The following is a 57,671-nucleotide window of genomic DNA, read 5'->3' on the forward strand; positions in this document are numbered from 1 at the left end:
TATATTTTGGCGCAAAGTATCAATTCTTTGGCATTTCCCATCAAGCCTTATAACTTAATTTCATTGATGATGTTGTGTATGAACAGTACGTCTACCCAGCCTTAAAGGAGTTAGGAAATGGCACATCGCTTTACGGTAAAACAGGAGTTAGTACCCTGCACATGGGCAGAGGCCCAAAAAATACTGTCAAATCAAAAGTTTCATCTAAGTGTCTGCTCAAAAGTACCGTGTGAAAATTTAGAGATACTCAATAAAGAATTTACTGGTTCAAAATATTACCTTAAACGGTCCCAAAATCTAGATGTAAATATCCCAGAAATGGCAAGAAAGTTCTTAAATGGAGCATTCAAACTTGTTCGCGAAGATCATTGGGATATTGAGCATTTAGTCTGCAAATCCACTTTTCAAATGAATATGCCAAGTAGTTTTAATAACCAAGCACGTTATTCAATAGAAAATGGAAAATTGACAATCACTATTGACTGGGAAGTTAAAGTGAATGTCCCCTTAATTGGCAACATGCTTGCAAAGCATGCTGAGTCTGAAATTCGACGTTTTAGTGATATTGAATTGAAAATTGTATGTGATGAAATTAAAAGCCATGCATATATATGATTAATTTAAATATTTCCAATCTTCAGAAATAGTGTAACTCATTAATCTGTTGGCACTGCTATTTCTGGGTAATTAGAACGATCATATTTTAAGGAAGTCAAAGAAATGTCTTCAAATTTTATATTAGAAAATCCAATTTACTTTGGGTCTCTGAAAGTTTCAGGACGAGTATTTAAAACAGCAACTCATGAGACTCTAGCCACTGACGAAGGATTTATGACTGATGAAATATTAGAATTTTATCGACCTATGGCGGAGTCTAAATTACCTTTAATCATTACAGGAAATATTTTTGTTTCTTGGCAAGGAAAATCTGGTGGTAAACAGTTAGCTTTAGATCATGATGATAAAATTTTGGGGATGAAGAAACTAGCTGATATGTGCCACCTATATGGAACAAAGCTAATCGCTCAGATCAATCACGGTGGATCTCAAATGCGTTCACCTGCTGAAGGTATCACTGATTATCCCGTTACATCTACTGGTCGTTTACACCCTACTTTATTGGGAATTTCTCGCTCCTTAAAACTAGAAGAATTTCCTGATTTAATTAAGTCTTATGCAGATGCCGCAGAAAGAGCTCAAAAAGCAGGTTGCGATGGGGTACAGATTCAAATGGCTCATGGTTATTTGATTAGTCAGTTTCTGACGCCAGGTACTAATCGAAGGAAAGATAAGTATGGTGGGAATGCTGAAAAACGCATGAATCTAGCTTTAGAAATATATAGAGCTGTTCGGGAAAGAGTTGGCCCTAATTATCCAATTATTGCGAAGCTAAACGGATGCGATGATCGTCCAGGCGGAGTTAAAGTTGAAGATCAAATCATGTTGGCGAAGCAACTTGAAAATGAGGGTTTAGATGCAATTGAAATTACTCGAGGACATTTTTCCACAATCCCAAGTACATTGTCTGGAAAATGGTCTGGTTTTATAAAAAGACAAACTCAGGTCGGCATGGCTTCCACATTCCCATTATGGCAGCGTTTGTTTATGCGTGTTATTGCAATATTTTTTGAACCATTTCTCAACCATAATTACCCTGCCCGCCAAGGCTTTAATGTGAGCTACGCTGAGGAGTTTAAAAAGGCGCTCACAATTCCTGTATTTAGTTGCGGTGGATTTAATGACAAAGCTTCAATGGAAAATGCTGTTCGAGAAAAACGAATAGATGCAATTTCTATAGGACGTGGTTTGATCGCAAATCCTTATTTATTCCATCATCTATATCATCCGATTCCACAGGCCCCAGTTTGTGATTATTGTAATTTATGTATTGGAAGTGCTGGTGGTCAATTAGGTGTAGGTTGCTTCAACCCTAAAGTGCAACCAGATCGTGATCGCATGCTTAAAGCTAGAATATTCCATTCAAGTTAATGTATTTCAATCATCCAGAAGGATACTCTAATCCTCACTCTAACTTCTTTGTTCTGAGGATTAGATACCTCAGGGATGTAAATATGTTTTATTTCAAAGAATTATAGATTTTCTAAAAGTTAAAATTGAATCAAAGTTAAGTTTTTGAGCGTAAAGATCGATAGAAATAGAAACCCTCAAATAACATTTAGATTCAGTCAACTGAAAACAAATAGTGATAATTTTCTATGACACAATTCAATGATAAGCCCCGTGAAAAACAAATAGAACAGCTTTTATATCAACCTTTGACGATTGGTAAAATGATTGTTTCTGGACGTGTTTTTAAATCTGCAACAAGTGAAACAAGAGCTACAGCCGAAGGATTTGTTACAGATGAGTTAATAGACTTCTATCTCCCTATGGCAAAAGCAAAGACCCCTTTAATTTTTACTGGAAATCTTTGTATTTCTAAGCAAGGTCATTCAGCAGGAAAACAGGCAAGCATTGATGCAGATAATAAAATCGCAGGTTTAAAAACTTGGGTAGATGCTATCCATTCACAAGGTCAAACAACGAAGTTAATTGCACAACTGAATCATGGCGGCCGTCAAGTAGTCAGACCAAATGATGCAGATAATCCTGTGGTATCTGCATCAAACGTAATGGAACAATCATTAGGTACAAAACCTCGTGCTTTACAACTCAATGAAATTCCAAAAATCATTGATGATTTTGTTCGAGCTGCGATTAGGGCGAAAATGGCGGGTTTTGATGGTATTCAATTGCATTTTGCTCATGGTTATTTGATCAGCCAATTCTTAGCACCTTACACCAACCGACGAAATGATTTATATGGTGGCAATCTAGATAATAGAATGAGATTACCCTTACAGATTGTTAAAGCCATTCGTCAGTGTGTTAGAGATGATTTTCCGATTTTGGCTAAAGTAAATGGTACAGATGCTCTCGCTTTTCGACGAGGCGCAACCACTGATGAGTTAGTGACTTTTGCAGTTGCTCTACAAAATGAGGGAGTTGATGCGATTGAGATCAGTCGAGCTCATTATGAGTCTGTCCCACCCATGTTGTCTGGTTCTTATCATGGGTTCTTAAAAACAAATATAGAGCATGGTTCGGGAATGGGTTTTTCATCTACTCGGAAGAAAATAGCCTTGTCCATGTCTCCGATGATTGAAAGCTTTCTCACTTGGTCAGCTCCAAAAGGTGAAGGTTATAACATGCCCTATGTAAAACACTTTAAACACGCACTGAATATACCTGTGATTGCAAGTGGTGGGTTTGTCTCAAGAGAGGTAATGGAAAATGCTTTAATTAATGGACATAGTGATGCTATATCGTGTGCCCGTGCATTTATCGCAGATCCTTATCTTTACCATAACTTATATCATTCAGAGCTTGATTATCCAATTTGCCAGTATTGCAATAAATGTATTGCTCGTTTAGGGGGAATGGCGGTGGATTGCTATGAACCAGAAATGTCAAATAAACGTCAGATAATGCTAGACACAGATATTCTTTTTTAATGTATGAATCTTTTAGTTCATGAACTTGGTTTTTAGTTTTTATAACTTTATACCTCTAAAATGCACTTTTATATTTGCTTCAGTTAAATAAGTTTTCCTCAAGGTCTCATTTCGTAAAGAAATAACAAGAACTCCCATAAGCTTAATGTGCCACAAACAATGATTTAATTTATTCTTAATGTGTCAATAACAAGTTTCAAAGCTGGTGACTGCTGTCTACGATGAGGATAATACAAATGAAATCCTGGGTATGCTATTGCATACTCATCCAATACTTTTATTAATTGCCCTTGTAATAAATTGTCCTGAATGAGCTCTTCAGGAATGTAAGCAATGCCTTCTCCAGCTAATACTGCATCAGCAATAAGCTCAGAATCATTAAAGACCCATTGCCCAGAAACTTTAATTTTAGTTTCAATGCCTTCAACCAAGAATTCCCATTGATATAATCCACCTTGAGTAGACAATCGATAGCCAATACAGTTGTGTTGAATCAAATCTTGAGGTTTTTCTGGGATGCCCTTTAGTACAAGGTATTCAGGCGATGCCACAACAACCATTCTGACATCTGAACTAATCCGAACAGCAATCATTCCTTCCGCTACCCGACTACCAAAACGGACACCTGCATCAAAACGTTCCGCTACAATATCAACCATGCCATTATTTGCTGTTAGCTCAATATTGATATCTGGATAAAGCTGCGTTAATTGCTTTAATTTAGGTAATAGCACATAACGGATAGCATGATGACTTGCATTTATTCTTACATTTCCCGCTGGTGTATCTCTTAGTTTCGACAGTAATGATAATTCATTATCTATATGATCAAAACTCGCTCCAATCGTCTGTCTTAGCTTGTCACCAGCCTCTGTTGGAGAAACGCTACGTGTCGTCCGAGTGAGCAACAACATCCCTAAACGCTCTTCCAGTCCACGAATGGTATGGCTCAAAGCAGACTGGGAAACACCTAGCTTACCTGCTGCTTTAGTAAAACTACCTTCACGAGTCACCATCAGAAAGGCATATAGATCATTATAGTTCTCTTTTGTAATCATATAGATCCTCTATGGTTCAGTAATTTAAGCGTTAATATTGAAATAATACCACTTAGAAACGTATGATTTATTAATCCTATTCATGACTCTATCCCCTTTTAGCTCTTTGCTCATACATTTTCGTATTTCTATAATCTGTTATGCTTCGGACAAATAATTGAAGTTAAAAATAAAAAATCTATGATTCTTAAAAACTATAAGAGATTTGAACATGGCATATTCCCTCACCACGTTCATTATTAAAAGAAATATATAAGCTCTAATCTAACATTCTGCTCGTGACAATGCTTATTTCTTTATTCATATTCGTTTATGAATATTCGACTCAATTGGATTACTTTGTCGTCAAACGAGATATCAAAATAGAAGAAATAACCAAAATAAGTGCACTGGCTACAAAAGTTATCTGGTAACCACTATGGTCAAATAAAACTCCACCCAGTGTTGAACCTAAAGCAATTGCAAGTTGAATCACCGCCACCATTAACCCACCACCTGCTTCTGCATCATTGGGTAAGGTACGTGCTAACCATCCCCACCATCCTACAGGTGCTGCTGTTGCTAAGCCCCCCCATAAACAAAGTAATACTGCAACTACCATCGTCCAAGTTCCAAAAAATACGAGTGACAATGCGATAACAGCCATCATAATAGGAATAACGATCAAAGTTGCATAAAAACGACGTTTCAAGAACGTATTAATTACGGCAGTACCAATAAATCCCATTACCCCAATCCCCAGTAAAATAAGTGACAGGGTCGAAATATCAACCCGAGTTATGGTTTCTAAAAATGGTCGCACATAGGTATAAAGAGAAAACTGTCCCATGAAAAATAAACTGATCGCTAACATACCCATCATAACGACTGGATTACGCAATAACCCCAAAATGGATGATTGCTTTTCTGTTTGACGCGAAGTAGCTGGCATTGAGGGCAAACTCAACCATTGCCAAATAAAAGCGATGATAGCTACAGGAACTAAGCATAAAAATGCACCTCGCCAACCGATGATTGAGCCGAGATAACTTCCTAAAGGAGCAGCAATCACCATTGCCAATGCATTACCGCTGTTAAAAATTGCTAATGCTTTAGGTACTTGTGAGCTCGGCACTAATCGCATTGCCATTGCGGCTGACATCGACCAAAAACCACCAATGACCAAACCAATCAACGCCCGACCTAGCATATAAACTATATAATTTTGGGCTAGTGCCACGATTGCACCTGAAATTGCCATAATAGCCGTTAAAACTAACAAAAGTGTTTTACGATTCATATCTCCTGCTAAGCGAGAAATCGTCAAACTTGTTATGACAGCAAAAGCACCTGAAATTGCAATTCCTTGTCCAGCCAAACCCTCAGTAACATTCAGATCTGTTGCAATCGGTGTCAGTAAACTCACTGGCATAAACTCTGATGCAATCAAGGCAAAAACACATAAGGTCATTGCAAAAACCCCGCTCCAGTAGGCAGGAGCTTCTACGAGGCTTTCTTTTTCTTCAGGGTTAAGCATTGACTATCTCTACTCGAAATTGGAGTAGCAATTATAAAAATAAGGATCAACTGGAATAAGTAGCTTAAGCCGAATAGAGTTATGTATATAATTCATGAATCATAAAAGTATAAACATCGTATTTTTCGCAGTTCTTAGCACTTACACTTTTAAAAAATCAAATAATTTTTATTTAAACACATTATTTTCAACCACTTAAAATTTATGCCCTCTAATTAATGAATATTATTCATAAGTCTATGCTGTTTTTTTAGGCTAATACTTCTCTGAAAGAATAGATAAACTCATTTCAATCCCTAAATTCATGAATCATCTTTTTACAGGAAGCAGGAATCATGCAATCACATATAAAGAAATTTCGTAATGCGACTCTAACAGCAACCCTTATTGCCACAATAGGCTTATTTTCTTCAACTTCAACAATGGCGGCAGATATGCCAAAAGATGCAGATAACTTTTATCAAAGTAGTCAGGTCACGATTCAAAAAGTTACGTTCAAAAATCAATACAACATGAATGTTGTCGGTAATTTAGTGATTCCTAAAAATTTAAATAAGAATACTAAAGCTCCTGCAATTATTGTGGGACATCCAATGGGAGCGGTGAAAGAACAAAGCTCAATGCTTTATGCACAGAAATTGGCAGAGCAAGGCTTTATAACTTTAGCAATTGATTTACCTTTCTGGGGCGAAAGTGAGGGACAACCTCGCAACTTAGTTGCCCCCGAACTCTATACAGAAGCCTTTAATGCTGCGGTAGATTATTTAGGTAGTCAAACTTTTATTGATCGTAATCGTATTGGTGTATTAGGTATTTGTGGTAGCGGTAGCTTTGCAATCAGTGCAGCAAAACTTGATCCTCGTTTAAAAGCTATTGCTACTGTTGCCATGTATGATATGGGGGCTGTAACACGTAACGGTTTAAATCACTCGCAGACGCTTGAGCAGCGTAAAAAAATGCTAGAAACAGCAGCAGAACAACGTTATTCAGAGTTTCAAGGTAAAGGAAAACAATGGATAAACTATTTACCTAAAACAGTCGATGCCAATAGCGACCCTATTGTAAGTGAATTTCATAACTTTTATCGAACACCGCGCGGAGCAGCTATTCCTAAAGGTCAAACTTTGGAGCAAACTCAAAATAGAGCTTTAACAAGTGAAGTTAGATTTGTGAACTTCTATCCATTTAATGACATAGAAACCATCTCACCTCGTCCAATGCTATTTATTACTGGCGATCAGGCACATTCCAAAGAGTTCAGTGAAGATGCCTATAAACGTGCTGGTGAACCTAAAGAGCTATATTACGTCAAGGGTGCCGGACACGTTGATCTTTATGACCGAGTTGATTTAATTCCTTTCGATAAACTAACTGATTTCTTTACTAAAAACTTAAAGTAATTTTATAATTTAGCCAAGTTGAGCAGACTAAAATCGACTTGGCTTTTTTAATTGAAAGCCCATATTATTGCCCAACCATGATGAGAACGAAATATAAAGTAAGCCTTATTCTGATTGCATTAGGCAGGTTTTTACCATCTGTACTACTTTATATCTTCCCCAATTTGGACACTTTGAATAGCCACTGATTTTGTAGACACCTTTTAATTAGAGGTGGACTGCAACCACTCTCCTAGACATATTTTGTCTATTCTTAAGACCTTTTTAGTAGGAAAATATGCATTCATAGCTAGGTTCATGAACCAAATATTTTATAAGCTATTATTTTAATACTCTAAGTAATTAATTTAATTACTTATTAAAAATAAATTTGATTGTGAATTAGATTCTAGGTGAACATAAGTCAACTAGAATATCTACGACTGTAGCCTGAGCAGCACTGCTGCGCAAGTCACTGTTTGTAGCTACAGCTCAGTAACGTGAATCCCAACGATCATAATTCATGTTGATGACTTCGAGTTCTCATTCCATAAATGCCAGAAAATTTTTACAAGTCGGCTGCCTATAATCTCCCAAGTGAATGTCTCCTGCTATTTCAGCACACATCAATAGGAAGTTAAGCTGTAATTTTTTATGTTAATTACGCTTAAATGCTAACCCTCTCATTTTTCAACGAGCTCAGGTTATAATGATGCTCTCCCCAAATATAGTTGATCTATTATGAACGCCTCCAATGACCCTCTACACGGCAAAAAACTTGCTGACATTTTGGATGAGTTATTGGATTATTACGGTGGCTTTGAAGGCCTAAGTCGTAAAATTGAAATTAGATGTTTTTGCATAGATCCAAGTGTTAAGTCATCGTTGCGATTCTTACGTACCACACCATGGGCACGTGAAAAAGTAGAAAGCTTATATTTGTATGTCTTACGCCAAAAAGCCAAACAGAAATCGTAGCTATCAAGTCGACTTGGCTATTAGTCAAGTCTGAGTTGCTATGGTGTCAATGTCTGTATATATGAGGCAAATATCGTCTATCGTTTCCTGCATAAATTGCAGCTATAATGTTAAATGGCTTGCACCTGATAATTTGTAAAAAATGCATTTGAATAATCAACCAGTTTTTATTAAATAAAGCTGGGTTGGTTTTCTCAAGAAATAAACTAAGCAAAATTTAAGATTACAAAGTCAATGAAACTTTTAAGTTTTGGCGTAATGTGTTTATCTCTCTGATATACCAAATAAAATGGCTTCTCCGGAATAGAGTGGTCTGGTAATAACTTTATTAAGCTTCCATTTTTTAAGTCATCTTCAACTAATTTGTGAGCCTGTAAAATAATGCCTAAACCAGATCTTGCTGCTAACAATAATGCATCACCATTATCTATAGTTAATGGACCTGAAACTAAAATAGATTCTTTGTTTCCATCTACATCATAGAAAACCCATGGTTTTTTTAAAGTTTGAGGTGTAAATGCAATGCAAGGAGCTTTTATCAAATCTTTTGGATTTTTTATTTCACCAATTTTTTCTATTAGACTCGGAGAAGCACATAATACCATTTCTCGTTTTTTCAAAGCCCTAGCTATTAGAGTACTATCAGCTAAGTCCCCTGTTCTAAAAACAATATCAAATCCATCTTCAACAATATCTACATATTTATTTGATAAAGAAAGCTCAATTGATACTTCAGGATTTTGAGAAAGATATTCTGGTAAAACTGGTGTTAATGCATGTACTCCAAATAGTACAGGTGCACTTATACGTAAATTCCCCTTAGGGACTTGCCGATTATCTGCTACTTGAGATTCAGTTTGATGTAAATCAGATAAAATACGCTTAGCATTTTCATAATAATTTAAACCAATATCTGTAAGGCTTTGACTTCTTGTTGTTCTATTTAATAACTTAACGCCTAAATGCTTTTCAAGTGCAAAAACATATTTCCCCACAAGCTGAGGAGACATATTTAAAGCATCTCCAGCCGCTGAAAAAGAGCCTAGCTCAACTGACCGAACAAATACGGTCATACTCCGAAATATATCCATTAGAAAATTTTTGTTTAAACTGATTATCCATTTCAATAATTTATCACATCAGATCATGGTTTTATACTTAAAACACCAAGATAAAGAACAGAGTGTAATTAAGAAATGAAAAACTTTAATCGTATTGATGTACATCAACATCTTATTCCATCTTTTTGGAAGAATGCACTTATTAAACAAGGCGGTGATCCATCAGGTTGGCGTATTCCTGACTGGTCTCCAGAATCTGCTTTAAAATTTATGGATGACAATGATATTCAAACAGGTGTGCTATCTCTTTCAGCTCCAAGTGTTATGAGTTGGGAAGGTAAAGAAGCTTCAGATATGGGGCGTCATGTTAATGAGTATATTGCAGAACTTGTTCAAAAAAATCCATCACGTTTTGGTCATTTTATTACTGTACCATTACCAGATATTGATGCTTCTCTTAATGAAATTAAATATGGATTTGATGAACTGAACGCTGATGGTGTTGTATTATTTTCCAATTATCATGGCTTATATCTAGGTGATGAAAGTTTAGAACCTATTTGGAAAGAACTAGATTCCCGACATGCAGTTGTTTTCATACATCCATCCAAATCTATTGATCCGTTAACGGGTTTACCAAGCCCTTTAATTGATTATCCATTTGATACGACCCGTACTGCAGTGCATATGGTAGTAAATGGTATTTTACGTAAATACAGAAATGTTAAAGTAATTTTATCACATGCTGGCGGCTTTTTACCCTTCATTGCAAACCGAGTGGCAGAGCTTTATCCTACTCTCAATGCATCAGTGACAAAGAATGAGATTTTAGATGATTTACGTCAATTCTACTTTGATACAGCATTATCAAGCGGACATGTTGCTATACAAACCTTGTTAAGCTTCGCACAACAAGACCACATTTTGTATGGCAGTGATTTCCCTCATGCATCAGTACCTGTAAGTTCATCTTTTGCGCGTGATCTTGATTCATATCCAAATTATCAAGATACTCAACAAGCAGATATAAATCGTGAAAATGCATTAAAGCTATTTAAACGATTACGTTAACTCTACTAAAAAATATCTAGGATCAATATAATTGTCAGTGGTTGTATTGGTCCTTTTTTTAACTTACCTATTAAAAGAATATTCTAATTAAATTACAGTGTTTTTGCATGCATCTTTAATGCAGCAGCTTATTCTAAGTATCATAAGTACTGGTCTACGTGGCACTAACTTCAATGTACTTTTATGTTTGCTTCAGTTAAATAAGCTTTCTTCGAGGTCTTGTTCCATAAACAAAGCTCTTGACCTGTTTTGTTTTTCATATGTGCTTGAGGATATTTTCCTACAATCAGGAGTGCCGAATATCCAACACGATCATCAAACAGCATAACATTGCTCGCTGTCTTGGCATTTTTAAGTTGACTCGCTTTTATACAAGCCGTTTTTATTTCCTGATCATGTTTGTTCCATGCCTGCTCAGAACTTGCAAAAGTTATGCTGCTCATTACGGCAGAACTTGCAAAAAAACCTAAAATAGCAAGATATTTTAATAACATATGATGTTTTAATGCCATGATCATTGTCCTGAAAATTCGAGTGTCTAAATCTATACTGGAACAATCTCATAAGAGAATCTAGCAATTTATACATGTTGTAACAGCACCTATTCAGGATTACACATAGTCATAGTCTGTGTGGCTTGAGCTTGTTTAAATGAAATACAATCCTGTCGATTTAGCATGAAAAATACCTAAAAAGCTTTCTATATCTTTTACGGATCAAGCCTGTAGATTTTCTACTGGCTTTAACGAAAATTTATCGTTTGCTCAGCACACTGTTGAACTTTAATATTATTTTAAAATTAGTTAACTCTTTCATATTCCGAATGACATTAAGAGGTAAAAATCATGACTGAGAAAGTCGCTATTGTTACGGCTGCAGGAAGTGGTATGGGCGCAGCTGTTGCAAAAAAACTAGCAGCAGATGGATACAAAGTTGCAATTCTATCTTCATCAGGCAAAGGTGAAATCCTTGCGAATCAACTGAATGGCCTAGGTGTTACTGGATCTAATCAATCAATAGATGATATACAACGCCTTATTGATGAAACGCTTGCTCGTTGGGGACGTATAGATGTTTTAGTCAACAGTGCTGGACATGGTCCGCGCAAAGGAATTTTAGAATTAACAGATCAAGATTGGCATGATGGTATAGATACTTATTTTCTCAATGCTGTACGCCCTATTCGTTTAGTGATTCCGATTATGCAACAACAAAAACACGGCGTGATTGTTAATATTTCCAGTGCGTGGACATTTGAGCCTAGTTCACTATTTCCAACGTCTGCCGTTGCCCGTTCTGGATTAGCAGCTTTTACTAAGATTTGTGCAGACACATATGCTGTTGATAATATTCGTATTAATAATGTTTTACCTGGGTGGATTGATAGCCTGCCAAAAACAGATGAACGCACTCACAGTGTTCCAATGAAACGATATGGTTCAACAGAAGAGATAGCAGCGACAGTTGCTTTTCTTGCGTCAGATGGTGCGGCTTATATCACAGGACAAAATATCCGTGTAGATGGTGGTTTAACTCGTTCTGTATAATGACTTTTAATCAAAATTTGAAGGGATAAATTATCCCTTCAAGATTAGAACTGACCAAACAATCATAAATAATTATCTATTTTAATTTTTGCTTCGTACCTAAATATTCGATACACCACTGCCAAATTTTATCGACTGTGCTATTGCAATGTGAGGTTTTTTTTCTGACAAGATAATAACTTGGTTCCATAGTTTTTGTATCCGAAGTTACTTGTACGAGTTTTCCTGATTGAATATCAGCATCCACAAATGCTCGGCATGCTAAAGCAACCCCTTGCCCAGACAAAGCAGCATCTAATGCTAGCGTAGTTTGATTAAAGACTGCTCCAGATAATTTCGTATTCGTGTTCAGAAAATTTGGCCAATGATCATGGGCATCGTGTAGTAGAGGCATGTTGATCAACTGTTCAAGTTTCAAAGGAAGGGCTAAATTCTGAATAAAATCAGGACTTGCTACCGCAATAAGCTCTTGATGAAACAATAATCGTGTTTCTAGATTTTCTGGAAATGATTTCTGGGTGAGCCTTATCGCGATATCAACCTGATCACGATCGAAGTCTGACACAACCTCAGTTGCAAGCGTGCATAAATTGATATCAGGCAGTACTGCATGTAAATCACCTAATCGAGGGATTAACATTTTGGTCGCAATCGTTGGTGTCACACTTATAGTTACACGATCTGGCTGCTCTAATAGTGATTCTGTTGACTCAGTCAGAATATCAAAGGCACGAGTTATATCGACCAAATACTTTGTTCCTTCAGGCGTCAAGGATAGTCCCCGAGGAAGCCGTTGAAATAAAATAACCTTTAGATGATCTTCTAATGCTCGAACCTGCTGAGCGATTGCACCTTGAGTCACTCCCAACTCATCAGCAGCAGCGCGAAAACTTAACTTTCGGCCCGCTGTTTCAAATGCACGTAAAGCATTTAAAGATGGAAGTTTTCTACGTGATACCATAAACACATAAGCAAGTAGTTTTTCTACACTCTAATTTTTTTGTGAATTGGATACAAGCCATTAGATTATTTTTAATAAATAAGAGCGTTTTTAATTCCTTTTAGGATGCTCCACATCATTAATATTTTTTACCAACTTAAACTGCTATCTAGAAGGTTATCTGATGATAGACTTTTGATTTTTAAAGCAATGGTTATAGCTCTAATAAAGGTGGTAATTCCCTTCTTGCAATCTCATAGGCTTCATCACGATCTACGCCCATAGCGTATAGCAATAACTCAGCAATTTCAGTACCAGCATCTCTCCAAGTTTTATGCCCTTCTAATACGAGAAAAATAGATGTTAACACTGAACCTGCAATCAAAGACATAATCGAAAGTAGTTGATCTTCTCGGAATGTATATCGTTTACTGTCTAAACCAGCCATTACATCTGGCAATGGTGAATCACTACTTGACCATAAGGCCATTAATGATTTTGAACTGAAAGCAAAGCGGCATATAAATCGTCCCCAATCAGACTCTTCATGTGCTCTACGAACATACATACGAATACCCGTCGCAAGACGGATAGCCGAATCTGATTCATTTCCTAGTGTTTTAATAACACGTGCATTCATTTCCTCAGCAAGTTGAGATGCTATGTCTTCAAACAAAGTATCAGGATCTAGCTGATTATTATAAATTGTACCTCGAGCCACACCAGAAGCTGAAGCGAGCTCACTTATACTAATATTCGTAGAGCCTTTTTCAGCAAAAAGTTTTAATGCTGTTTTATGAATTCTTTGCTGTGATGAAGATAAACGCACAATTTAGACCTTTTGAACAAGAATGCAGTATTTGAACAATTTTGACTATTATTATACAAATTATACTATTCATCAAAACTTTTTGTGAGTTTCTTACGTAACCAGCTCCAATTCTGCTTTTTATCGGTTGATCTATATTTTTTCAATTCTGAGATTTGCTTTTCAATGGATTGCGCAACTTGCTCACGAATATCCCATATAGCTTGTTCATCCTGCGTAACATCCAAAGTAGATATTCGCTCTCCAAAACTAAAATAAAATCGTTGAGGTTTAGGGATTGGTAAATAACCCACACCTGTTGGTAAGGGAGGTAAAATGTCTCCACCTCTCAATTTATCATTGAGTTTGAATGCAGATAATACTTTTTGGGCTGTTGAATTATTTTGGATATCATTAGCATCTATAACAATATCAAAGCAGTCATCTGCTCCAACAGAGGCAAAGGGAATAATATCGTAACCATGTTCTATTGCTAGGCGGGCAAAGCCTGTTCGTTTTTTCCAAATCAGTTGATATTTTTCCCCCTTACGACGCATGACTTCTCGTGCGCCACCAGGAAACACGATGATTGACTGCCCACTAGACATCAGTGCATGACAGTTTTCTGGTGATCCCAAAACCATCCCCCCTTTAGTAAGAATGTCTTTCCAAATGGGGACATGAAAATGCATACGATCACCTAAGGAACGTAAGTGCACACCATATTGCTGTCGTATATGTTCAACAAATAATGGCACATCCAAAAGACCAAATAAGGTATGATTGCCAACAAATAACGCAGGTTTTGACATATTGAGTTGATCCGAGTTTAAAAAGACTGGATCAAAATACCAACGTTCTAAATCACGTCCCCATTTGCCATAATTTTCTTTTGGGGGTACAAAGTTATCCATTTTATTCTCCTCATCAAATTAAGAAGACGTCCCTGTGTTCTTAAAACTTGGTTTATTGTTTTGCCCAATTTAGGCTTTTTTCCCATAGCTCATTGGCTAAATTTATATTCTGAGCAGCATGTGAAGAAACTTTGACTTTACAATCTTCATAATAAAACCCCGTATCACCAGCAAGCTGTGGCTGGGTTGCACAATAAAGTGTTGTTTTTGCTCCCTCTTCAGGGCTAATCATAAAACGACGGATTAACTTCACTAATGATTCTGGCAAACCTCGCCAGACATTAGTTGAAACCACACCAGGATGTATGGCATAGGCTGTGACGCCTGTACCATATAAACGACGACCGAGTTCTTTCACAAAAAGAATATTTGCAAGTTTGGCCACCCCATACTCTTTCAAGCCACCAAAACTCTTGGTTGTTTTCAACACAGCATTGAAATCAATACCTTGAGCATGACGGTGCGCCTTACTTGAAACGACAACCACCCGTGCAGGTTTTGATTCGATTAATTTTTCAGTCAGTAATTGCGTTAAAAGAAAATGTCCAACATGACAAACACCAAATGTGAGTTCAAAGCCTGATTGGGTCATGCCTTTCTGACCGGCCAAACCTGCATTGGCAATGAGTAAATGCAAAGCTAAGTTTCTTGAAAGAAATTGTGCCGCACACTGACGTACAGAATCTAAATCGGCTAGATCTAATTCAATGAACTCCGCCTTTGCTCGTCCAAAACTGAGGCTTTGGATTTCCTGAAGTACAGCTTGCGCTTTCTGCTGCGAGCGACAGGCCAAAAACACATGATAACCTTGTAATGCCAACTCTCTTGCGGTAACTGCGCCTATACCTGAGTTTGCACCCGTTACTAAAGCCACTTTGCCATTTAATTTAAATTGAGTCATGCTGTTATCCTGCCTGTTGCTGTTTTTTTAGAAGGTCTAAAGCGACATCGACAATCATATCTTCCTGCCCACCCACCATACGACGACGACCCAATTCCACTAAAATATCAACGGTATTTAGGCCATAACGTTTAGAAACTATCTCGGCATGACGCAAGAAGCTTGAATATACCCCTGCATACCCTAATGCAAGTGTTTCACGATCTACACGTACTGGGCGATCTTGCAATGGTCTCACTAGTTCATCAGCAGCATTCATCAATGTAAATAAATCTGTTCCATGATGCCAACCTAAACGTTCAGCAGCAGCAATGAAAACTTCTAGTGGTGCATTACCTGCACCTGCGCCCATACCTGCAAGACTGGCATCAATACGATCACAACCTTCTTCAACGGCCACGATAGAGTTTGCAACACCTAAACTTAAATTATGATGAGCATGTATTCCTGTCTGGGTTGATGGATCCAATACATCTTTCATCGCTCTGAAGCGTGCACGAATATCATTCATCGACATTGCACCACCTGAATCCACGACATAAATACATTGTGCACCGTAAGATTCCATCAGTTTACCCTGTTGTGCCAATGCCTCTGGTGTGGTCATGTGGCTCATCATCAGAAAACCCACGGTATCCATGCCCAATTCTCTGGCATATTCGATATGCTGTTTAGAAATATCAGCTTCGGTACAGTGTGTCGCAACACGGACAACTCGGGCACCAACGTTATAAGCCGCTTTAAGATCGTGAATGGTACCAATACCCGGTAACAGCAAAGTCGCAATTTTTGCATGGTTGAGTACATCAGCAGCGGCTTCAATCCATTCCAAATCAGTATGTGCGCCAAAGCCATAGTTAAAGCTTGAACCTTGCAATCCATCACCGTGCGCAATTTCGATACTGTCTACTCTTGCTTCATCTAACGCTTTGGCAATTTCTTGCACATTTTGAATGGAGTACTGATGGCGGACTGCATGACTGCCATCACGTAAAGTCACATCGGAAATATATAATTTTTTGATCTTATCCATCGCTTAGCCCTCATCCGATGCACGTTGTGATTGGAGTGATGCCGCCATTTTCTCGCCTGTTGCCAACGCTGCCGAAGTCATAATATCCAGATTGCCGGCATAGGCAGGTAAATAATGTGCTGCACCTTCAACTTCTAAAAACACACTGGTTTTTAGACCAGAAAATTTCCCTAATCCTGCAATATTGAGTGGGGCAGATTCAGGAATTACCTCAAACTGGACTTTTTGTTTTAAGCGATAGCCAGCAACATATTTTTGAACCTCAGCAACCATCTGCTCAATCGAGGCTTCAACCGCAGCCTGATCTGCAGCTTCAGACAGCACATACACCGTATCACGCATCAATAATGGTGGTTCGGCTGGATTGAGGACAATAATCGCCTTGCCTTTTGTTGCACCACCGACCGTTTCCAGTGCCTTTGATGTGGTTTCGGTAAATTCATCAATATTTGCTCGTGTGCCTGGCCCTGCCGATTTACTGGAAATAGACGCCACAATTTCAGCATAATGAACTTTAGCAATTTTCGAGACTGCAGCAACCATTGGAATAGTCGCCTGCCCACCACAAGTCACCATGTTTACATTGAGCTGGTCAATGTGTTGTTCCAGATTCACCACAGGAACGCAATAAGGACCAATTGCCGCAGGGGTTAAATCCACCATACGAATATTCGGCTTATGTTGTCTTAATAAGGCATCATTTTTGATATGTGCCCCAGCAGAGGTTGCATCAAAAACAATATCGATCTGCTTAAATTCAGGTAGTTGAATAAGCCCTTGAACACCTTCAGACGTAGTTGCAACCCCCATTCTTTTGGCACGAGCCAAACCATCCGATTCTGGATCAATACCAACCATAGCAGTGATTTCAAGATGTTCACCATAACGTAACATCTTAATCATGAGATCACTGCCAATATTGCCACTACCAATAATTGCAGCCTTGATTTTATTTTTTGATTGGTTATTCATGTTCTCCACCTATACCAACTGGCAACTGACAGAACCTAAACGGCCAATATAGGCAGTCACGCTATCACCTGTTTTGACATTGACCATTGGTCCTAGCGCACCAGATAAAATGACCTCACCAGCTTTTAAACCAATCCCTTTTTCACACATGGTACGGGCCAACCACCAAGCAGCTTTTAATGGATGACCTAAACACGCGGCTCCATTACCTTTTGATGCCACAACTTTATTGTGTTCAAGTTCCATTTTTACTTTTGCTAGATTTAAGCTGCCTATTTCGATCGGCTGATTTCCTAAAACAAACAAACCACAAGATGCGTTATCGGCTACCGTGTCTTCCAACGTGATTTTCCAGTTATGAATCGCGCTATCGACGATCTCTAAAGCGGGTAAGGCATAAGTCAATGCGGATATGAACTCTCCCCACGATGGCATTGGTCCAACAAGATCTCGCCCAAGAATAAAAGCAATTTCAGCCTCAATTTTAGGCTGCATAAGTTGGCTGGCAGGAACGGTGTCACCATCTAGGTATTCCATATCATCGAATAAAATCCCGAAATCAGGCTGATCCACACCAAGCTGTTGTTGCACTGCTTTTGAGGTTAAACCAACTTTCTTGCCGATAATTCTTGCACCTTGGCTGACCTTATAATCACTATTAATTTGTGCAACAGCATAAGCCTCATCTAAACCAGAAATATGATGTGATTCAGATATTTGCCCAACTGTTTGACCTGATTGTCTAGCGTGGCGCAATGCCAAAGCCGCAGAATTTAAACGTTCTTGATCATTAATCGTCATACATTTACCCCGCCAATTGTGTGAGAACCAGTTTTATCAGCAGTTAAATCCAATTGATGCTTTAACTGCTGTATGGTCGAATTAATTTCGACTTGATCAACAACAGCAAATGTAAATTTATCAGGACGTAATATTGCAATGGATTGCGATGTCTTACATGCCTTTTTAAACCAACACACCATATCGCCATCAATATCTTCCACTTCAAGCACATCAGGATTTAAATCTCTATTGATATGGCCTTGAGGTCGACCAGAATATGGATATAGAGTGATAAATTTACAGCCAATTTGTTCTAAGACTTGTTTAGATGTGTCTGATAAACCTGATGTTGGATCCACTGATAACCCAATCAAAGAATAGTTCTCACCTAATAGAGAATCTAAAAGTACAGGACGACCATCAAAACCACGGACAATAGGCTGCGGAGATAAGCCACCTTCAGGGCTTAAACGATGTTTACGTGCTAAACCGAAATATTGTCCTTTGGTATAAATAGGTTTTGGTTTGAACCCACCTTCTTGTCCCCATTCTTTTAATTTTGGGGTAGAAAGTACGCCTTTAATTACACCATCACGGATTTTCCCAATCACTGGATTGGTCATTGAAACAAGATCTTTTAATAAGACAGAACCCTGAATCATTGCCTTGGCATGATCATGACGCTCACTTTCATAGCTATCTAATAATTTGTCTCCAGCTTGACCATTGAGTACCGCACTGAGTTTCCAGCCTAAATTGCCTGCATCACGGATCCCTGAGCTTGCGCCTTGCCCCATAAATTGTGGGGTCATATGTGCAGCATCACCTGCCAAAAGTACACGTTTATCTCGCCATTGATTAGCAACCAAAGCATTAAAGGTATAGACCAGTTTACGTTTTACTTCAAAGTCATCAGGATTGACAAATTTGGATAACAACATACGTACTGTTTCAGGTTGTTCCATATATTCTTTGGTTTGACCTTTTTTCAGCATAAACTCAAAGCGATGGAAACCATCTGGCTGTACACAGCTCACCACTGGCAAATCGGGATCTACCACAAAATTAAAATAAGGTAAGTGACGTAAGCCTTTATTGCGGTCTTTTTGCTTTAAATCCACCACCAGCCACGGCTCTGGGAAGTTTTTCCCTGACATTTCAATGCCAAGTTTGGCACGAACGGTACTACGTCCACCATCTGAACCGACCAAATAACGAGCGGTGACTTGCTGAATATCACTATCACCCTGTGCTTCGGTTTTGACATCTGACTCATCACTAAAACGATAAATTTGTGTGGCTTGATGAATCACCGTCACGCTATCTGCATCCTGATTAAAATTAATCAGTTCACGTCCACGCAAAATTTTAACATTTGGATATTTTTCTAAGGCATTGGTTAAAGATGTTTCCAAATACGGCTGATAATAAAAATTCACCACCGACCAACCAAATGGACGTTTTAGCGGCTTGTATTGTGCAATCACAGTGCCGTCTGGACGAACAAGTTGTACCGGCGTATCCAACAACATATCTTTTTGCAGCTCTTCAGCCATATCTATCGACTGAAAAATTCGCATGCACTCATCATCGGTATATACCGCACGAGCATTACCATAAAACACAGGTTCACGTTCCAACACCAACACCTGATGCCCACGTTTACCTAAAATATGTGCCAATACCAATCCAGTTGGTCCTAGTCCCGCGATATTGCCTATTCCTAAACCTTGATATCGTTCATCTAAGATAAAAAAATTCAAGGACGCAGCAAAGGTTTTACCACTTTCAAGAAGTAATTTTTCATTTAATATCAATGTATCCAGATAATGTTCAAAAACTTCTACTCTTTTGTCTGAGGTTATTTCCTGTAAAGCTCTATATTTTCTTATTTTCGCATTAGCCTTCTGTCTAATGTTATTTATGATTGATGCAGCAATTACCCCAACAATTTCGTCTTTATCACGAACTACAAAAATGCGCGAGGAACTTATGATCACCTCACCCAAAAAAAATTCTGCCATAGGTCTTACATTCTTTTCAGGCACCCATGAGTTATAATCCCAAGTAGAAACGATCATCTGGTTTATTTTGTCCAAATCACTATCAGTTAATTCATCTACCACTTCATACTCTAAAGAGAAATTACTACTCATTACTCTCACTCATTTAATTTCAATAAAAAATTGATCTTTTAGGGATATACAACATTGCTGGCATCTATGCCAAGTAACTGTGAAGGTCTTACAAGAAGTATAGCCTATCCTGCCAATTACAAGACATCACATGAATTTTCTGCCTAGGTCAGTATGGCAACCGATCTTTCTTTTGTTGACAACGCAACGATGGAAGTACAGTACGTGATTTAGCGTAGTGATCCCTACTTAAATAAATCAATGAAAGTAATTCATTTATGTTAGGCTGATCAGTTTTTCTTAAGAAACAGCTGCTATGACGTATACACGGAAATTTAGGGCAGGAAAGTTTCACTGGTCATTTCTATTGCCTAGATATTGGGGAATATGGATGGCTTTAATTCTTTTAATGATGTTTGCAATTCTTCCATGGGCGATACAGTGGCGACTCGCAAATATCCTCTCGACACTTGCCTGGAAAGCGCTGAAATCTAGACGCAAAACAACGATTAGGAATCTTGAACTGTGTTTTCCTGAGAAAAGCGAACAAGAAATACAAGCAGATGCAAAACAAGTCTTTTTCAATATGATGTTGGGACTCTTTGAAGCATTGAATGCTTGGTACAGCCCTCGTTGGTTTCAAAAAAAGATGCATATTCATGGTTTAGAGCATCTTAAAAATGCTAAAGAAAATGGCGTTCTACTCTTAGGAACACACTCTACTTTATTAGATGCAGGTGGCTATATTTGTGGTCGTTTTTTTGAACTTGATGTTGTCTATCGTCCTCAAAATAATCCTCTCTTAGATATGCTTATTAGTCGATGTAGAGCTACAATTTATCAGAATCAGATTTCTAAAGATGATATGAAAGGATTGATCTCAAGTTTAAAGCATAGACATGCTATTTGGTATAGTCCAGATCAGGATTTTGGACTTAAACAAGGGGTGATGGCTCCTTTCTTCAATATACAAGCAGCAACAGTAACAGCACATAGACGGTTAATTAAAATTACCAAAGCAGCGGCAATTCCTTTATTTTTTTATCGCACTGGTGACATTCGTAACCCCCAATACCATATTTTGCTAGAGCCTGCATTGCAAAATTTTCCAAGTGCCTGTGAAGTTGACGATGCAACACGAGTCAATCTTGTGATTGAAAACCAAATAAAAATGTTTCCTACGCAATATATGTGGTTCCATCGTAGATTCAAAACTCGGCCCAAAGGTGAAAAAAGCCTTTATATCTAATAAATCAAAAGATTTAAATTTTATAAGAAAACAAAAAGCTCACATAACGTGAGCTTTTTCACTGATCCAAACTAATTAAATGACAGTGTGGTAGAAGCAACTTGTGGTCTTTTACCTTGGTTAAGAATAGAAAAAACACATTGGTCTTCATTCGAAACTTGAAAACCATGGCTTGGAATTTTGCTGAAATGAGCAAGTAGACCATCACCAGATTAAAATTAGTCTATGGACCAGATTCTAGGTGTGTTTTCTCTCTGCCTCACTGCATTTAGAGCTTGTCTAATAGCGGTGTCAGCTTAGGTTAAACTCTACTTATCGATATTTGAGAGATTAGACATACTTTTACTTGAGTTTAAGTTAGTATGGATTCCTAACAACGTAAGGATATGACATGTTCATCGGGTTTAAGATAATAAAAAAACAACCTGAACTTCAAAAGGACTTCACACATCAAGAATTTTCTAACCCAATTATGGAGTTTTGGAAATTTTTTGAGAATAATTCTCAGTATACGCTGTTGCGATATGAGCATGTTATTGATGGAATTCGTGCTATTTATTGTAATAAATAGCAAAGCGTTAACATCACATACCCCAGATAGATATTCTGATCCAACTCAGCGAATATTCTAATAGATAGAAGGTACGATCAGTTAACTTCTATTTTTTAAGGTTGACGCTTAGTGATCACAGCCTAGAGGATCTGAAGCAAAAATCTATTTTGTGGATATGCGGGCTAAGTCACAAAACTGATTTCGTTCATAAAATTTACCCATTAAAAAACCCGCCAAAGCGGGTCATGTTTTACTCGATATAATAGCTATTACCATCGGAGCTATTAAAAACCCAATTCGATGTCGGGTAAATAATCTCACCTTTTATTAAAATATATTCAACTTTGGGACTCTGCACCCGAGTTGATTGAATTGTATTAGTTGTCTTTACTTCGGTGTAGCTTGCTTGCGCCCTTCTTTCTTTACCTTGGAAATCAATAATTGTAATGTCTTTTAGCATCAATATGCTCCAATTTAATCAATCATACTATGCCTAGCTGCACATATATACAAACGTTAAATTATTAACAGCAGTAACTAATGAAATTCCAGAACAAGTTCAGCAATTAATTAACTACTTTAACTTACCAAGAATATCCGCAACGCGACTTGTCACTTCATCGGCACTCAAATCCTGACAGATCCAAAAGCTGTAGACTCTATCGTTTTTTACATAAATCTGCTTAACGTACTCTGAAGACTTTTTACTGTCGATCTCTCCAGCTTTAAAGTTTTTTTTATTCAAATCTACCGTCATTCCATCTAAATCACCACCAATACATAATTTCAATATCATCACCACTCAGATTGAATGCTCACCTTATCATATATACATCTGCTTTATCGGGCTGTTTATGTAGAGCTTTGGCGAGGTCCTAGCTTAGCTTCAATAGGTAATATTTGGCAGGTTTTCACCCATGCATTATCCAGCTTGATCTGTAACATTCCCTTAGCCTTTTGAGCTATTCAACTGACTGTGAGCGAATTACGACAATCATCAGACAAGATAGCTTTTTGCTTTCTTCACTAGAAATACTTTTCAATAGATATCACACCTGAGTAATTGGATTTATTTAAAAATAAGATTTGTGATCTTTGTGTACTTGCCCTTGAAATTCTTGAGATCTAGTAATGGTTTTTAAGCGATAGCAATCAACAAATAATATTTATTTGATTTTATTTAAGAAATATTTAATAGATATATTCTTTAATTCATCTACATATCCCTACAAATCACTCTTAAAGCTGCTGTAGTGTAAATAAAATAACAGCGTAGTATGGGGTTTCCATAACGAAACAAAGAAGATAAAAATGTCTGATTTTAAAGAGTTTTCCAAAAAAGTGACCCATGATCAATCACCACTATTACAAGCAAATGAACATACTCAGGTAAACACCCCTCAACCTACTCCAAAACCAGAAGACTCTTCAAAACCAGAGGATTCACAAGAACCAGACCCAAATAATAAATAATTTATGATTATCAGTACTTTAATATTCTTATGTATTGAGGTGCTGTTCATATAGAGGATAAATCAGTGCACTGATTTATTTTACTATTCATTACTTTTATCACTTTGATTTATCTAGTTGCTTAATTGCATTCATTCATTGATTAAAGAAGATAGAAATAGCCTCTCAGATCTGAGGGGCTATTTTAATTTAAAGATAGCTAAGAACGACGAATTAAAATTAAAACGTATACTTGGCCATAATTCCAATACGGTTATCGCGATATTTTTCACCAGCAAAGGTTTCGCGCTGAGCATTGATATATTCTAGACCCAGATCAATTGGTGCTACCAGAGAATATATAAAATTGATCCATGTCTGCTGTACTTTTTCATTGGCTGATATATCTGTCCTACTACTCTGAGCATAGCCATTTGTATCATCAGCAAAAATTGCACCATAAGCGAGAGTTGTTCGTAAATTGGGGCGAATATAGTAGGTTCCACCGATCTGTACTGCATTAAATTCATTCTGCTCTACATTGTCATCCGCAATAGTAAAAGCGGTATTGCTTCCATAAACATAATGGCTATTGCCTTTTACATGGCTAATATCAGCAGATAGTTTTAGATATTCAATTGGCTTATAGTTCACACCAACTGCAATCCCCCAACCTATTTTATCTGACTTTAGCGTTTCAGCTTGATATTGCTCAAGCATGGCCCGCAGCGATGTAGAACCTTTATTGTCAGTAAACTCATGCATCATTTTTGCTGTTAATACAGGCACTCGATATTTAATTGCAGTGTTTGATGCCGAATTATTGCCTTTTTCAGCAGCTAAGAAGAATTGGTTTGCGGGTGTCACTTTGTAATTGTAACGAACTTGAGGATATTGCTTGGTACCACCACCAATATTGGTTGAAAAATCCATAATTTCAGGTGCATGATTGGATAGGAAATTTGACGTTGTTTGACCAATCAACCAATTGTTATACGTCAAATAAGCATGACGAATGCGAAGATTATCATTACTTCCTGCAAAATCTACCTCGACTTTAGCGCCAATTTTTGCCTCTTGAGCAAGCGTCGAAAAATCCAAGCCAATACGCGTGGTTTTAACGGTTGTTCTGAGTTTATCTTTGGCTTCGGCTGTACTTTTAGCTGCGGCATTAAAGTCGTTATCAGCGCCTTCAATAATATAATTAGCATCAGCCCGCAAAAAACCATATAGATTGACATGAGTCTCTGGTTGAGTTGGCGAAAAATTAAAAACAGGTGTTGATACAGTCGTTTGATCTGTTTCAATGGACTTATGCTGTTGCTGAATTAAAGCTCTCAATTCTTTTATCTCTTCCATGAGTTTTTGAATCTCCTCTTGATCAGTCGCTGCATTGGCAGATGTCATCATGAGCAAGCTTATAGACAGTGCTAAACTATGCTGAATGAATGACGGACGATTAGGAAACACACACATGAAATACTCCTGTTATGGCTTGAGCAGTAAATTTAGATAAATTGAATCCAGCATCGAATTCGAATAAATCGAAAACGATGGTTTTAAAAATGATATTTTTTAACGAGATATATACTTAGGATTTAAATATAACGATTCCGACCAGATAGGTAGCCAAGAATACCGATCAGTATTGAGAGTAGAACAGCCATCATTAATACAGAATTCCAATTCTGACTGACGCCTCGTAATGCACCGACTAAAGTTGGACACGCTGCCGCCATTAGATAGCCTCCACCTTGAGCCATACCAGAAAGTGCAGCTGCTTGATGTACCGAACGAGAACGTAGACTCAAAAACATCAGTGCCAGTAATATTCCGCCACCAGATCCAATACCGAAACTGAGTACCCAAAATATTGCCCAATGTGGGGCAAGTAACAGTCCGAGCATCCCGATACACATTAATAGCCCCATACTAATGGCAACTAAACGTTGGTCTTTCAGACGATTCACCAATGGACCTAAAATTAAACCAGGTACAATCCCTGCTAATTGCATCAAGCCATGTAAAGAACCAGATGCTTTATTGCTATAACCCGCTTCGGTCAAAATTGCAGGCAACCAGCTCACCATTGCATAGAATAAAGCCGCATTACAGCCCATAAACAATGTGACCTGCCAAGCAAGTTTGGATGTCCAAATATTTTGTGAATGTGCTTCTGTTAATGGAATCTGTACTTGTTCTTGAGTTTTATTTTGGAGAATGAGTGGAATCCAAAACAGACAAGCAATGAAGGAAAAAATGGCTATAACCATTAAAGTTGGCTGCCATCCTAAAATTTGAGTAAGAGGAACAACACTGCTCGATGCAAAAGCCCCTGCTACAGCCATCGCAATAGAACATAATCCTGTGACAACGGGTACGCTGTTTGGAAAATCACGTTTTACCAGACTAGGTACCAATACATTTCCAATAGCGATACCAATACCAATAATACTTGTTCCAATAAAAAGCATCGTGGCTGAGCCAATGGAGCGGACTACAGCACCAGCAATAACTACTATTAAGGAGGTGAAAAGAATTCGCTCAAAACCAAATTTAATTGAAAAGCGTGCGGTAAATGGAGAAATAACAGCAAAAGCAATCAGCGGTAAAGTTGTTAATAAGCCAGCTGCAGTGGGTGAAAGGCCAAACACCAACCGTAATTGCTCAAGTATTGGCCCAACTCCCGTGATTGGTGCACGTAAACTCGATGCAACCAATAGCAAAGCGATTAGCAGAAAGATGGAGCGCTCTTTATTTAGAATTGGAGGATTAGAGTTCATATTCATTTACCAGACCATATGCTATGCCGGCATGGTATGAGTGCTAAGAAATTGGATCATCAACATTCATACCATGCAGTGGAGTTGACCGAGTTTCTTTATCAAGATTCGGTCAAAATCAAATCTTAATTCAGATTAATGGTGACCCATTTCCACTCGGTTACCTGCATGTGCAAACACAGCAGAACATGCAACAAGACCGATGAACAGTTGAGAGATTTTCATTTATTGTTACTCCATTTTTCTAAAGCTAAGTTATTGTTTCAATAAAGATAACGGTATCGTTATCTATTTAGTTATAGGAACAGTAAGATCTATAACTGCTCCTTGGTTTTGTAAATAATAATCATTCAATATCATTATTTACGTTTATCTAATTCCGACTAATGTGAAGGTTGGAATTAAATTCTGTGTTAAAACTTGGTGGTCCAGCTGACTTTCAAAGTACGACCTGGTGCAGCCATTGCACTCCGAGTGAGTGGATCGATATAAAATTGGTTTGAAAGATTATTACCTACAAATTCAACTGTGTTATAGGTATCAACTTGATAGCGTGCATAGGCATCAAAAATCCACGTATCGTCCCAAGCGAGAGGCACATTGAGGTAATAGCCTTTATTGATACCAGCATCATTATTTTTACGTAATGGACTTTCATAGCCTTTGTAGAAAGTTGCTCGCGCACCAAGCTCCAATCTTTCATCTAGAAAGCGCGCGCCTAATAAAGCATGTGCGCTAAGCTCAGGTGTCGACATCGTCACGAGATAGCCGTTCGGAAAACCATCATCGACGCAACGTTGATAAGCATCGCGGAATTGAATACCTTGATCTGTTTGTACTGTACCGCTATTAATCATTTTATTAATGGCGCTATTGCTGTCACAGACTTCATTTTTGAGGTTATAAGCCATGCTTAAATCAGTGAAGAAAGCACCATTATCAAAACGGCTTTGCAACTCAATACCAGAAAGCTTTTGCTCATCCATATTGGTAAAAATCAGATTTTGATTACGCTCAATTACGTTTTTGGTTTTGTTGTAGTAATAGGCCAGCTTAATATCGGCATTACGTGCTGAGCTGAGCCAATTCCGCATGTCATAGACATAACCCACTTCATAATTAAACGCATGTTCGGGCTTAATCTCCTGATATGGCATCATTGCTGAGAAACCAACTGTACTCTCAAATAAGCTCGGTAAGCGATATTCCTCTGCATAGCGTACATAAAGCCGATTATTTTCAGTCAAATGAATGGATGCACCAAGTTGAGGTGCCCAGCCACTGTCTTTTACTTTCTGAGCTGATTCAATCGGGACCTGCTCAATCACAACAGGCTGAAAACCATTCCCGATAACCACATACTTCTGGCCTAAGGCATTCAGTTGGTTCAATATATTATCCGCTAGGGCCAAATGACCATTGTCATCAGCTTTCCAAGTGAGTGTATTTTTCTGTGACCAAATTCGGCTATACAACGTCGTTTCTGATGCAGGCACCGTTTCTAAACGGCCATCCCAATCAGGATTGTTGGCTGCATAACGTTGCGTTAAAAGGTTTAGCATACGTTGTTGCTGAGCATCATAACTTTCTGGCATGGTTCGATATTCAAAGTTGTATTCTTTGACTTTACTTTTCTTGGTAAATAACGGATTTAACGAAGGATCAATCCCATCTCTGATTGATTTATTTAAGAAGTCATCAAAGGCCCAATAAGAGCGGTAACGCATTGGCGTGCCGACCACCAAAGCCCATCCAGTTTTCAGGAGCAACTTCAATAAAATCTGGATGAGTATCTGCATTTAAAAACGCATCAATAAACTCACGTCTTAAACCCAGACCTACACCAGCCAATTCAGCCATGGTGAAACTCCTATGATTAGAATGATGCCGACCTAAGCTTTAGACCGACATCATCCATGATTGAAGGGATTATTTGGCCCCGCACTTGCCGTCAGCCACTTTTTTATCTGCACCACATTTTGCATCAGCAGCTTTCTTGGCTGCGCCACACTTCGCGTCTGCTGCTTTTTTTGCTGCACCGCATTTGGCTTCAGCAGATTTTTGCTGTTGTTTGGCTTTATTGGCGCCACATTTCGCTTCACCACATTTTCCATCAGCAGCTTTGCTGGCATGGGCCTCTGTCGTCGTTGTCGTTGCTGCAACAGTCACTTGGGTTACGCCCGCAACAGAGAGTGCTAATAACGCTGCAACTGAAGTCATCGAATTAAGTTTGCTCATTTTTCTATTCCTTTTAAGGTAAATGCTCGGTTTGTACAAAGGTACATAAAGTTAGACGGCGTAAATCTCGATTTATTACAGTGCAAATAAAAAAAATTTATGTAAGAAATTGAATCCTCACCCGACTAATGATCATTCAATCCTATTCGGTGTGAAATTATCATGAAGAACTTTTTGTATGCGCTGACTCAGTACTATCAAAACATCTGCTCAGCACTCAAACATGCGGATGGCATTGCGGCACTTGCCTTACGTTGTTATCTCGTTCCAATCTTTTGGATGGCGGGCACAAATAAACTGATGCATTTTCCAGATACGGTGGAATGGTTCGGCAATAGCGATTGGGGCTTGGGTTTACCCTTTCCTTACCTCATGGCAACGTTAGCAACATCAACAGAACTTGCTGGGGCTGTGCTTTTAACGCTTGGTCTTTTGACACGGTGGATTAGTATTCCATTGATCATTACCATGCTCGTCGCCATTTTCACTGTACATCTGCCAAATGGCTGGCAAGCGATAGCCGATCCCAATGCACCCTTTGCCAATGCACAAGTACTCGCCTCTGCTGAAAAACTGGAAGCAGCTCGGGGAATTCTAGAAAATTATGGTAATTATGACTGGCTAACATCCAGTGGCTCATTTGTGATTTTAAATAATGGAATTGAGTTTGCGGTTACTTATCTGATCATGTTATTGGCTTTAATCGTATTGGGTGGTGGTCGCTATTTCAGTTTAGATTATTGGATAAAGCGAAAATTTTCGAAGTAGCTTTGTCAAAATGGTTTCAAGGTGAATAAAGTCAGGAAGCTGACTGCAATATTACAATTTTGTCATTTATAAATATCTGATTATCTTTGACGCTAAAATGACACGATAAAACTTTGGGCTCGATGAAAGCATGCGAATACTTCTTGTTGAAGATGAACAAAAAACAGGTGATTATCTCCAAAAAGGCTTAACTGAAGCAGGCTATGTGACAGATTGGAGCCAAGATGGCATTTCTGGTCTGCATCATGCTGTGACAGAACAATATGACCTGATTATTTTAGATGTCATGCTGCCGAAGCTGGATGGCTGGAAAATCCTCACTGAAATTCGCAAAGTAAACACCTTCCTCCCAGTGCTGTTTCTTACTGCAAAAGATCAGATTGAGGATCGTGTCAAAGGCTTGGAACTCGGTGCAGATGACTTCCTGATTAAACCCTTTGCCTTCGCCGAACTACTTGCACGTATTAAAACCCTATTAAAACGTGGGCAAATTAAAGAAGAGCAAACCTTCTATGCCGTTGCAGACCTACATCTCGACTTAATTAAACGCCGTGTGGTGCGTTCTGGGCAACGCATTGATCTGACCGCCAAAGAATTTTCCTTACTTGAACTGTTTATGCGTAGACAAGGTGAAGTTTTACCAAAATCACTGATCGCTGCTTTGGTTTGGGATATTAATTTTGATAGTGATACTAACGTGGTCGAGGTCGCGATTCGCAGGCTCAGAAATAAAATTGATACCGACTTTAGCCCCAAACTAATTAGAAACATCCGTGGCATGGGCTATGTCCTAGAGATCGAAGATGAGAACTAAATTATTTCGTTCAATCGGCTTTCGAATCAGTTTTATTTCCACTCTATTCACGATTCTGATCTTGATCGTTATGGGAATATTCGTCAATCAGCATGTGGTCAATTATTTTTATCAACAAAATCAAAAAGAAATTGAAGGAAAAATTCAGCTGATTGAAAATCTTTTCCAACAGAAACCTAGCAATTTTAAGGACGGTTTAGATGAGGCCTTGATTGGGCATGATAATTTGGTGATTCAGATCAAACTGGCCAATGGTCAGACCATTTATAACAAAAAGAATAATCACACCGATCTCAGCCAATTAATACAAACTCAAAATGGGCAATGGATTAATTGGAAAAATAAGGATCAGAGTTATCAAGGCATCATGGTGAATAAGGTTCTTCGCTATGGCGAAACCAATCAGAACATGCAAATCATTGCTGCAATTGAAGTCACCGATAATTATTACTTCCTGCATTCATTTAAACAGCAGTTGCTCATGATTGGTCTACTCGGTGTAATTGGTCTGATGTTTTTAGGTTGGTTGGCCACTTGGCAAGGTCTTGGCCCGATTCGGAAAATGGCAAAACTGTCAGAAAACATTTCTGCAAATAATCTGTCCAATCGCCTTGATCTCAGTAATATACCCATTGAACTCACCCCTTTGGCAACGGCATTTAATGACATGCTCAATCGACTGGAGGTTTCAGTCGATAAACTTTCTGCGTTCTCAAGTGATTTGGCCCATGAAATTAGGACACCGATCAATAATTTGATGATGCAAACCCAAGTTTCCTTAACCAAGCCAAGAACCATTGAGCAATATCAAGATGTACTCTTTTCAAATTTAGAAGAATACGAACACTTAGCAAAAATGATTTCAGATATGTTGTTTCTAGCTAAATCGGATCATAACCTCGCCTTAAAAAACAAAAAAGAAATCGATTTAAAGCAAGAAATGCGGGTGCTGTTTGAATATTTTGAAGCTTTTGCATCAGAAAAACAGATACAACTCAAGCAAACAGGTCAGGCATCTATTCAGGCCGAACCTGCAATGATTCGTCGAGCCTTTAATAATTTAATCTCGAATGCAATTAAATATGGTGAGCCAGATTCGATTTTAGAAGTCAAACTGAGCCAAGATTCTCAGCATTCGATCATTCAGATTAAAAATAAAGTATCTGCTGAAATGCAAACTTTAAGCCCTTTACAGCTGTCTCGTTTCTTTGACCGTTTTTATCGTCTGGACTCATCGCGACACAAAGCCGAAGATGGTACAGGTTTAGGATTAGCGATTACCAAGTCAATTATCGAAATTCACGCTGCGAAAATTGATGTGTTTATCGAAGGTGAAAATATTGTCTTTAGAATGATTTTTAAAGCGGAATGATTAAGGACCATACAACTTGGGAGAAGTTATATGATCCTTGTGAAACTCAGAATTATTTAGATGGCGTTTGGCCATCATTGCCTTGTACAGTTGCATTACGTTCTTGGTTTTTTTCCAAGAACATTAAACCACCATCTGCATAACTTAAACTCGCTGTTGATGCAAACGATAGGATGAAGATGAGTTTAACCAATGCTTTCATTTCTATTTACCTGCTCTCTCTCTTAACTCTCTATAAGATAGAACAGGCAGCCCAACAGCAGCATGACCTGAAAATGATAATTTTGTCATTTTTATCAATGCTTAATAATACAGCGGTTGATCTAATATAGATGATCCCTTAATTGGATATTAGTCTTGATCTAAAGATGTTAATAAATGAATCACAGCATCACCTGCCAATTGCATTGACTTTGGATCGACCTGCTCAATCGTGTCACATGCTTTGTGATAGCACGGCGCGAACTCAAGTTCATCCCCTTTCATTTGCTCATTAAATAAGATCACAGAGGCCACAGGCACTTTACCTAAGAACGGTGCTGTATCACTTGCGGTTAGAGTTGCAACATCTTCTTTAATTTCCAGATTTTTTGCTTTAAAAAATGCTTTAAGCGTATTCTCTAATGCTAAATCACCGCTATGGCTTGGAATACTACGTAAACCATCAAGGAGTGGTTTATAGTCCTGTTCCTGCATGCCACGCTCTTTTAACATTTTTTCCATTTCATCTAGAGATGATTTATCACCATCTGCAATCAGGATTTCAGGATCTTTGGTGCCGACCATATCCACATTGATATAGGCTTTAATGGCTTTTAACTGTTCAGCAGTCAGTTTCTCCACATAAGCTTGAGAACCTGCAATCCCTACTTCTTCCGAATCCCAAAATGCCAGATGAATGGTGTGTCTCGGTTTTACTTTTTGGCTCGATAATTGTGTCATCAAATCGAGCAATAAGGCTACACCTGAAGCATTATCATTGATGCCAGGTCCCATTTTGACTGAATCATAATGTGCTCCCAGCAAAATTATGCTTTGTGTTGATTCTCCGGGAATCTCCACAATAATATTCTTGCCTTTGGTCTTTTCCCGATTTTCAAAAGTCTGAAGTTCTGTACTAAAACCTGCTTTCTTGGCTTGATCTAAAATATAATCTGCACTTGCCAAACCGCCTTGCGTACCCACAGCACGATTGCCACCATGCTGTTTGGCAATTTGTTCAAATACATGTAAATGCGTCATCATCTGTGCTGCATCGAGTTTTAAACCAGATTGACTGACATCTTCAACTTTTTCTTTGGAATGTTGCTCATTTTTTTGACAACCACTGATTGCGAACATGCTAGTTAAAATACAAATACCTAAAATTTTCTTTAAAAACATAAAATAAACTTAAACCGTTTTTATAAAGTAAGCCTAATACTAGATTTGCACATACGGATTTGCCATTTCAATTTGTATCCTCTGTTCTTATCGATCTAATCAGAAAGATATCGGTGCTTATTTCAAGTGACAGACAAAGCCCATTCTCAATGAAACGGACTTTGTTATAAAACTGAAGTCATTTTAGCGATGATTTAAACTGTTAAAAATCTGTTCGAGTACTTCCCCAAGCGCAAGAATGTCATGATCTGTATTTGGTAAACCATCTATTTCCAATCCAACAGGTAATTTTGATTTTGTGCCACAGCCAATCGGTAAACTCAGCCCAGGTAAACCAATATTACTTCCTGGATCAGTATTGCGAATCAGCCTTTGGAAATTTTCAATTGAACTCACTTGCTCATTTGCCAATGGGGCAACAATGGCTAAGGTTGGAAAAATTAAAGCATTGAGTTGGTGCTCATTAAAGGTTTTTTCATAGAGTGAAAGCAACTGTGGTCGAGCCGTTGTGATCGCATCCTGATATAAAGCTTCGACCGCCACAGACTTACCCGTTTCATCCACAATCAATTCAGGCAAAATATTCTGCTGAAAGAGTTGCTGTACATCTGGGCTTGAAATTTGCTCCACAATAGCGTCTAGTTCTATTCCAACTTCATGGTTTTTTAAATATTCAATCAGATCATATTTGCCCTCGTAGATCACTACAGGAAATGAAATACGATGATTCAGCTGCCCTAACTCAGGCATTTCTACACTGATGATTTCAATCCCCGCATTTTTTAAAAGTTGTAGTGCCTGATCAGCCTGTTGCTGAACCTCTTCATCCAGATTTTCCCAAAAATATGCACATAGCCCAAGCCTGATGGGTTGCGTCGATATACGAGCTGGGACTTGTTGTTGAGTAATCAATTGATCAATCAAGATGATATCGGATACTGAATGTGCCATTGGGCCTGCGGTATCACGTGTATGCGAGATTGGCGTAATACTCTCTTGAGCATAGCGTCCAACCGTGGGACGAAAACCAACACAGCCATTTAAGGCACTGGGTAGTCTGACCGATGCACCTGTATCAGTCCCGATTGCAATTGGCACCATGCCTGCAGCGACAGCAACAGCACTTCCTGAAGAAGAACCACCTGCAATATGTAAGGGATTAACCGCATTACGAGTGCCAATCACACCCTCAATATGCATTGCAGTATTGTAGCCTGTGACCCCAAATGCCAGCTCATGCATATTGGCTTTACCCACAACAATCGCACCTTCATCAATCAATGCTTGAATCACTGGAGCCGTTACTTTGGGTCTGAATCCGGTTAAAGCAGGTGTTCCTGCCGTATTGCTAAAACCAGCAACATGAATATTATCTTTAACCGCCAGCAATACCCCGATTAATGCAGGACACGGTTTGCCTTCTGCAATAGATTGATCCCAAAATTGCGCCTGTCGAAGCGCTGCAGCATAATCAAGACTGATAAAAGCATTCAGGGACTGCTGCGTATCAATCTTTTCGAAATAGTGATCTAGCAATTGTTCACAAGAAACTTTGCGCTCAGTAACTAGTGCTGTAATTTCCTTGATTGTGGCTTTATCAAGATGAATACCTTGATCCAAAAATACTTTTTCTTTCATCTTTAACATTGTGACTTAAAATCCATTTAAGTAATAATGTTTATAATTTGTACCGTTTTCAGTTTGTTCGATATCCTCAAAATTGAGGAGGCCATTAAGCATGCATCAATGCAGCCATTTCAGTACGATTATGACAACCCATTTTTTTCATGGCACTTTTTAAATGCGTTCTCACCGTGGTGAAGCTGATATCCAGTAAATTGGCAACATATTTATCACTCAGCCCCTTACTCACCAACATGACTACTTCTTGCTCCCGCGGGGTTAAAAAGTATTGAGGCGATAAATCTACGGGTAAGGCTTGAGTCATATAAGGTTCGAGTAAATTTAAAATCCTTTTCTCTCGCTCACTAAACATCACCGAATCCTGAGCGCGCCAAATACGCAAGTCGCCAATATCTATCCCATCCCGAACAAAATAAATATTTAAACCATGATATAGACCATAAGGGCGTAAAAACTCATTGTAATAATCCGTTTTCTTTAGCTCTGATATCGAAATGATCTCATTTACGAAAGTCGCTTGTTGCCGTTCCCGCAGCAGAGACGTAATCGGGTCATCGTGTTGCCAAATACGCTCATATTCAAGAATTGCTTTGGGATCGATTTGCCACATAATGCCCTGTTTGGATAGATGCTGTTTTGCATCCCAAATATAAGACGCAGCAAAATCGGCTCTTAATAAAGTCGCGATATCTACCAACACGGTTTCACGTAAACGCTCCTGTCCTTTTCCTGAACCTAATTTCCATAATATTTCTGAAAAAAGACTAAACTCGGATCGACTTAAGTCGTGTTCTAAAAGCATCGCCTGCTACCTTTCTATCTTCCTGATACCTGTCCATTCTAGAATTAAGATGAACAGTTATTCCCTTTTGTCTATCTTTTATATGCCACTAAATCGTTATTTTCTACATTTTATTTTTTAGTCGGCTTGCATGGGGCGTTTTGCCATACCAGCGCTTATAAGCATGAATAAAACTGGCGGGTTCGGCATAGCCTAACCATTCAGAAATTTGCTCAATTGAAGTTTGTGTTGACGACAAATAGGAATTTGCCATCATTTTTCGGGCTTCCTCCCTGATTTTAATAAATGTGGTTTGTTCTTGCGCCAAATAACGACGTAAGGTGCGGGAGTTTAGATATAAACGATCCGCAATCTCTTCCATTGTTAGAATTTTCCCCTTGCTATTCATAAGGATGTGTTGCACTTGATCAGCATATTTTTTTTGAGATTGCCGCTTATCTAGTATTTCTCGGCATTGTTGCTCAGCTGAATGTAACATCAATTCATTTGCCATACTCAACTTTTGATCTATTTTTTCTGCATTGAGCACAATGTAATTTTTTGATCCACCGAATTCAGGCGCCACCCCAAACAATTCATGATAAGGCTGTTGTTCTCCACAGGACTGAAAGCCAAATACTACTTTTTGGCAGAGATTCTCTGGAATCAAATCGTGTTGGACGCTTATCAGTGCGGCAATATCTCGCTCAATAATGAATTGCCGTAATGTTTGAGGGATTCCCTCATCTACCTCTATATCAATTCGAATATTATTGGTCTCGGGTGGTTCTGATACCACAAACTGACTAAAGGCAAAAGATAAAGGAAAATAGGCCAAAGCAAAGTTCAAAGCTTCACGAATATTGGCACTACTGATCAAGCCTAAGCCGAGCGAACCAAAGGTGGTAAAGTGATAACGCTGACCCACCTCTAAGCCAAGCAAAGGTCTGTGGCTAAATGTCTCGACTAAATTGCGAATCAGCTGTAATTCCTGCTGCCCAGTCACCAACATATTGGGATCAAGCAACTGTTGCTGCTCCAGTCCTGTTCCCTTGAGAATCTGTGTCTGACTCACGCCCAGTTCAGCCGCAAAATCTGCCATGAGACGAATACTATGGATACTACGTTGATATGACCATAAGTAGTTCAAACCTATTTTCTCAATGTCCGCTAATCACAATATTTTGTCCTGATCCATCCTCTAAATCAATGCATGAAACGATTATTCTGCAAGCAATACATGATACTTTTCACTTGAGTCCGTTATGTTTAAACAACAATTATCTTCAAATAAAAATATTCGTATCGCCATTATTGGAACTGGATTTGGTGGATTAGGGCTAGCCATTCAGCTCAAACGTGCTGGATTTGAACAATTTACTTTATTTGAAAAAGCCAATGATGTCGGTGGTGTCTGGCGTGACAATACCTATCCAGGTGCTGCTTGTGATGTTCCGTCTCACTTATATTCATTTTCTTTTGAACAAGATCTTGGCTGGAAAAACCGCTATGGTTCATCGCAGGAAATTCATCAGTACTTAAAGCACTGCACCGAGAAATATCAGCTTTATCCGCATATCCAGTTTAATACTGAGATTGCCAGCGCTGATTTTGATGCCACTCAAGGCCTTTGGCAGATTCAGAGTGTAACTGGGGAAAAATTTGAGGCAGAATTTTTAATTGCTGCGGTGGGTCAGCTCAACCGCCCTGCATACCCGAAAATTAAAGGTCTGGATCGTTTCAAAGGAAAAGCTTTCCATTCTGCACGCTGGGAGCATGACTACGACTTAAATAATAAACGTGTGGCTGTGATTGGTACCGGTGCCAGTGCGATTCAATTTGTCCCAGAGATCGCAAAGCAAGTAGCGCATTTAGATATCTATCAACGTTCCGCACCCTATGTCATCCCAAAACCAGACCGTATTTATTCAACATTGGAACGAAAAGCATTTCAAAAACTTCCAATTTTGCAAAGTCTGGATCGTGTCTTTCAATATAGTTATAACGAAATTCGCCTCAAGAGCTTTACCGCCACACTGAATGAAATTCCTTTAGCCGAATATATTTTTCAGCGGCATATTCGTGAGGAAATCAAAGACCCACATTTCCGCCACCGTCTGATGCCCGACTACCCGATTGGCTGCAAACGTATTTTGATTTCCAATCATTGGTACCGTAGTCTGGTTCGTGCAAATGTCGATGTCATCAATAGCGCGATTCAGGAAGTTACTGAAACTGGTATTGTCGATAAAGATGGCAAACATCGCGAAATCGATACCATTATTTATGGAACAGGGTTTGAGGCAACTGAGTTTATGGCACCCATGCAAATTACAGGACTGAATGGCAAAAAATTAAAAGACCAATGGGTCGATGGCGCAGAAGCGTATTTAGGCTTAACCGTAAGCAGCTTCCCTAATTTCTTTATGCTGTATGGCCCAAATACCAATCTTGGGCATAACTCAATCGTCTACATGATTGAAAGCCAAGTGAATTACATCCTAGATGCACTTCAAGCCCATATCCAAAACAATTTATCCTTCACCGATCTGAAAGCTGAAATTCAAGTACAGTTTAATCAAGAAATTCAGGAGCGCATGAAGTCAACTATGTGGTCTCAAGGCTGCACCAGTTGGTATCAAACTGCGACAGGGAAAAATACCAATAATTGGCCAGGCTTCACATTGGAATATCGTCAGCGCACCCGTCGCTTCGATCTGGAAAATTATACTCAAGTACAAAAATCGGCACAGTCACAAGCTGAAATAGACGATCAAGACAAAAAAATAGCTGTTTAAATTCCCTCATTAAACCATTCTACATTTGGATTGTCCTTGAATGAAATAAAGGACAATCCATGAGCCTACCCCAAATCCGTTTGCATAAAATCCTAAAATTTGATAAATCCGCTTGACCTTCCCATAATGTTAAGGTCTATGCTGAAAGCAATCGGATTATCTCTATAGGTATAACTTATGGAAACGCAAACAAAAACATCGTCTAATAATATGAATGTCAGCCTTCAAGTCGAGGGCATGACTTGCGCCAGTTGTGTTGGACGCGTTGAAGCAGCACTCAAAAAAGTTGACGGCGTTCAATCTGCATCAGTGAATCTAGCCACAGAACGTGCAGATATCACCCTTGCTAAGCCCGTAGACCAACAAGTGCTGATTCAAGCCATAGAACAAACAGGCTATGACGTCCCTGCAAATAAGGTTGAATTGTCGATTGAAGGCATGACCTGCGCTTCATGTGTTAGTCGTGTTGAAAAAGCATTGAATGCGGTTAACGGTGTAAAAACGGCCAACGTCAATTTGGCAACTGAACGTGCCACGGTAACGGGTACGGCTAAGGTCGAAAGCTTAATCGCAGCGATTGATAAGGCAGGTTACGATGCCAAAGAGATTCAGGCATCCATTCCAGACCAAAGTGAACAACTTGAGAAAAAAGATCATGAACGTGCTGAACTCAAACGTGACCTGATTATTGCCACTATTTTAGCCTTACCTGTGTTTATCTTGGAAATGGGCTCACACTTGATTCCAGGTGTTCATCATCTGATTGAACAAAGCATTGGCATGCAAAATAGTTGGTACCTACAATTCGTTTTAACCACCTTAGTGCTGATTATCCCAGGGCGTCGTTTTTATCTCAAAGGTCTTCCCGCTTTAGTTCGTTTAGCACCCGATATGAACTCTTTGGTTGCCGTCGGTACACTGGCGGCTTATCTATTTTCACTAGTTGCAACCTTTACACCAAAGTTATTGCCTGCTGGCACGGTGAATGTTTATTACGAAGCAGCCGCTGTGATTGTGGCCTTAATTCTACTCGGTCGTTTTCTTGAGGCGAAAGCCAAAGGACGTACCTCTGAAGCCATTCAACGCTTAGTCAGTTTACAGGCAAAAGTTGCCCATGTTTCTCGAGATAATCAGATAATCGATATTCCAATCGAGCAAGTAATTGCAGGTGATTTTGTCATTGTAAAACCAGGTGAAAGAATCCCTGTCGATGGTGAAGTCATTGAAGGACAAAGCTTTGTCGATGAATCGATGATCACAGGTGAACCGATTCCTGTTGAGAAAAACATTGGCAGCCAAGTGGTGGGTGGAACCATTAACCAGAACGGAACTTTAAGTTTTAAAGCCGTCGCTGTCGGTGGCAACACCATGTTGGCGCAAATTATCCGTCTGGTCGAGCAAGCGCAAGGCTCTAAAATGCCGATTCAAGCGGTGGTTGATAAAGTGACTCTATGGTTTGTGCCTGCGGTCATGCTTGCAGCACTACTTACTTTCCTCGTATGGTTAGTTTTCGGTCCATCACCTGCTTTAACTTTTGCACTGGTCAATGCAGTTGCGGTCCTGATTATTGCCTGTCCATGTGCCATGGGTCTAGCAACCCCCACCTCGATTATGGTTGGTACTGGACGTGGTGCGGAACTTGGTGTCCTGTTCCGCAAAGGTGAAGCACTACAGCTGTTAAAAGATGCTCAAGTGGTTGCCGTTGATAAAACCGGGACCTTGACCGAAGGTCATCCAGTACTGACTGATTTTGAGGTGACATCCACCTTTGAACCTAATGATGTACTCAGCCTCGTTGCCGCAGTGGAGTCGCTTTCTGAACATCCAATTGCCAAAGCGATTGTCGATGCCGCAAAAAATCAAGGTCTGACCCTGCCTAAAGTTGATCGATTTGATTCAGTCACAGGCATGGGTGTCAATGCCACTGTAAATGAACACCAGAATATCTATATCGGTGCAGATCGCTATATGATTCAACTTGGTCTGGATATCACTCCATTTTCCCATACAGCACAGCGTTTGGGCGATGAAGGAAAATCTCCACTTTATGTGGCAATTGATGGTGCTTTGGCAGGGATTATTGCGGTTGCTGATCCAATCAAAAATACGACACCTGCTGCCATTCAAGCCTTACATCAACTGGGTTTAAAAGTGGCAATGATTACCGGTGACAATGCTCGTACCGCACATGCCATTGCCAAACAACTTGGAATTGATGAAGTGATTGCCGAAGTGCTACCTGAAGGTAAAGTCAATGCCGTGCAGGAACTGAAAGCAAAATATGGCAATATTGCCTTTGTCGGTGATGGGATCAATGATGCTCCAGCATTGGCTCAAGCAGATGTCGGCCTTGCAATTGGCACAGGGACTGATGTGGCGATTGAATCTGCGGATGTGGTGTTGATGTCTGGGAACTTGCAAGGTGTGGCCAATGCAATTGCCTTGTCTAAGGCAACCATTGGTAATATTCACCAAAACTTGTTCTGGGCCTTTGCCTACAACACTCTATTGATTCCAGTGGCTGCGGGTGTGTTATACCCTGCTTATGGCATCTTGATGTCGCCGATTTTTGCTGCGGGTGCGATGGCACTTTCAAGTGTGTTTGTGCTTGGTAATGCGCTACGTTTACGTCGTTTCCAACCGCCGTCTGTGCATAAAGACTAATGGAGGATCTTATGAATATAGGTAAAGTTTCTCAAGCTTCAGGTGTGACTGCCAAGATGATTCGTTATTACGAGCAAATTGGTTTAATTCCTGCGGCAGGACGCAGCAATGCAGGTTACCGCTCTTATTCAGAGAATGATGTGGAACGATTGAAATTTATCAAACGTAGTCGTGAATTGGGTTTTTCGGTTACTGAAATCACTGATTTACTGGATTTATGGAATAATCGCAATCGACAAAGTGCCGACGTCAAACAATTGGCTCAGGCACATATCCATAAGCTAGAACAGCGTATCCAAGACCTGCAGCAAATGGCGCAAACACTCCAGAACTTGGTTGATTGCTGTGCGGGTGACAATCGCCCCGAGTGTCCGATTCTGGAAGGCTTAAAAGAGCCAAGTCATGAAATGAAGGACATCCATCATCATAATGATTTGCTCTCGCTGTCCCCACTCACTGGGCGTAAGTAGTACAGCATAAAAGGCGATCTTATGATCGCCTTTTATTTTTTATCCATTCCATTGATACAAAAAAGCGGCTATTTAAGCCGCTTTTTATTCAGGAACAGATTAACGTGGTGGAAAACCTGCTTCTGATAAAGCCTCGACTACTTGTTGCTGTGAGGCTGTGGTTTCAACTTTAACACTGCGGTTAGGCGGATCAGTAATCACTTTTGCATTGGCATCTACCGCTTGAATCGCACGGGTTACACCACGCGCACAGCCACCACAGGTCATATTTTCGACATGAAATTCCATCGTAAAACTCCATTCAGTTATTTAAGAAGATAAACACACTATAAAGGTTGCCATAATGGTAAGGTCAAGTCTTTTACACATTAAAATCAACAATATTTTATGTGATCATTCCTTCTTTTCGGAAACATAATTGATCGTATATTTAGGGATTTCTATTTCTAAAGGCTGATCCTGAATATTCACCTGACAAGACAGTCGTGATTCTGGGCACAAACCCCAAGCACGATCAAGCAAGTCAGCCTCAACATCATCCATTTCCTGCAAACTTTCAAAGCCTTTTCGAATAATGACATGGCAGGTGGTACAAGCTCCTGAAAGATCACAGGCATGTTCAATTTCAATCCCATGATCGAGTAAAGTTCTACATAGATTTGCACCCGTTTTAATGTCTAGAATACTGCCTTCTGGACAGACTTTTTCATGTGGAAGCACGGTTATCTTCGGCATAATCGCTACCTTTCTATCTAATTACGAAAAGCTGTAATCAATAAAAGGCTGTTTTGATTCAGCCTTTTATTGATGGAACTATCAAATCAAGAATAAGATCGAAAGCTTTATAATAAATGCCGTTGTAACCAAGCATTGATCACTTTAATTTCAATATCTTGAGCCAAAATAATATTTTTTGCCAACATGCGAACTTCTGAATCATAACAATATTTCAAGGCAACCTTGGCCATATCTATGACCACTTGATGATGTGGAATCATTCCACGCATAAAATCGATGTCGGCATTGCCTGTGTAATTGATTTGCATATCAGCATGCATACGGCTCCTTAGTTCCATATAAGCACGCGTAGAGAGGCTATAAATATCACTTGCATCATTTTCGTTAGGCGTTATTGCCAATTGTTGTTCACTCATTATTGTTTCCTTGCTATTCAGCAGCATCACATTCATTTCAGATGTGATTGGCGTGCTATATGGATGAAAATAAAGGCAGTAACACCGTCAATAGATCAGCGTTTCTATCTTATGTGGCACAGTGACCTTTATGAAAGACACTGTAGTCCTTCCAATAATTGCAAGGTCAAGCCATCAATTGATTAAAATTTTGAGTGACTCAAAAACAAAATTTTATGGGTTCTAAATAAAAAAAAGTGCATGATCAACATGCACTTTTTAAAACAATATTTATTGAGTTTTAGCCAGTTAAGCCAACTGCCTTAGCACGGGCTTTATGCAATTTCTTATAGCTGTCGATGAGACGTAAATGACGATCAAGCCCTTCGAGTTTCATACTGGTTGGGGTGAGACCATAGAAACGGACTGTACCTTCAACAGAACCGACCACAGCATCCATACGCTCATTGCCAAACATACGGCGGAAATTGGTTTCGTAGTCTTCAAGCTCCATTTCATCATCGAGTAAGACTTCCAACACCACATTCATGCATTGATAGAACAAACCACGTTCTACCGTGTTGGTATTGTATTGCAAGAAAGTCTCAACCAACTCTTTCGCTTCTTCAAACTGCTCTAAAGCAAGATAGATCAACAATTTTAACTCAAGCAGAGTTAGCTGACCCCATACCGTATTGTCATCAAACTCAATCCCGATCAAGGTGGTGATTTCGGTGTAATCATCCAGTTCGCATTCTTCTAAACGCTCAACCAAGGCTTCCAATTGTTCGTCATCTAAACGATGTAGATTGAGAATGTCTTCACGGAATAAGATGGCTCTATTGGTATTGTCCCAAATTAGGTCTTCTACCAAATAAATTTCAGAATAATCAGGCACCAAGATACGACATGCGGTTGCGCCTAAGTGCTCATACACCGCCATGTAGACTTCTTTGCCCATTTCTTCAAGGATGCCGAACAATTCTGCTGCTTCTTCAGCATTTGAATTCTCACCTTCATTGGTGAAGTCCCACTCGACAAAGTCATAATCCGATTTGGCACTAAAGAAACGCCAAGAGACCAAGCCGCTTGAATCAATAAAGTGTTCAACGAAGTTGTTTGGTTCAGTGACTGCATTGCTTTGGAATGTCGGTTGCGGTAAATCGTTCAAACCTTCAAAACTACGGCCTTGCAACAATTCAGTCAAACTACGCTCTAATGCCACTTCCAAGCTTGGGTGCGCACCAAATGACGCAAATACACCGCCTGTACGTGGGTTCATTAAAGTCACACACATCACAGGGAATTGACCGCCTAATGATGCATCTTTGACGAGAACTGGAAAGCCTTGCTCTTCCAAGCCTTGGATGCCTGCCACAATACTTGGGTATTTGGCCAATACTTCATGCGGCACATCGGGTAATGCAATTTCACCTTCCAGAATTTCACGTTTAACCGCACGTTCAAAAATTTCAGAGAGACATTGAACTTGAGCTTCTGCCAAGGTATTGCCCGCACTCATCCCATTACTGAGATATAAGTTCTCAATCAGGTTTGATGGGAAATAGACAATTTCATCATCTGATTGGCGTACAAATGGCAATGAACAAATACCACGTTCCGTATTCCCTGAGTTGGTATCATATAAATGCGTACCGAGTAACTCATCATCTGGGTTATAAATTTCGAGACAATATTCATCCAAAATTTCTTTTGGTAATTCGCCATTTGGACCCGGTTTAAACCACTTCTCATCTGGATAATGCACAAATTCTGCATTGGCAATGTCCTCACCCCAGAACTGGTCGTTATAGAAGAAGTTACAGTTTAAACGTTCAATGAACTCACCTAAAGCCGATGCCAAAGCACTTTCTTTGGTTGAGCCTTTACCATTGGTAAAGCACATTGGTGATTGTGCATCTCGGATATGCAAGGACCAGACATTTGGTACGATATTGCGCCAAGATGCGATTTCAATCTTCATGCCTAGACCTGCCAAAATCCCTGACATATTGGCAATGGTCTCTTCTAATGGCAGGTCTTTACCCGCAATATAGGTGCTGCTTTCAGAGGCAAGGCTTGGCATCAATAAGGCTTGTGCATCTGCATCAATGCTTTCAACTTCTTCAATGATAAATTCTGGTCCGGTTTGAATCACTTTCTTAACCGTACAGCGATCGATTGAACGCAAGATACCTTGACGGTCTTTTTCAGAAATATCAGCTGGTAATTCAACCTGAATTTTAAAAATTTGTTTATAACGATTTTCAGGATCAACAATATTGTTCTGCGATAAACGAATGTTGTCCGTTGGAATATCACGCGCAGCACAATACACTTTGACAAAGTAAGCTGCACATAACGCAGATGAAGCAAGGAAATAATCAAATGGACCTGGTGCAGAACCATCGCCTTTATAACGAATCGGCTGATCGGCGATTACCGTAAAGTCATCAAACTTCGCTTCTTGGCGAAGATTGTCGAGATAATTAACCTTGATTTCCATGCGAGCACCTAAATATTCTTATGTGTTGCAAGTACATAAGATTGAAAATATTAATCTATAAGCCGAATCGTGGATCACAAATGGACTTAAAAAACTGTGGCTAAGGTCGTCTTATGACTCTATCTAAACACTGACCTTAGTATTGATGGGCGCTATTATAGAAGTATTTTGTGTAATTGATAACTTTTGTCTGTTTTTCTAGCCTTTTTATGAACAATTAAACAGGTTTTGCCATATTGACCTAAACTTAGAGCTGCATGGCAATCTCAACAAAGGCTTTTGCAATCGGTGTCATCTGTTGCTTGTTTTTGACCGCGAGTCCTATTGAACGTTTGGTATTGGGAGATAATGGCCGCTTTACCACATTGGGATATAGCTGAAGAATATTTTTGTCTAGGGCTAAATCCGCCACAATTGAAACGCCAGCACCGTGATTGACCATATTTAAAATCGACAGGATTTGCGACAAGTTATACTTAATCTGAGGCGTGAGTTGCGCAGCCTTAAAAAGTTCCATGACATGGTTTTGACTGCCCGCACTGGTCAGGATAAAAGGATGATCAATCAGCTCTTGCAATTGCACTGCTGGCTTTTGTGCAATCTCTAAATCCTTAGACAATAAAGCAACAAAGATATCCTCCAACAAAGCAAAGCTATCAAAGCGGGTTTCAGGCAGCACCACAAAGCCAAGATCAACTTTGCGTTCATCTATCCATTGCAATACTTTTTTATCAGTTCCTTCTAGCATCAACACCTCAACATCAGGATATTGCTGCGTAAATTGTTTTAAAATCATTGGAATCAGCACATTGGAAGATGATGCACCAAAAGACCCAATCCTTAAAGTTCCCGCTTTTAGACCCTTTAGATCCATTACTTCTTGATGAATAATGTTAGAAACATTCAAGATTTCATTTACATAAGGCAGTAAGCGTTGTCCTGCAGCTGTCAGTTCGACTTCATTGTTATTTCGATAAAACAGTTGGGTTTCCCATTTCTTTTCCAACGATTTAAGTGCATGCGAAATCGCTGACTGTGAAATATTCAGTAGTTGTGCAGTATGGGTAAAATTTTTTAGTTCCGCGAGTTTTGAAAATATTTCGAGTTGGGTTAGGGTCATCATGATGCATTCATGAGTAAAAGCTCATTTTACTATAAAAATAAATTAGTTTTAGGATTTGATTCAATTCTATATTGATTAAAAATTGCATGCGTCATTTAGCCATTTCTCTTTCGAGCTCCACTGTTTATTTTAAGCTGATCTGTGTTGCCATGATGTGGGGTGGTACCTTCATCGCAGGACGCATTGTTGCTGCGGAACTCTCTCCGAACTTATCTGCATTATTACGCTTTGGCTTTGCTGCGATCTTACTGGTCTTGATCTTGTTGAAAAGTACAGGAGGATTTCCCAATCTTTCTGTACAACAGCATGTCTATGCCATCTTGATGGGATTGACCGGTGTACTTGCTTATAATTTATTTTTCTTTGCTGCTCTATCCAGAATTGAAGCAGGCAGAACTGCACTGTTTGTGAGTTTATCCCCTATTTTAACCATCTTGGCAATGCGGATTTTCTTTCAGGAAAGGCTTCGGAGAATAAATTATTTAGGTGTATGTCTTGCTTTAATCGGCACACTCATCGTCGTGAGTAAAGGTGAATTTTTTGCTGCATTCACTCAATCTTTTGGCGCGGGTGAAATGATGATGTGTGGCGCGGTCTTCAGTTGGGTCATTTACACAATCTGCTTTAAGCAGACCCGTGCACCCGCTTTAACCATGACCACGTATTCAGTACTTTGGGGAACATTATTTCTATTCATCAGTCTTATGCCTGAATTTATGCAGTTTTCTCTGCCGCATATTTCTCTTCGTAGCGGGTTATCAATTGTATTTCTAGGTGCCTTTGGTACTGTACTAACTTTTGTCTGGTATGCCGAGGCGATTCACAGCATTGGTGCATCTCGAACCATCGTATTTAATAATTTAGTACCTGTATTTGCAGTCTTACTGGCATTTCTTATTCTGAATGAACCCATCACCTGGTCAATGCTGGTGGGTGGCAGCCTAAGCTTTATTGGTGTTATTTTAACCAACAAACAGGAAGAATAGAGCTATACAAACAGCAATAAAAAACTTAGCTAAAAAGCTAAGTTTTTTATTGCAAGATGAATATTTTTTGTGCAATACTTAGCTTTATGGCTAAGTATGATTCTAAACTCGATTTGTTATTCAGTGCTCTCAGTGATCCAACGCGCAGAGATATCTTAACGCGACTGTCTTTTGGGACAGCATCGATCACTGAACTGGCTGAACAACATGACATGGCCCTGCCATCTTTTCTAAAACATTTAAATAAATTAGAAGAAGCAGGACTTATTCATTCAGAAAAAAATGGACGAATCAGAACTTGTGCTCTGACACCCGATGCATTCACCCCCATGCAAAATTGGTTAAGTGAGCAACGGGCAATCTGGGAACAACGACTTAATCAATTTGATCGTTATGCACTCGAATTAAAAAGGAAAAGAGAAAATGAAACTGGATCCAAAAACTGATTTAAAACTAGAAAGAGTGATTGATGTGCCGCGTGAACTGGTCTGGGAATGCTGGACCACACCTGAACACATCCAACACTTCTTTATTCCTCGCCCGCACTCGATTAAAGCCTGTGAAATTGATTTACGAGTGGGTGGGAAATTCAACACCATCTTTGATGTGGATGGCAATGAAATCAAGAATGAAGGTGTTTACCTAGAAGTGATTGATGGCAAAAAACTGGTCTTTACCGATACTTATACTGAGGACTGGAAACCTGCTGAGAATCCATTTATGACTGCGATTCTGTTGCTTGAAGATGCAGGTAACGGAGCAACCAAATATACTGCAATTGCCAGACACCGTACTGCTGAAACTCGCCAGCAACACGAAGACATGGGCTTCTTTGAAGGTTGGGGAACAGTGATTGATCAATTGGTTGAGTATGCTCAAGGACTAAAAGCCTAATCTATTTACAGATAAAAAACGCCTCAAAGCCCAATCATTTACGCACTTTGAGGCGTTTTTTTATTGCTCCAATCAAATTCGCCCAACTTCTAAATACGGGATCAAGTTCTTATCAAAGTTTGGACGTGGATCACCCAGAAAACTAATAAAGCCATGCATGCCTGTTAATCGTTCACCTTTATAAAACTGATTCAGCTGAAAACGAGGATCTTGATGCGATAAGGTAAAGCTGACAATTCCTACACCGCGTTGCTTAGAGAGTTTTTGCGCATCTCCAAGCATTAAATGATGCAGTGCTAACTGCTGTGGATGGCACAATAAACTGTGTAACACATGATATTTTAAGGAATCACCAAGTTTAGGTAATGGCATGCCTTTAGTGACTTTGGTCAGTAAATTATAGATCGGACGTAGTACACCAATCGCTGAACTGTAATGCAAGATTTTGGTTTGTTTAAGGCCATGTTGATCCCATAACCCAAACATTCCGACGAGTTTCTCATCTTGAAAATACAGCTGAAAATCCGAAAGCTTCAAGCCAGTAAAATACTGATGCCCTGCGTGTAATTCTTCAAAATTATATGCTGGGATAAAATTATAATGCTGCGACATCTCTGCAATAAATCGATTCATAGCAGTAATATCTTCTGGCTGCGCTGCACGTGACTGAATTTCACAGTTCGCTGTATCAGCTTGAGCCTTCTGATCTAAGAAGGCTTTAATTTTTGCCTTTGTCCCAAGATGGGTCAGCGTTAGTGTTTCTATCAGTCCTTCATCATAATAATCAGGAATTCCTGTTTTTCCAGTTTGTATTGCCGCTCGTGCAGCATAATTATCATTAAAGATGATCATCTGGCTAAAATCAGGTTGATGCATGGTTTGTTTGACATGTACACCCAAAGCCTTGACCAATGATTTACCACGATAGTTTGGATCAACACGCAAATCACTGGCATAGCGTACATTTTGTACTGTTTTATCGACATAGCATGGACGATGACCATTGCTATAACAGGCGACATTTTTCTGACTTTGCGTATCTTCAATCACCACATGCAGCTTATGTCGATACAGAATATCCGAAGCCTTAAAATAACTGGGTTCACGCTGAAAACTGATTTGCACCCCTTTGGTGGTCATCGGCACCGCAATCAGCTCACGTAAGGCTTGATCATCAGCCAAGGTTGCTTCACGGGTAAGCAACGAATTATTTTGAGTATTTGGTGGATTTGTTTTCATTAATTATTCACCTGTTGTGTATTTTGTGTAGACACCAAATCATTGAGATGTCCCATTTGGTCTAAGAGCTGATACACAAAAACAATTTCATCCTGCTCGTTGACCGTTTTCTGAGTTTGAACATCCAATAACTTTTGTTCAGTATTTAATAAATCAAAAGTGGTTTTGGTGCCCAATTCAAATTCTTTACGGGTATAAACAAAGGCAATTGAAGCGGCATCAATGGCATTTTGTAGTGCGTCTTTGTTCTGACGGATGGTCTGCAACTGCGCATAGGTGGTCCGTGTACGTTGATTCAAATCCAGTTCAAGACTACGAATTTTTTGGTTGGCCAGATCAACATCCGCTTGTGCTTTACGCGTATTGGCGCGATTCAAGCCATCGTCATAAAGTGGCACATTAAGCTGCACTCCGACCATGTAATTATTACTTTCGGAACCAATATAACTGGCTTCGTGCTGCGCACCCGCACGACTGGTGAGCATAACCGTCGGCCATAGTTCTCGCTTGGTTAGGGCATATTGCTTTTCAGCTGCCTGCTTTTCATATTTGGCCCGTAATAAAGCTGGATGACTTTTGGTTTGCGCCAAAATCTCATCCAGACTGTTAGAAATTTCAGGGAGACGCTTAACCGGGCTTAGATTATCTGCACTTAGACCCGTAATTTGTGAAAACTGTGCTTCACTCACCGTGAGATTGGATTGGGCTTGCGTAATATCGGCCTGACCTTGTGCCACCTGAGCCAGCACTTGTGCCAAGTCTGCACGGGTAATCATACCCACATCAAAACGTCGCTGTGACTCATACAGCGAACGCTGTAAGTTAGACATGGTTTTTTTTCTCAGCTCCAGAATCGCTTTCTTTTTCAGTACATCGGTATAGACCATGACTGTATTCAAAATCGTTTCAGATCGTTGATCCGAAAGTCCTTGCGACTGCGCAGAAAGTTGATTTTTAGCAACATCAATTCCCAAGCGATGTCGTCCTGATGTGTAGATAGGGTAATCCATTTGTAATTGCAAACTACGACCTTTTCGGTTTCCTTCAGTTGGAAACATGACGTTAGTCGGCGTTTCAACCCGCTCATAATCAAGTTGTCCAACCAAATTCACTTTGAGTCCATCACGTTGTTTGGCCTGTTCAAGCATTGCTGTGGATTGATTGACACTTAAACGACTCACCTCCAATTGGCTCTCATGTCTTAAACTGGCGGATAATGCATCATCTAAAGTCATGGCATCCACCAGACTGGATGCCAACAATAGTCCCATACAAAGCGCGTATTGAGACTTTAAAAATCGATGGTTAAATTTCGTCATCCCTTTCTTCATAGTTGTTCCAAACTATTCAAGGTAACTTTCTTAAGTGGTTCAGGCTTAATATTACCTTCGATGATGCCATCAAACATCACCAGCTTTTTGTAGGCGTTCCAACCATTATTGGCTTGACGAATCTGAGGCTGATCTAACTGGCCGAGATTACGTGCCAGCTCATAATGAAAGTTTTGACGCAAAATCTGATCAATATAATCATCATCAATACTGTGATGAATCTCACCCTCGAACAGAACGCAGTAAAATGGTTTGACCTGCTGTTCTGTATCAATTGCCAACAACGAGATTGCTTTAGAGTCGGTTTCATTTAGTTGTGAAAGCAACTGTTGTGCCGTTTCTGGGGCAAGCTTCTCTCCCACTAAATCCACTCCAAAACGGCGACCTTGAAACTCAAAACACGGTACTTGTTCCAGAAAACTGGTCACCCGTAAGCAATCATCAAGGCAATAACGTAGTAAACCATTGCCTGATGTGATAATTGGACTGACCACATCCCCCATCTTCAGCTCCCAAGATGGAATGATTTGTCCCGTTTTTTCACCTTCTAAATATTCAAATTCATAGAAATGACTTTGATAAGCCAGTGGATAATGATCGTTATATGGAATGGTGACTACACCTTCGGTTGCCCATAAGCCTTTACCTTCAAATTGTACTGATGGAAGACGTTGTTTTAGTTTTTCTGCCCAAGCTTTGGAACCTGCGGTATCCCAACTCGACACTAAACTCAATATTGGCCATAACCTTTTAAAATCAATGTGTTCACCATTTGAACTGTCCATCAAACACTTTGCACTTTCTGGACTGAATGGCGCTTTGACTTCTTTTAATGAAGCTTGGCGCGCTCCCCATCGACCTGTTTCTAAAACTTCAATCACCTCTTGCTGCATGGCCTCTAAACGATCTAAAAGTTGCAAAGCAAAGGTTGGACTCCATACTGAAATCATGGCGAGATTTCGGTTGGCAACCAGATAGCAAATGGTGGCAAATAAAGCATCATCGGCATTGGCAGCAAAAGCCACATTACTTGGAACTGCTTGAGTAAATTTAGATAAAATACGCTTACCAATGCCCAGTAATGCACTGTCATCATTCAGATTTTTATCTTTTAGCACTTCACGTTGGCTTTCTGGCAACCATGAAACTGACCAATAATGAGTGCCTGAACGTAACTGTGGGCATTTGCGATAGAGACTGGCCATCCATGGTGCAATCGCGTGATCTAGTTCATCCAAAAATAGTTTGGTGTAAGGGATAAATTTAATTTGCTCACTCGAACCACTAGTCGGTTGAAAACGAACCAGTTTACTGCTTGAGAGTTGTAATTCTTGGTCTCGATAACGCTGAATATTCTCCCGCCATGCACTATAACGCGAAGCAGGAAAAGCCTGTACAAATTGCGCATAATCTTTGACATTGTGCTTTTTGGCAAAATGTGAGCTTTGCAAAATTAAGTTTAAAATTTGTCGTTGCGTCAGCTCTAAGCTGTTCGCATGCTTTTTAAAATCTCGATCTGAAACGTCACACCATTGTTTTAAAATTAGATGTGAACCTAAGGTTAACCACTCTGTATGCTTCATTGTAAAACTCCCCGGCGAATAGCAGGACTTTTTAACAAAGCTTCACATCGGCCTTTGCTAGCAGGCTTAGTCATTAATTTAACTGGGAACCGTGCAAGATCTTTCCACCCCAAGCGGCCAATACAAGGCAACTCAGTGCCCACCGTCCATGTCGGATTCTTTTGCTCAAAGAAATGAATATTGGGATTTTTTGTTCTCATTTCCTCAGTAATCGGCGCCACCTCGCCTTTGAGTGGTTGATAGTCATCGCCGAAATTCAATAATCCCGCTTCTTTGTCATAATATTCACCAAAAAAGTTTTCACAGTAATGTTCAATCACACTGGAAAGGTGCTGGTTCTCATCATTGATATTTGGGTAATACACATAATAGTTATTGGCAAGCAGTAAATAGGTTTTGTAGCCTTTAGAAATTAATAACCAATACAGCTCGTTAAAGGGATATTTGACACGTAATTTAATCATGAGTTTGAGCATGGTACTTTGCAACGTACGTGTGCCCCAATATGCTCTAAGGATAACGGTGTCACCACTAAATAGAACCGTGTAGTCCTTACCATTCAGATAAAAATGCTGAACAACCACAGTAGAAAAACCAACGATTTCATCGGTTTCCGAGTTAAAGATTAAGATGGCACCACTTTTCTTTTTGAAATCATCCGCAAAGATGGAAAACTTGGTATTTTCATAATATTGCTCGTAAATCGAATACATGACTTTTAGCCGATCAATATCGATCTGTTCTTTCTCGACATATTGACCATAGGTAGATTCTTTATTGTTGAATCTTGAAATCAGTTTATATGTTGTATTAATCATCTGCTTCAACCTCTAAATTTGGATATGCACGTTCCCCTATCTCATAAAGAAATATAAAAACTCATATCGCTGTTCTTTTTATGACGGGGTATGTTGTTGTATACGATGCCCCGATTATTTTTTCGTTATATGAAACAACCCTCTAGCATTGAATATCTACATGTCCATTTTCTTCCCCCTATCCATAAAGATGGTTAAGAAAGCCGCCACAAACATGATGATGGCCAGCATACGTAATAAATCATTGAAACTTGATGTCAGTGCTTGGTAATGAATATCTCGGTAGATCACACTGAGCGCGATTTGTTGGGCATTACTGCCCACTTCTTGGTATTGCGCTGTCAACTGGTCTAATCTTTCAATGAAAATCCAGTTCTGTGGGTTCATATACTGATTCAATTGCGTCACATGCACGGCAGTCAGCCAATCGAGCGATGAGTTGATCAATGCCAATCCAACAGCGCCACCAATATTGCGCATCAGGTTATAAATACCACTTGCATCGGCAACTTTAGCCAGTGGCAGCGTACTCATTGCCAGATGCGAGACCACGATCAAACAAATCATCAGACCAATGCCACGATAAATTTGTGGCCAGAACATAAAGTCATAATCGCTGTGAATACTGAGATGTGAATTGAGCCAAACGCCAAAACCCGCCAAAATCATGCCAACAAACACGGTTTTTCGGGTATCAAAGTTTGGAATCAACCATGCAAGGAAAGGCGCAAAACAGAACATCACAATCCCTGTCACCATCATGATATGTCCGATTTGACTGCTATTCATTTCTCGGACTTGCCCAAGAAATACAGGAATCATATAGCCCAAGCCATATAAGGCCATACCAATCACAAAAGTAATGATGCAGCTTAAAGTGAAGTTTTTGTTCTTAAATACACTCAGATCCAGCAAAGGTTTAGGCTGGGTAAAACTGCGTGAGAAGAAGATCATGCCACCAATCAGGCAAATGATAAATGCAACACGCACACCTGTATCGGCGAGCCAATCATGCCGCGCCCCTTCATCCAAGAAATACTCTAAACCACCTAAAAACATGGCCATACCAATCAAACTGAACCAGTCCATACTTTTGATCAGTGAATAATTGGCGCGGTCTATATTTGGTCCAGAGTAAATAATTGTCGCAATCAAAATACCGGGGATGATGTTAATCAGGAACATCCAGTGCCATGAGAAATTATTGGTCAACCAACCACCAATGGTTGGGCCAATGGCTGGACCTAAAGTACTGATCATGCCAAACATCACCAACGGCAAGGCACGTTTTGCTTCAGGAAACAGCAGGTATAACGCCGTCATTGAGGTAGGAATCATGCCGCCGCCCATAAAACCCTGAATGGCGCGAAATACCAACAGGCTTTCCAGATTCCATGCCAAAGCACACAGCAAAGAACTAATCGTGAATCCGATCGCACAAATGGTGTAATAAATTCGAGTCGAGAGCACCCGAGAGACAATACTGGACATTGGAATTGCAATAATTTCAGCAATCAAATAGACCGTTTGCACCCATGTCACTTCGTAACGACTGGCACTCATGCCTGCCTGCACTTCATTCAAAGAACTTGCAACAATTTGAATATCCAGAATTGCCATGAAATTACCAAAAATCATGGCAGCAAAAATCAGCCAAGCTGTTTTTGGCGCAAACTTCCACTCATCTTGGTTCGGTTTATTCATTTTCTTATATCCAAAACTTTTCTGATTAAGTTCTTAAATCAACAGTCGCGCTGACGGACATTCCAGGTTTTATAAGGTCAATATGTGGACTTGAATCAATGGCAATCCGCACAGGAATACGTTGCACCACTTTATTAAAATTTCCTGTGGCGTTGTCTGGTGGCATGAGTGAAAAGGTCGCGCCAGATGCTGGAGAAAAGCTTTCGATTTTCCCTGTATAAGTCAGACTTGGATAAGCATCAATTTTTAATTTAACTTCCTGCCCAATATGCATTTTCTCGATTTGGGTTTCTTTGAAGTTTGCTTGTACATACAAACTTTTCTCAGGAATAATTGCCATTAAACGTGTTTGTGGTGAAACACGAGAACCTTTCTGGATCGAAAGACTGCCGACCTTTCCTGTAACAGGGCTAATCACTTTTGAAGATGAAAGGTCAATCTGGTAAAGATCCAAAGTCGCATTGGCATTCTGAATATCTGCCAGTAGTTGTGCACGACTGGCTTGTAAACTGCCGAGCTGTGCCTCTGCGGCATTAACTGCAGCTTGGGCTTTACTCAATTGTGCTTGAGCCGTTAAATATTGGGATTGTATGCCTTCAAAATTTTGTCGGGTAATCACCCCGTCTTTGAGTAAATCTTGATAACGATTGAAATCTTTTTTCAAACGAGATAAATCTGCTTGGGCAGCAACCACACCACTATTGGCTTCACTAATCGATGATTTTGCAGACTTTTCATTCTGTTGCTGAACAGCAAGCGCAGCTTGTTTTAAGGTGACTACTGATTTCGCCTGATCATAACGTGCCTGATAATCACGATGATCTAAAATAGCCAAAGCTTCTCCTTTTTTCACAAACTGATTGTCATTAATAATCAATTCAACGACTTCACCTGAGATTTTTGGCATCACCCAAGTGACATCAGCTTGGACATAGGCATTATCGGTAGATTGATAGAATCGATAGACCAAAAAATAATACGCGATGCCTAAGATCAGAAATAAGATGAGTACACTAAACACAACCCAAGTTATTTTTTTTCGACTTTGGAAATTAGTATCAGTTTCGAGCTGAGCTACGTTATCCATATTTATTCCGCTATTTTGTAATATACAGTTTTTATTTTGAGCCACGGTTAAATGGTCATCTTTTCACGTAACTTTTCACTTAATTGTGTATAAATAAATAGTTACAATGTAATAATTGGCGCAAATTATCATTCTTAATGGAATAATATGTCATTGACCATTTGTGCATATCATTTTTCTATTTCTGCCAATTGTTCGAATGGTATAAAGCTTTTATTAAAGATTTGTGAAATTTTAGCACAAGCATAAATGATTCGTGTTTTCATTTGTAAAAAATTAAACCTATATTATTGTTTAATTTAAATAAATTATTAAATTCAGCTTCACTAATATTTTTACCATTTAGTTTAATCATCTTACTTTTCTAATCTATTTATGAGCATAAAAATAGTAAAATGCCAAAAAGCCGAAGCGTTATAGAAATGTAATTTTTGCAAAAAAAGTGATTTTTCTCCTATTAATTTTCATATTTTAATTCAATCAAATTGTGCACTATCGCACAAATAGTTTTTGCAAAAGTGAATAAAGTATTTAAGCTAAACAAATCATTAGAATTAATAACCTAAATGTGCTAATTCATTACTTTGCATAGTAAAAATTTAAAGTATTGCTAAATACTGCTGTTTATAGGTCTTGCTCAGATGTGAACTATATCAACTTAGATACCGGTAAGTTGTAATCTGATCAGACAAAACAACCAGAAAATTGGAAAAATAATATTGATCTAAAAGAAGGACTGCTTATGGATTCTGGACTAATCACACTTTTTCTACCGATCGCCTTGGCGATTGTCATGGCCGGGCTGGGTTTGGAGCTCACACTCAAAGACTTTGCACGAGTAAGCAAACATCCCAAAGCGGTGATCATTGCTTTGTTTTGTCAGCTTATTTTATTGGTCGGCATTGCATTTTTAATTTGTAAAATATTGGCTTTACCGCCGCTTCTGGCAGTCGGTTTGATGTTACTTGCCGCTTCTCCTGGTGGATCAACCGCAAATCTATTCAGCTATTTGTATAAAGGTGATATCGCACTAAATATTACATTAACCGCAATTAATGCCATTATTGCCGCCATCTTTTTACCGTTTATTGTCAATTTCTCAATTTTGCATTTTATGAATGAAGGCCAACAAGTCGGACTACAATTTGCAAAAGTCCTGCAAGTCTTTGCCATCATTCTGGTCCCTGTTTGTATTGGGATGCTAATCCGTCATTATGCGCCGCATACCGCAGAAAAACTGAATCGCCCTGTGCGCATCTTTGCGGTGGTTTTTCTTGTCATTATCATCCTTGGCGCAATTATAAAAGAACGAAATAACCTGATCGAATATATCGGGCAAATTGGCTTTGCAACTGCCTTATTTTGTGCAATTAGTCTATGTGTCGGTTATTTTGTACCACGACTGTTTGGAATCAGCTCTTATCAAGCTCGTGCATGCGCGTTTGAGATTGGTATTCATAATAGTACGCTGGCCATGACCATTGCACTCACCATTATGGCGAGTACCACCATTGCCATGCCTGCTGCGGTCTACTCAATTTTTATGTATATTTTCGCGACTATCTTTGGGACTTTGATTACACGATTTGGCACTCAGGAAACGATTAAAGCTTAACTTTTTTAAATCATCACCGCCATAGCATATAAAGAAATATGCTATGGCTTTTATTTAAATCCAGTTTTACTC

Annotated in this window: 54 protein-coding genes and 2 pseudogenes (1 of these 56 only partly in view); 20 read left to right on the forward strand and 36 right to left on the reverse strand. The window is 39.3% G+C overall.

The genetic code is table 11. From position 1 onward, the window contains the following. Window positions 1–117: 117 nt before the first annotated feature. The 3 genes from MN869_RS01100 (at window position 118) to MN869_RS01110 (ending at window position 3,515) form a co-directional block, all read left to right on the forward strand. Window positions 118–615, forward strand: a complete 498-nt coding sequence (locus tag MN869_RS01100; RefSeq protein ID WP_005203595.1) for a DUF2505 family protein — start codon at window positions 118–120, stop codon at window positions 613–615. A gap of 105 nt (window positions 616–720) precedes the next feature. Continuing rightward, on the forward strand, window positions 721–1,989 hold the full coding sequence (locus MN869_RS01105; RefSeq protein ID WP_005203597.1) for an NADH:flavin oxidoreductase: 1,269 nt from the start codon (window positions 721–723) through the stop codon (window positions 1,987–1,989). Between the two features lie 227 nt (window positions 1,990–2,216). After that, window positions 2,217–3,515, forward strand: coding sequence for an NADH:flavin oxidoreductase (locus MN869_RS01110; protein ID WP_033132759.1), 1,299 nt, complete (start codon window positions 2,217–2,219; stop codon window positions 3,513–3,515). A gap of 164 nt (window positions 3,516–3,679) precedes the next feature. Here the strand turns inward: MN869_RS01110 and MN869_RS01115 are convergent, their stop codons facing one another. Both MN869_RS01115 and MN869_RS01120 read right to left on the reverse strand, forming a co-directional pair. Beyond that, complete coding sequence (locus MN869_RS01115; RefSeq protein ID WP_004653458.1) at window positions 3,680–4,573, reverse strand: LysR family transcriptional regulator; 894 nt, start codon at window positions 4,571–4,573, stop codon at window positions 3,680–3,682. A gap of 334 nt (window positions 4,574–4,907) precedes the next feature. Continuing rightward, window positions 4,908–6,089, reverse strand: coding sequence for an MFS transporter (locus MN869_RS01120; protein ID WP_033132760.1), 1,182 nt, complete (start codon window positions 6,087–6,089; stop codon window positions 4,908–4,910). 335 nt (window positions 6,090–6,424) lie between these two features. Here MN869_RS01120 and MN869_RS01125 point away from each other — a divergent pair, with 335 nt between their 5' ends. Together MN869_RS01125 and MN869_RS01130 are read left to right on the forward strand one after the other, a co-directional pair. Beyond that, window positions 6,425–7,489: an alpha/beta hydrolase gene (locus tag MN869_RS01125; RefSeq protein ID WP_033132761.1), complete on the forward strand. Its 1,065-nt coding sequence runs from the start codon at window positions 6,425–6,427 to the stop codon at window positions 7,487–7,489. Between the two features lie 720 nt (window positions 7,490–8,209). Next, window positions 8,210–8,446, forward strand: coding sequence for a VF530 family protein (locus MN869_RS01130; RefSeq protein WP_003651786.1), 237 nt, complete (start codon window positions 8,210–8,212; stop codon window positions 8,444–8,446). Between the two features lie 206 nt (window positions 8,447–8,652). Here the strand turns inward: MN869_RS01130 and MN869_RS01135 are convergent, their stop codons facing one another. Beyond that, window positions 8,653–9,519, reverse strand: coding sequence for a LysR family transcriptional regulator (locus MN869_RS01135; protein ID WP_033132762.1), 867 nt, complete (start codon window positions 9,517–9,519; stop codon window positions 8,653–8,655). Window positions 9,520–9,642: 123 nt separating this feature from the next. Here MN869_RS01135 and MN869_RS01140 point away from each other — a divergent pair, with 123 nt between their 5' ends. Further along, window positions 9,643–10,578, forward strand: coding sequence for an amidohydrolase family protein (locus tag MN869_RS01140; protein WP_033132763.1), 936 nt, complete (start codon window positions 9,643–9,645; stop codon window positions 10,576–10,578). A 170-nt stretch (window positions 10,579–10,748) separates the two neighbouring features. Here the strand turns inward: MN869_RS01140 and MN869_RS01145 are convergent, their stop codons facing one another. Further along, window positions 10,749–11,090: a hypothetical protein gene (locus tag MN869_RS01145; protein ID WP_033132764.1), complete on the reverse strand. Its 342-nt coding sequence runs from the start codon at window positions 11,088–11,090 to the stop codon at window positions 10,749–10,751. Between the two features lie 333 nt (window positions 11,091–11,423). Between MN869_RS01145 and MN869_RS01150 the strand changes: the two genes are divergently transcribed. After that, window positions 11,424–12,125 (forward strand): SDR family oxidoreductase, encoded by a 702-nt coding sequence (locus MN869_RS01150; RefSeq protein ID WP_033132765.1) that lies wholly within the window; start codon window positions 11,424–11,426, stop codon window positions 12,123–12,125. 76 nt (window positions 12,126–12,201) lie between these two features. Here MN869_RS01150 and MN869_RS01155 read toward each other — a convergent pair whose 3' ends face one another. From MN869_RS01155 to MN869_RS01190, 8 genes are all read right to left on the reverse strand, one after another. Next, window positions 12,202–13,086, reverse strand: a complete 885-nt coding sequence (locus tag MN869_RS01155; protein ID WP_033132766.1) for a LysR substrate-binding domain-containing protein — start codon at window positions 13,084–13,086, stop codon at window positions 12,202–12,204. 193 nt (window positions 13,087–13,279) lie between these two features. Next, window positions 13,280–13,894 (reverse strand): TetR/AcrR family transcriptional regulator, encoded by a 615-nt coding sequence (locus MN869_RS01160; protein ID WP_005314005.1) that lies wholly within the window; start codon window positions 13,892–13,894, stop codon window positions 13,280–13,282. Between the two features lie 65 nt (window positions 13,895–13,959). After that, the gene (locus MN869_RS01165; protein WP_033132767.1) at window positions 13,960–14,787 is read right to left on the reverse strand and encodes a lysophospholipid acyltransferase family protein; all 828 of its coding nucleotides are present in this window, start codon (window positions 14,785–14,787) and stop codon (window positions 13,960–13,962) included. Between the two features lie 52 nt (window positions 14,788–14,839). Beyond that, entirely contained in the window at window positions 14,840–15,688 is an 849-nt protein-coding gene (locus MN869_RS01170) for an SDR family oxidoreductase (protein WP_033132768.1), read from the reverse strand. A gap of 4 nt (window positions 15,689–15,692) precedes the next feature. Then, window positions 15,693–16,721 carry a 4-hydroxy-2-oxovalerate aldolase gene (gene dmpG / locus MN869_RS01175; RefSeq protein WP_033132769.1) on the reverse strand — a complete coding sequence of 343 codons (1,029 nt, stop codon included), beginning with the start codon at window positions 16,719–16,721 and terminating at the stop codon, window positions 15,693–15,695. Window positions 16,722–16,724: 3 nt separating this feature from the next. Further along, the gene (locus MN869_RS01180; RefSeq protein WP_033132770.1) at window positions 16,725–17,693 is read right to left on the reverse strand and encodes an acetaldehyde dehydrogenase (acetylating); all 969 of its coding nucleotides are present in this window, start codon (window positions 17,691–17,693) and stop codon (window positions 16,725–16,727) included. Window positions 17,694–17,702: 9 nt separating this feature from the next. Continuing rightward, window positions 17,703–18,494, reverse strand: coding sequence for a fumarylacetoacetate hydrolase family protein (locus MN869_RS01185; protein WP_033132771.1), 792 nt, complete (start codon window positions 18,492–18,494; stop codon window positions 17,703–17,705). Beyond that, entirely contained in the window at window positions 18,491–20,632 is a 2,142-nt protein-coding gene (locus MN869_RS01190; protein ID WP_243306796.1) for a bifunctional 3-(3-hydroxy-phenyl)propionate/3-hydroxycinnamic acid hydroxylase, read from the reverse strand. Before MN869_RS01190 ends, MN869_RS01185 begins: the two co-directional genes overlap by 4 nt. A 295-nt stretch (window positions 20,633–20,927) precedes the next feature. On the opposite strand from MN869_RS01190, the gene MN869_RS01195 reads away from it, so the two are divergent. After that, window positions 20,928–21,860 (forward strand): lauroyl acyltransferase, encoded by a 933-nt coding sequence (locus MN869_RS01195; protein ID WP_033132780.1) that lies wholly within the window; start codon window positions 20,928–20,930, stop codon window positions 21,858–21,860. A 391-nt stretch (window positions 21,861–22,251) separates the two neighbouring features. Beyond that, window positions 22,252–22,431 carry a hypothetical protein gene (locus MN869_RS01200; protein ID WP_004807103.1) on the forward strand — a complete coding sequence of 60 codons (180 nt, stop codon included), beginning with the start codon at window positions 22,252–22,254 and terminating at the stop codon, window positions 22,429–22,431. A 232-nt stretch (window positions 22,432–22,663) separates the two neighbouring features. On the opposite strand, the gene MN869_RS01205 is transcribed toward MN869_RS01200, so the two are convergent. Both MN869_RS01205 and MN869_RS01210 read right to left on the reverse strand, forming a co-directional pair. Then, complete coding sequence (locus tag MN869_RS01205) at window positions 22,664–22,873, reverse strand: hypothetical protein (RefSeq protein ID WP_004807102.1); 210 nt, start codon at window positions 22,871–22,873, stop codon at window positions 22,664–22,666. Between the two features lie 114 nt (window positions 22,874–22,987). After that, a complete protein-coding gene (locus MN869_RS01210) occupies window positions 22,988–23,209 on the reverse strand; it encodes a hypothetical protein (protein ID WP_004807100.1) in 222 nt (73 codons plus the stop codon). A gap of 515 nt (window positions 23,210–23,724) precedes the next feature. On the opposite strand from MN869_RS01210, the gene MN869_RS01215 reads away from it, so the two are divergent. Continuing rightward, window positions 23,725–23,886, forward strand: coding sequence for a hypothetical protein (locus MN869_RS01215; protein WP_005203627.1), 162 nt, complete (start codon window positions 23,725–23,727; stop codon window positions 23,884–23,886). A gap of 219 nt (window positions 23,887–24,105) precedes the next feature. Here MN869_RS01215 and MN869_RS01220 read toward each other — a convergent pair whose 3' ends face one another. From MN869_RS01220 to MN869_RS01240, 5 genes and pseudogenes are all read right to left on the reverse strand, one after another. After that, window positions 24,106–25,341, reverse strand: a complete 1,236-nt coding sequence (locus tag MN869_RS01220; protein WP_033132781.1) for a DcaP family trimeric outer membrane transporter — start codon at window positions 25,339–25,341, stop codon at window positions 24,106–24,108. 122 nt (window positions 25,342–25,463) lie between these two features. After that, window positions 25,464–26,648, reverse strand: a complete 1,185-nt coding sequence (locus MN869_RS01225; RefSeq protein ID WP_227505266.1) for an MFS transporter — start codon at window positions 26,646–26,648, stop codon at window positions 25,464–25,466. Between the two features lie 413 nt (window positions 26,649–27,061). Beyond that, window positions 27,062–28,375 (reverse strand): annotated as a pseudogene (locus tag MN869_RS01230) (TonB-dependent receptor); the annotation flags it as partial. 1 nt (window position 28,376) lies between these two features. After that, a pseudogene (locus MN869_RS01235) lies at window positions 28,377–28,508 on the reverse strand (DUF692 family multinuclear iron-containing protein); the annotation flags it as partial. Between the two features lie 69 nt (window positions 28,509–28,577). Further along, a complete protein-coding gene (locus MN869_RS01240) occupies window positions 28,578–28,886 on the reverse strand; it encodes a hypothetical protein (protein WP_005188347.1) in 309 nt (102 codons plus the stop codon). A 162-nt stretch (window positions 28,887–29,048) separates the two neighbouring features. Between MN869_RS01240 and MN869_RS01245 the strand changes: the two genes are divergently transcribed. The 3 genes from MN869_RS01245 (at window position 29,049) to MN869_RS01255 (ending at window position 31,840) form a co-directional block, all read left to right on the forward strand. Continuing rightward, window positions 29,049–29,654 carry a DoxX family protein gene (locus tag MN869_RS01245; protein WP_033132838.1) on the forward strand — a complete coding sequence of 202 codons (606 nt, stop codon included), beginning with the start codon at window positions 29,049–29,051 and terminating at the stop codon, window positions 29,652–29,654. 130 nt (window positions 29,655–29,784) lie between these two features. After that, the gene (locus MN869_RS01250; protein ID WP_005203769.1) at window positions 29,785–30,468 is read left to right on the forward strand and encodes a heavy metal response regulator transcription factor; all 684 of its coding nucleotides are present in this window, start codon (window positions 29,785–29,787) and stop codon (window positions 30,466–30,468) included. Then, window positions 30,458–31,840 carry a heavy metal sensor histidine kinase gene (locus MN869_RS01255; protein WP_033132839.1) on the forward strand — a complete coding sequence of 461 codons (1,383 nt, stop codon included), beginning with the start codon at window positions 30,458–30,460 and terminating at the stop codon, window positions 31,838–31,840. Before MN869_RS01250 ends, MN869_RS01255 begins: the two co-directional genes overlap by 11 nt. A gap of 52 nt (window positions 31,841–31,892) precedes the next feature. On the opposite strand, the gene MN869_RS01260 is transcribed toward MN869_RS01255, so the two are convergent. The 5 genes from MN869_RS01260 to MN869_RS01280 all read right to left on the reverse strand — a co-directional run bounded on the left by MN869_RS01260 (window position 31,893) and on the right by MN869_RS01280 (window position 36,798). Further along, window positions 31,893–32,042 (reverse strand): hypothetical protein, encoded by a 150-nt coding sequence (locus MN869_RS01260; protein WP_004806924.1) that lies wholly within the window; start codon window positions 32,040–32,042, stop codon window positions 31,893–31,895. 149 nt (window positions 32,043–32,191) lie between these two features. Beyond that, window positions 32,192–33,223, reverse strand: a complete 1,032-nt coding sequence (locus MN869_RS01265) for a M20/M25/M40 family metallo-hydrolase (RefSeq protein ID WP_033132840.1) — start codon at window positions 33,221–33,223, stop codon at window positions 32,192–32,194. Between the two features lie 183 nt (window positions 33,224–33,406). Further along, window positions 33,407–34,870 carry an indoleacetamide hydrolase gene (gene iaaH / locus MN869_RS01270; protein ID WP_033132841.1) on the reverse strand — a complete coding sequence of 488 codons (1,464 nt, stop codon included), beginning with the start codon at window positions 34,868–34,870 and terminating at the stop codon, window positions 33,407–33,409. 85 nt (window positions 34,871–34,955) lie between these two features. Next, window positions 34,956–35,669, reverse strand: a complete 714-nt coding sequence (locus MN869_RS01275) for a helix-turn-helix transcriptional regulator (protein ID WP_033132842.1) — start codon at window positions 35,667–35,669, stop codon at window positions 34,956–34,958. Window positions 35,670–35,772: 103 nt separating this feature from the next. Next, window positions 35,773–36,798 (reverse strand): AraC family transcriptional regulator, encoded by a 1,026-nt coding sequence (locus MN869_RS01280; RefSeq protein WP_033132843.1) that lies wholly within the window; start codon window positions 36,796–36,798, stop codon window positions 35,773–35,775. 115 nt (window positions 36,799–36,913) lie between these two features. On the opposite strand from MN869_RS01280, the gene MN869_RS01285 reads away from it, so the two are divergent. The 3 genes from MN869_RS01285 (at window position 36,914) to cueR (ending at window position 41,580) form a co-directional block, all read left to right on the forward strand. Further along, window positions 36,914–38,446, forward strand: coding sequence for an NAD(P)/FAD-dependent oxidoreductase (locus tag MN869_RS01285; RefSeq protein ID WP_033132844.1), 1,533 nt, complete (start codon window positions 36,914–36,916; stop codon window positions 38,444–38,446). Between the two features lie 177 nt (window positions 38,447–38,623). After that, window positions 38,624–41,110 (forward strand): heavy metal translocating P-type ATPase, encoded by a 2,487-nt coding sequence (locus tag MN869_RS01290; protein ID WP_033132845.1) that lies wholly within the window; start codon window positions 38,624–38,626, stop codon window positions 41,108–41,110. Between the two features lie 11 nt (window positions 41,111–41,121). Continuing rightward, entirely contained in the window at window positions 41,122–41,580 is a 459-nt protein-coding gene (cueR, locus tag MN869_RS01295; protein WP_005203779.1) for a Cu(I)-responsive transcriptional regulator, read from the forward strand. Window positions 41,581–41,679: 99 nt separating this feature from the next. Here the strand turns inward: cueR and MN869_RS01300 are convergent, their stop codons facing one another. From MN869_RS01300 to MN869_RS01320, 5 genes are all read right to left on the reverse strand, one after another. Next, on the reverse strand, window positions 41,680–41,868 hold the full coding sequence (locus tag MN869_RS01300) for a heavy-metal-associated domain-containing protein (protein WP_004653564.1): 189 nt from the start codon (window positions 41,866–41,868) through the stop codon (window positions 41,680–41,682). Window positions 41,869–41,973: 105 nt separating this feature from the next. After that, a complete protein-coding gene (gene fdx, locus MN869_RS01305) occupies window positions 41,974–42,315 on the reverse strand; it encodes an ISC system 2Fe-2S type ferredoxin (RefSeq protein ID WP_005188318.1) in 342 nt (113 codons plus the stop codon). A gap of 107 nt (window positions 42,316–42,422) precedes the next feature. Then, window positions 42,423–42,734: a DUF305 domain-containing protein gene (locus tag MN869_RS01310; RefSeq protein WP_005188315.1), complete on the reverse strand. Its 312-nt coding sequence runs from the start codon at window positions 42,732–42,734 to the stop codon at window positions 42,423–42,425. A gap of 280 nt (window positions 42,735–43,014) precedes the next feature. Then, the gene (locus MN869_RS01315; protein ID WP_033132846.1) at window positions 43,015–45,219 is read right to left on the reverse strand and encodes an OsmC domain/YcaO domain-containing protein; all 2,205 of its coding nucleotides are present in this window, start codon (window positions 45,217–45,219) and stop codon (window positions 43,015–43,017) included. A 247-nt stretch (window positions 45,220–45,466) separates the two neighbouring features. Beyond that, the gene (locus tag MN869_RS01320; protein ID WP_033132900.1) at window positions 45,467–46,339 is read right to left on the reverse strand and encodes a LysR family transcriptional regulator; all 873 of its coding nucleotides are present in this window, start codon (window positions 46,337–46,339) and stop codon (window positions 45,467–45,469) included. An 89-nt stretch (window positions 46,340–46,428) separates the two neighbouring features. On the opposite strand from MN869_RS01320, the gene MN869_RS01325 reads away from it, so the two are divergent. The 3 genes from MN869_RS01325 (at window position 46,429) to MN869_RS01335 (ending at window position 48,222) form a co-directional block, all read left to right on the forward strand. Then, window positions 46,429–47,328, forward strand: coding sequence for a DMT family transporter (locus tag MN869_RS01325; protein ID WP_033132847.1), 900 nt, complete (start codon window positions 46,429–46,431; stop codon window positions 47,326–47,328). An 86-nt stretch (window positions 47,329–47,414) separates the two neighbouring features. Further along, window positions 47,415–47,774: a metalloregulator ArsR/SmtB family transcription factor gene (locus MN869_RS01330; RefSeq protein ID WP_004653570.1), complete on the forward strand. Its 360-nt coding sequence runs from the start codon at window positions 47,415–47,417 to the stop codon at window positions 47,772–47,774. Further along, entirely contained in the window at window positions 47,752–48,222 is a 471-nt protein-coding gene (locus MN869_RS01335) for an SRPBCC family protein (protein WP_005188300.1), read from the forward strand. The genes MN869_RS01330 and MN869_RS01335 overlap by 23 nt, the downstream gene beginning before the upstream one ends. Before the next feature lie 72 nt (window positions 48,223–48,294). On the opposite strand, the gene MN869_RS01340 is transcribed toward MN869_RS01335, so the two are convergent. The 6 genes from MN869_RS01340 to MN869_RS01365 all read right to left on the reverse strand — a co-directional run bounded on the left by MN869_RS01340 (window position 48,295) and on the right by MN869_RS01365 (window position 55,984). Further along, on the reverse strand, window positions 48,295–49,461 hold the full coding sequence (locus MN869_RS01340; protein ID WP_005203790.1) for a hypothetical protein: 1,167 nt from the start codon (window positions 49,459–49,461) through the stop codon (window positions 48,295–48,297). Beyond that, window positions 49,461–50,792 carry a TolC family protein gene (locus tag MN869_RS01345; RefSeq protein WP_005203796.1) on the reverse strand — a complete coding sequence of 444 codons (1,332 nt, stop codon included), beginning with the start codon at window positions 50,790–50,792 and terminating at the stop codon, window positions 49,461–49,463. Before MN869_RS01345 ends, MN869_RS01340 begins: the two co-directional genes overlap by 1 nt. Further along, a complete protein-coding gene (locus MN869_RS01350) occupies window positions 50,789–52,375 on the reverse strand; it encodes a GH3 auxin-responsive promoter family protein (RefSeq protein WP_033132848.1) in 1,587 nt (528 codons plus the stop codon). The genes MN869_RS01345 and MN869_RS01350 overlap by 4 nt, the downstream gene beginning before the upstream one ends. Then, entirely contained in the window at window positions 52,372–53,193 is an 822-nt protein-coding gene (locus tag MN869_RS01355; RefSeq protein WP_033132849.1) for a hypothetical protein, read from the reverse strand. The genes MN869_RS01350 and MN869_RS01355 overlap by 4 nt, the downstream gene beginning before the upstream one ends. Before the next feature lie 156 nt (window positions 53,194–53,349). Beyond that, the gene (locus MN869_RS01360; protein WP_005203801.1) at window positions 53,350–54,897 is read right to left on the reverse strand and encodes a DHA2 family efflux MFS transporter permease subunit; all 1,548 of its coding nucleotides are present in this window, start codon (window positions 54,895–54,897) and stop codon (window positions 53,350–53,352) included. A gap of 25 nt (window positions 54,898–54,922) precedes the next feature. After that, complete coding sequence (locus MN869_RS01365) at window positions 54,923–55,984, reverse strand: HlyD family secretion protein (RefSeq protein WP_033132850.1); 1,062 nt, start codon at window positions 55,982–55,984, stop codon at window positions 54,923–54,925. 742 nt (window positions 55,985–56,726) lie between these two features. Between MN869_RS01365 and MN869_RS01370 the strand changes: the two genes are divergently transcribed. After that, window positions 56,727–57,599, forward strand: a complete 873-nt coding sequence (locus MN869_RS01370) for a bile acid:sodium symporter family protein (protein WP_033132851.1) — start codon at window positions 56,727–56,729, stop codon at window positions 57,597–57,599. A gap of 50 nt (window positions 57,600–57,649) precedes the next feature. On the opposite strand, the gene MN869_RS01375 is transcribed toward MN869_RS01370, so the two are convergent. Then, window positions 57,650–57,671, reverse strand: partial view of a 2-dehydropantoate 2-reductase gene (locus tag MN869_RS01375; protein ID WP_033132852.1) — the end only. 998 nt of this gene lie beyond the right edge of the window; 22 of the gene's 1,020 nt are visible here — the last part of the coding sequence; its start codon lies off the right edge, out of view; the stop codon is at window positions 57,650–57,652.

Source organism: Acinetobacter sp. NIPH1876, from assembly GCF_022808535.1.
GTDB classification, from domain to species: Bacteria; Pseudomonadota; Gammaproteobacteria; order Pseudomonadales; family Moraxellaceae; genus Acinetobacter; species Acinetobacter higginsii.

What these genes read in the sequence shown, in the direction of transcription:
- MN869_RS01245 (WP_033132838.1), top strand. Translation starts at nt 29,049, where the DNA reads ATGAAGAACTTTTTGTATGCGCTGACTCAGTACTATCAAAACATCTGC.
- MN869_RS01150 (WP_033132765.1), top strand. Translation starts at nt 11,424, where the DNA reads ATGACTGAGAAAGTCGCTATTGTTACGGCTGCAGGAAGTGGTATGGGC.
- MN869_RS01140 (WP_033132763.1), top strand. Translation starts at nt 9,643, where the DNA reads ATGAAAAACTTTAATCGTATTGATGTACATCAACATCTTATTCCATCT.
- cueR (WP_005203779.1), top strand. Translation starts at nt 41,122, where the DNA reads ATGAATATAGGTAAAGTTTCTCAAGCTTCAGGTGTGACTGCCAAGATG.
- MN869_RS01135 (WP_033132762.1), bottom strand. Translation starts at nt 9,519, where the DNA reads ATGACCGTATTTGTTCGGTCAGTTGAGCTAGGCTCTTTTTCAGCGGCT.
- MN869_RS01355 (WP_033132849.1), bottom strand. Translation starts at nt 53,193, where the DNA reads ATGATTAATACAACATATAAACTGATTTCAAGATTCAACAATAAAGAA.
- iaaH (WP_033132841.1), bottom strand. Translation starts at nt 34,870, where the DNA reads ATGTTAAAGATGAAAGAAAAAGTATTTTTGGATCAAGGTATTCATCTT.
- MN869_RS01330 (WP_004653570.1), top strand. Translation starts at nt 47,415, where the DNA reads ATGGCTAAGTATGATTCTAAACTCGATTTGTTATTCAGTGCTCTCAGT.
- MN869_RS01315 (WP_033132846.1), bottom strand. Translation starts at nt 45,219, where the DNA reads ATGGAAATCAAGGTTAATTATCTCGACAATCTTCGCCAAGAAGCGAAG.
- MN869_RS01210 (WP_004807100.1), bottom strand. Translation starts at nt 23,209, where the DNA reads ATGATATTGAAATTATGTATTGGTGGTGATTTAGATGGAATGACGGTA.
- MN869_RS01335 (WP_005188300.1), top strand. Translation starts at nt 47,752, where the DNA reads ATGAAACTGGATCCAAAAACTGATTTAAAACTAGAAAGAGTGATTGAT.
- MN869_RS01190 (WP_243306796.1), bottom strand. Translation starts at nt 20,632, where the DNA reads ATGAGTAGTAATTTCTCTTTAGAGTATGAAGTGGTAGATGAATTAACT.
- MN869_RS01195 (WP_033132780.1), top strand. Translation starts at nt 20,928, where the DNA reads ATGACGTATACACGGAAATTTAGGGCAGGAAAGTTTCACTGGTCATTT.
- MN869_RS01265 (WP_033132840.1), bottom strand. Translation starts at nt 33,223, where the DNA reads ATGTTTTTAAAGAAAATTTTAGGTATTTGTATTTTAACTAGCATGTTC.
- MN869_RS01200 (WP_004807103.1), top strand. Translation starts at nt 22,252, where the DNA reads ATGTTCATCGGGTTTAAGATAATAAAAAAACAACCTGAACTTCAAAAG.
- MN869_RS01225 (WP_227505266.1), bottom strand. Translation starts at nt 26,648, where the DNA reads ATGAACTCTAATCCTCCAATTCTAAATAAAGAGCGCTCCATCTTTCTG.
- MN869_RS01310 (WP_005188315.1), bottom strand. Translation starts at nt 42,734, where the DNA reads ATGAGTGAACAACAATTGGCAATAACGCCTAACGAAAATGATGCAAGT.
- MN869_RS01180 (WP_033132770.1), bottom strand. Translation starts at nt 17,693, where the DNA reads ATGAATAACCAATCAAAAAATAAAATCAAGGCTGCAATTATTGGTAGT.
- MN869_RS01250 (WP_005203769.1), top strand. Translation starts at nt 29,785, where the DNA reads ATGCGAATACTTCTTGTTGAAGATGAACAAAAAACAGGTGATTATCTC.
- MN869_RS01255 (WP_033132839.1), top strand. Translation starts at nt 30,458, where the DNA reads ATGAGAACTAAATTATTTCGTTCAATCGGCTTTCGAATCAGTTTTATT.
- MN869_RS01320 (WP_033132900.1), bottom strand. Translation starts at nt 46,339, where the DNA reads ATGACCCTAACCCAACTCGAAATATTTTCAAAACTCGCGGAACTAAAA.
- MN869_RS01290 (WP_033132845.1), top strand. Translation starts at nt 38,624, where the DNA reads ATGGAAACGCAAACAAAAACATCGTCTAATAATATGAATGTCAGCCTT.
- MN869_RS01115 (WP_004653458.1), bottom strand. Translation starts at nt 4,573, where the DNA reads ATGATTACAAAAGAGAACTATAATGATCTATATGCCTTTCTGATGGTG.
- fdx (WP_005188318.1), bottom strand. Translation starts at nt 42,315, where the DNA reads ATGCCGAAGATAACCGTGCTTCCACATGAAAAAGTCTGTCCAGAAGGC.
- MN869_RS01325 (WP_033132847.1), top strand. Translation starts at nt 46,429, where the DNA reads ATGCGTCATTTAGCCATTTCTCTTTCGAGCTCCACTGTTTATTTTAAG.
- MN869_RS01125 (WP_033132761.1), top strand. Translation starts at nt 6,425, where the DNA reads ATGCAATCACATATAAAGAAATTTCGTAATGCGACTCTAACAGCAACC.
- MN869_RS01120 (WP_033132760.1), bottom strand. Translation starts at nt 6,089, where the DNA reads ATGCTTAACCCTGAAGAAAAAGAAAGCCTCGTAGAAGCTCCTGCCTAC.
- MN869_RS01370 (WP_033132851.1), top strand. Translation starts at nt 56,727, where the DNA reads ATGGATTCTGGACTAATCACACTTTTTCTACCGATCGCCTTGGCGATT.
- MN869_RS01100 (WP_005203595.1), top strand. Translation starts at nt 118, where the DNA reads ATGGCACATCGCTTTACGGTAAAACAGGAGTTAGTACCCTGCACATGG.
- MN869_RS01350 (WP_033132848.1), bottom strand. Translation starts at nt 52,375, where the DNA reads ATGAAGCATACAGAGTGGTTAACCTTAGGTTCACATCTAATTTTAAAA.
- MN869_RS01240 (WP_005188347.1), bottom strand. Translation starts at nt 28,886, where the DNA reads ATGAGCAAACTTAATTCGATGACTTCAGTTGCAGCGTTATTAGCACTC.
- MN869_RS01260 (WP_004806924.1), bottom strand. Translation starts at nt 32,042, where the DNA reads ATGAAAGCATTGGTTAAACTCATCTTCATCCTATCGTTTGCATCAACA.
- MN869_RS01215 (WP_005203627.1), top strand. Translation starts at nt 23,725, where the DNA reads ATGTCTGATTTTAAAGAGTTTTCCAAAAAAGTGACCCATGATCAATCA.
- MN869_RS01220 (WP_033132781.1), bottom strand. Translation starts at nt 25,341, where the DNA reads ATGTGTGTGTTTCCTAATCGTCCGTCATTCATTCAGCATAGTTTAGCA.
- MN869_RS01130 (WP_003651786.1), top strand. Translation starts at nt 8,210, where the DNA reads ATGAACGCCTCCAATGACCCTCTACACGGCAAAAAACTTGCTGACATT.
- dmpG (WP_033132769.1), bottom strand. Translation starts at nt 16,721, where the DNA reads ATGGATAAGATCAAAAAATTATATATTTCCGATGTGACTTTACGTGAT.
- MN869_RS01205 (WP_004807102.1), bottom strand. Translation starts at nt 22,873, where the DNA reads ATGCTAAAAGACATTACAATTATTGATTTCCAAGGTAAAGAAAGAAGG.
- MN869_RS01155 (WP_033132766.1), bottom strand. Translation starts at nt 13,086, where the DNA reads ATGGTATCACGTAGAAAACTTCCATCTTTAAATGCTTTACGTGCATTT.
- MN869_RS01300 (WP_004653564.1), bottom strand. Translation starts at nt 41,868, where the DNA reads ATGGAATTTCATGTCGAAAATATGACCTGTGGTGGCTGTGCGCGTGGT.
- MN869_RS01185 (WP_033132771.1), bottom strand. Translation starts at nt 18,494, where the DNA reads ATGACGATTAATGATCAAGAACGTTTAAATTCTGCGGCTTTGGCATTG.
- MN869_RS01105 (WP_005203597.1), top strand. Translation starts at nt 721, where the DNA reads ATGTCTTCAAATTTTATATTAGAAAATCCAATTTACTTTGGGTCTCTG.
- MN869_RS01275 (WP_033132842.1), bottom strand. Translation starts at nt 35,669, where the DNA reads ATGCTTTTAGAACACGACTTAAGTCGATCCGAGTTTAGTCTTTTTTCA.
- MN869_RS01365 (WP_033132850.1), bottom strand. Translation starts at nt 55,984, where the DNA reads ATGGATAACGTAGCTCAGCTCGAAACTGATACTAATTTCCAAAGTCGA.
- MN869_RS01165 (WP_033132767.1), bottom strand. Translation starts at nt 14,787, where the DNA reads ATGGATAACTTTGTACCCCCAAAAGAAAATTATGGCAAATGGGGACGT.
- MN869_RS01170 (WP_033132768.1), bottom strand. Translation starts at nt 15,688, where the DNA reads ATGACTCAATTTAAATTAAATGGCAAAGTGGCTTTAGTAACGGGTGCA.
- MN869_RS01285 (WP_033132844.1), top strand. Translation starts at nt 36,914, where the DNA reads ATGTTTAAACAACAATTATCTTCAAATAAAAATATTCGTATCGCCATT.
- MN869_RS01360 (WP_005203801.1), bottom strand. Translation starts at nt 54,897, where the DNA reads ATGAATAAACCGAACCAAGATGAGTGGAAGTTTGCGCCAAAAACAGCT.
- MN869_RS01145 (WP_033132764.1), bottom strand. Translation starts at nt 11,090, where the DNA reads ATGGCATTAAAACATCATATGTTATTAAAATATCTTGCTATTTTAGGT.
- MN869_RS01340 (WP_005203790.1), bottom strand. Translation starts at nt 49,461, where the DNA reads ATGAAAACAAATCCACCAAATACTCAAAATAATTCGTTGCTTACCCGT.
- MN869_RS01110 (WP_033132759.1), top strand. Translation starts at nt 2,217, where the DNA reads ATGACACAATTCAATGATAAGCCCCGTGAAAAACAAATAGAACAGCTT.
- MN869_RS01345 (WP_005203796.1), bottom strand. Translation starts at nt 50,792, where the DNA reads ATGAAGAAAGGGATGACGAAATTTAACCATCGATTTTTAAAGTCTCAA.